Source organism: Streptomyces sp. NPDC002306 (genome assembly GCF_053593435.1).
The window spans coordinates 56,252-112,347 of the sequence record NZ_JBSFCK010000001.1; the positions used below are offsets into that span (position 1 = coordinate 56,252).

51 protein-coding genes (2 of these 51 running past the window's edge) are annotated in these 56,096 nt (G+C 72.7%); 29 read left to right on the top strand and 22 right to left on the bottom strand.

Annotated features, from left to right (window positions below):
* On the top strand, positions 1–389 hold the 3' portion of the coding sequence (locus tag ACWCQK_RS00260) for a GNAT family N-acetyltransferase (protein ID WP_451150182.1). Its footprint begins 409 nt before the window's first position; 389 of the gene's 798 nt are visible here — the last part of the coding sequence; its start codon lies beyond the left edge, outside the window; its stop codon occupies positions 387–389.
* Positions 390–502: 113 nt separating this feature from the next.
* A complete protein-coding gene (locus ACWCQK_RS00265; RefSeq protein WP_451150184.1) occupies positions 503–2,137 on the top strand; it encodes a protein kinase domain-containing protein in 1,635 nt (544 codons plus the stop codon).
* A 78-nt stretch (positions 2,138–2,215) separates the two neighbouring features.
* On the opposite strand, the gene ACWCQK_RS00270 is transcribed toward ACWCQK_RS00265, so the two are convergent.
* Positions 2,216–3,148 (bottom strand): pirin family protein, encoded by a 933-nt coding sequence (locus ACWCQK_RS00270; protein WP_451150186.1) that lies wholly within the window; start codon positions 3,146–3,148, stop codon positions 2,216–2,218.
* Positions 3,149–3,275: 127 nt separating this feature from the next.
* Here ACWCQK_RS00270 and ACWCQK_RS00275 point away from each other — a divergent pair, with 127 nt between their 5' ends.
* A complete protein-coding gene (locus ACWCQK_RS00275; protein ID WP_451150188.1) occupies positions 3,276–3,758 on the top strand; it encodes a carboxymuconolactone decarboxylase family protein in 483 nt (160 codons plus the stop codon).
* A gap of 273 nt (positions 3,759–4,031) precedes the next feature.
* Positions 4,032–6,125: a SpoIIE family protein phosphatase gene (locus tag ACWCQK_RS00280; protein ID WP_451150190.1), complete on the top strand. Its 2,094-nt coding sequence runs from the start codon at positions 4,032–4,034 to the stop codon at positions 6,123–6,125.
* A 141-nt stretch (positions 6,126–6,266) separates the two neighbouring features.
* On the opposite strand, the gene ACWCQK_RS00285 is transcribed toward ACWCQK_RS00280, so the two are convergent.
* The 3 genes from ACWCQK_RS00285 to ACWCQK_RS00295 all read right to left on the bottom strand — a co-directional run bounded on the left by ACWCQK_RS00285 (position 6,267) and on the right by ACWCQK_RS00295 (position 11,018).
* Positions 6,267–8,234, bottom strand: coding sequence for an N-acetylmuramoyl-L-alanine amidase (locus ACWCQK_RS00285; RefSeq protein WP_451151738.1), 1,968 nt, complete (start codon positions 8,232–8,234; stop codon positions 6,267–6,269).
* A 174-nt stretch (positions 8,235–8,408) separates the two neighbouring features.
* Positions 8,409–9,956: a M1 family metallopeptidase gene (locus ACWCQK_RS00290; RefSeq protein WP_451150192.1), complete on the bottom strand. Its 1,548-nt coding sequence runs from the start codon at positions 9,954–9,956 to the stop codon at positions 8,409–8,411.
* Positions 9,957–10,052: 96 nt separating this feature from the next.
* The gene (locus tag ACWCQK_RS00295) at positions 10,053–11,018 is read right to left on the bottom strand and encodes a pirin family protein (protein WP_451150194.1); all 966 of its coding nucleotides are present in this window, start codon (positions 11,016–11,018) and stop codon (positions 10,053–10,055) included.
* Between the two features lie 157 nt (positions 11,019–11,175).
* On the opposite strand from ACWCQK_RS00295, the gene ACWCQK_RS00300 reads away from it, so the two are divergent.
* The 4 genes from ACWCQK_RS00300 to ACWCQK_RS00315 all read left to right on the top strand — a co-directional run bounded on the left by ACWCQK_RS00300 (position 11,176) and on the right by ACWCQK_RS00315 (position 15,240).
* Positions 11,176–11,796 (top strand): TetR/AcrR family transcriptional regulator, encoded by a 621-nt coding sequence (locus tag ACWCQK_RS00300; RefSeq protein ID WP_451150196.1) that lies wholly within the window; start codon positions 11,176–11,178, stop codon positions 11,794–11,796.
* Between the two features lie 580 nt (positions 11,797–12,376).
* Positions 12,377–12,529, top strand: coding sequence for a hypothetical protein (locus ACWCQK_RS00305; RefSeq protein ID WP_451150202.1), 153 nt, complete (start codon positions 12,377–12,379; stop codon positions 12,527–12,529).
* A 215-nt stretch (positions 12,530–12,744) separates the two neighbouring features.
* Positions 12,745–14,817, top strand: a complete 2,073-nt coding sequence (locus ACWCQK_RS00310; RefSeq protein ID WP_451150204.1) for an MMPL family transporter — start codon at positions 12,745–12,747, stop codon at positions 14,815–14,817.
* A 75-nt stretch (positions 14,818–14,892) separates the two neighbouring features.
* Positions 14,893–15,240 (top strand): tetratricopeptide repeat protein, encoded by a 348-nt coding sequence (locus tag ACWCQK_RS00315; RefSeq protein ID WP_451150206.1) that lies wholly within the window; start codon positions 14,893–14,895, stop codon positions 15,238–15,240.
* Positions 15,241–15,346: 106 nt separating this feature from the next.
* On the opposite strand, the gene ACWCQK_RS00320 is transcribed toward ACWCQK_RS00315, so the two are convergent.
* Positions 15,347–16,759, bottom strand: a complete 1,413-nt coding sequence (locus ACWCQK_RS00320) for a PepSY-associated TM helix domain-containing protein (protein WP_451150208.1) — start codon at positions 16,757–16,759, stop codon at positions 15,347–15,349.
* A 157-nt stretch (positions 16,760–16,916) separates the two neighbouring features.
* Here ACWCQK_RS00320 and ACWCQK_RS00325 point away from each other — a divergent pair, with 157 nt between their 5' ends.
* A complete protein-coding gene (locus ACWCQK_RS00325; protein WP_451150210.1) occupies positions 16,917–17,564 on the top strand; it encodes a peptide deformylase in 648 nt (215 codons plus the stop codon).
* Between the two features lie 105 nt (positions 17,565–17,669).
* Here ACWCQK_RS00325 and ACWCQK_RS00330 read toward each other — a convergent pair whose 3' ends face one another.
* Positions 17,670–19,100: a dihydrolipoyl dehydrogenase family protein gene (locus ACWCQK_RS00330; protein ID WP_451150212.1), complete on the bottom strand. Its 1,431-nt coding sequence runs from the start codon at positions 19,098–19,100 to the stop codon at positions 17,670–17,672.
* A gap of 131 nt (positions 19,101–19,231) precedes the next feature.
* Here ACWCQK_RS00330 and trxA point away from each other — a divergent pair, with 131 nt between their 5' ends.
* Positions 19,232–19,618, top strand: a complete 387-nt coding sequence (gene trxA / locus ACWCQK_RS00335; protein ID WP_451150214.1) for a thioredoxin — start codon at positions 19,232–19,234, stop codon at positions 19,616–19,618.
* A gap of 84 nt (positions 19,619–19,702) precedes the next feature.
* Here the strand turns inward: trxA and ACWCQK_RS00340 are convergent, their stop codons facing one another.
* Positions 19,703–21,139 carry an aldehyde dehydrogenase family protein gene (locus ACWCQK_RS00340; RefSeq protein WP_451150216.1) on the bottom strand — a complete coding sequence of 479 codons (1,437 nt, stop codon included), beginning with the start codon at positions 21,137–21,139 and terminating at the stop codon, positions 19,703–19,705.
* Positions 21,140–21,643: 504 nt separating this feature from the next.
* Here ACWCQK_RS00340 and ACWCQK_RS00345 point away from each other — a divergent pair.
* Positions 21,644–22,276 (top strand): hypothetical protein, encoded by a 633-nt coding sequence (locus ACWCQK_RS00345; protein WP_451150218.1) that lies wholly within the window; start codon positions 21,644–21,646, stop codon positions 22,274–22,276.
* Between the two features lie 50 nt (positions 22,277–22,326).
* On the opposite strand, the gene ACWCQK_RS00350 is transcribed toward ACWCQK_RS00345, so the two are convergent.
* Positions 22,327–23,373 (bottom strand): LacI family DNA-binding transcriptional regulator, encoded by a 1,047-nt coding sequence (locus ACWCQK_RS00350; protein WP_451151740.1) that lies wholly within the window; start codon positions 23,371–23,373, stop codon positions 22,327–22,329.
* Positions 23,374–23,508: 135 nt separating this feature from the next.
* Here ACWCQK_RS00350 and ACWCQK_RS00355 point away from each other — a divergent pair, with 135 nt between their 5' ends.
* Together ACWCQK_RS00355 and ACWCQK_RS00360 are read left to right on the top strand one after the other, a co-directional pair.
* Positions 23,509–24,201, top strand: coding sequence for a TetR/AcrR family transcriptional regulator (locus ACWCQK_RS00355; protein WP_451150220.1), 693 nt, complete (start codon positions 23,509–23,511; stop codon positions 24,199–24,201).
* Between the two features lie 16 nt (positions 24,202–24,217).
* Positions 24,218–25,354 carry an FAD-dependent oxidoreductase gene (locus ACWCQK_RS00360; protein WP_451150222.1) on the top strand — a complete coding sequence of 379 codons (1,137 nt, stop codon included), beginning with the start codon at positions 24,218–24,220 and terminating at the stop codon, positions 25,352–25,354.
* A 7-nt stretch (positions 25,355–25,361) separates the two neighbouring features.
* Here the strand turns inward: ACWCQK_RS00360 and ACWCQK_RS00365 are convergent, their stop codons facing one another.
* Positions 25,362–26,042 (bottom strand): TetR/AcrR family transcriptional regulator, encoded by a 681-nt coding sequence (locus ACWCQK_RS00365; RefSeq protein WP_451150224.1) that lies wholly within the window; start codon positions 26,040–26,042, stop codon positions 25,362–25,364.
* Between the two features lie 110 nt (positions 26,043–26,152).
* Here ACWCQK_RS00365 and ACWCQK_RS00370 point away from each other — a divergent pair, with 110 nt between their 5' ends.
* Entirely contained in the window at positions 26,153–26,716 is a 564-nt protein-coding gene (locus ACWCQK_RS00370; RefSeq protein WP_451150226.1) for an NAD(P)H-dependent oxidoreductase, read from the top strand.
* 56 nt (positions 26,717–26,772) lie between these two features.
* Here ACWCQK_RS00370 and ACWCQK_RS00375 read toward each other — a convergent pair whose 3' ends face one another.
* On the bottom strand, positions 26,773–27,654 hold the full coding sequence (locus tag ACWCQK_RS00375) for an LLM class F420-dependent oxidoreductase (RefSeq protein ID WP_451150228.1): 882 nt from the start codon (positions 27,652–27,654) through the stop codon (positions 26,773–26,775).
* 350 nt (positions 27,655–28,004) lie between these two features.
* Between ACWCQK_RS00375 and ACWCQK_RS00380 the strand changes: the two genes are divergently transcribed.
* Positions 28,005–29,015, top strand: coding sequence for an FkbM family methyltransferase (locus ACWCQK_RS00380; RefSeq protein WP_451150230.1), 1,011 nt, complete (start codon positions 28,005–28,007; stop codon positions 29,013–29,015).
* A 57-nt stretch (positions 29,016–29,072) separates the two neighbouring features.
* On the opposite strand, the gene ACWCQK_RS00385 is transcribed toward ACWCQK_RS00380, so the two are convergent.
* Both ACWCQK_RS00385 and ACWCQK_RS00390 read right to left on the bottom strand, forming a co-directional pair.
* Positions 29,073–29,654, bottom strand: coding sequence for a PadR family transcriptional regulator (locus ACWCQK_RS00385; protein WP_451150232.1), 582 nt, complete (start codon positions 29,652–29,654; stop codon positions 29,073–29,075).
* A gap of 128 nt (positions 29,655–29,782) precedes the next feature.
* Positions 29,783–30,436 carry an FMN-dependent NADH-azoreductase gene (locus ACWCQK_RS00390; RefSeq protein WP_451150234.1) on the bottom strand — a complete coding sequence of 218 codons (654 nt, stop codon included), beginning with the start codon at positions 30,434–30,436 and terminating at the stop codon, positions 29,783–29,785.
* A gap of 127 nt (positions 30,437–30,563) precedes the next feature.
* Between ACWCQK_RS00390 and ACWCQK_RS00395 the strand changes: the two genes are divergently transcribed.
* From ACWCQK_RS00395 to ACWCQK_RS00415, 5 genes are all read left to right on the top strand, one after another.
* The gene (locus tag ACWCQK_RS00395) at positions 30,564–30,944 is read left to right on the top strand and encodes a winged helix-turn-helix transcriptional regulator (protein WP_451150236.1); all 381 of its coding nucleotides are present in this window, start codon (positions 30,564–30,566) and stop codon (positions 30,942–30,944) included.
* 390 nt (positions 30,945–31,334) lie between these two features.
* The gene (locus ACWCQK_RS00400) at positions 31,335–32,756 is read left to right on the top strand and encodes an amidase (protein ID WP_451150238.1); all 1,422 of its coding nucleotides are present in this window, start codon (positions 31,335–31,337) and stop codon (positions 32,754–32,756) included.
* Between the two features lie 26 nt (positions 32,757–32,782).
* Complete coding sequence (locus tag ACWCQK_RS00405; protein WP_451150240.1) at positions 32,783–33,001, top strand: hypothetical protein; 219 nt, start codon at positions 32,783–32,785, stop codon at positions 32,999–33,001.
* Positions 33,002–33,134: 133 nt separating this feature from the next.
* Positions 33,135–34,616: an SPFH domain-containing protein gene (locus ACWCQK_RS00410; RefSeq protein WP_451150242.1), complete on the top strand. Its 1,482-nt coding sequence runs from the start codon at positions 33,135–33,137 to the stop codon at positions 34,614–34,616.
* 57 nt (positions 34,617–34,673) lie between these two features.
* On the top strand, positions 34,674–35,120 hold the full coding sequence (locus ACWCQK_RS00415) for a type II toxin-antitoxin system PemK/MazF family toxin (protein ID WP_451150244.1): 447 nt from the start codon (positions 34,674–34,676) through the stop codon (positions 35,118–35,120).
* Positions 35,121–35,207: 87 nt separating this feature from the next.
* Here ACWCQK_RS00415 and ACWCQK_RS00420 read toward each other — a convergent pair whose 3' ends face one another.
* A complete protein-coding gene (locus ACWCQK_RS00420; protein ID WP_451150246.1) occupies positions 35,208–36,035 on the bottom strand; it encodes a TIGR02452 family protein in 828 nt (275 codons plus the stop codon).
* Between the two features lie 277 nt (positions 36,036–36,312).
* Here ACWCQK_RS00420 and egtA point away from each other — a divergent pair, with 277 nt between their 5' ends.
* The 5 genes from egtA (at position 36,313) to ACWCQK_RS00445 (ending at position 41,064) form a co-directional block, all read left to right on the top strand.
* Positions 36,313–37,632: an ergothioneine biosynthesis glutamate--cysteine ligase EgtA gene (gene egtA / locus ACWCQK_RS00425; RefSeq protein WP_451150248.1), complete on the top strand. Its 1,320-nt coding sequence runs from the start codon at positions 36,313–36,315 to the stop codon at positions 37,630–37,632.
* A complete protein-coding gene (gene egtB / locus ACWCQK_RS00430; RefSeq protein WP_451150250.1) occupies positions 37,629–38,945 on the top strand; it encodes an ergothioneine biosynthesis protein EgtB in 1,317 nt (438 codons plus the stop codon). The genes egtA and egtB overlap by 4 nt, the downstream gene beginning before the upstream one ends.
* A complete protein-coding gene (gene egtC, locus ACWCQK_RS00435; protein WP_451150252.1) occupies positions 38,945–39,736 on the top strand; it encodes an ergothioneine biosynthesis protein EgtC in 792 nt (263 codons plus the stop codon). Before egtB ends, egtC begins: the two co-directional genes overlap by 1 nt.
* Positions 39,733–40,695 (top strand): L-histidine N(alpha)-methyltransferase, encoded by a 963-nt coding sequence (gene egtD / locus ACWCQK_RS00440; protein WP_451150255.1) that lies wholly within the window; start codon positions 39,733–39,735, stop codon positions 40,693–40,695. The genes egtC and egtD overlap by 4 nt, the downstream gene beginning before the upstream one ends.
* Before the next feature lie 153 nt (positions 40,696–40,848).
* The gene (locus ACWCQK_RS00445) at positions 40,849–41,064 is read left to right on the top strand and encodes a dodecin (protein ID WP_385774235.1); all 216 of its coding nucleotides are present in this window, start codon (positions 40,849–40,851) and stop codon (positions 41,062–41,064) included.
* An 8-nt stretch (positions 41,065–41,072) separates the two neighbouring features.
* Here ACWCQK_RS00445 and ACWCQK_RS00450 read toward each other — a convergent pair whose 3' ends face one another.
* Positions 41,073–41,564, bottom strand: coding sequence for a phosphatase domain-containing protein (locus ACWCQK_RS00450; protein WP_451150258.1), 492 nt, complete (start codon positions 41,562–41,564; stop codon positions 41,073–41,075).
* A gap of 59 nt (positions 41,565–41,623) precedes the next feature.
* On the opposite strand from ACWCQK_RS00450, the gene ACWCQK_RS00455 reads away from it, so the two are divergent.
* The gene (locus ACWCQK_RS00455; protein ID WP_451150260.1) at positions 41,624–42,055 is read left to right on the top strand and encodes a (2Fe-2S) ferredoxin domain-containing protein; all 432 of its coding nucleotides are present in this window, start codon (positions 41,624–41,626) and stop codon (positions 42,053–42,055) included.
* A 44-nt stretch (positions 42,056–42,099) separates the two neighbouring features.
* Positions 42,100–43,116, top strand: coding sequence for an LLM class flavin-dependent oxidoreductase (locus ACWCQK_RS00460; protein ID WP_451150262.1), 1,017 nt, complete (start codon positions 42,100–42,102; stop codon positions 43,114–43,116).
* Positions 43,117–43,152: 36 nt separating this feature from the next.
* Here the strand turns inward: ACWCQK_RS00460 and ACWCQK_RS00465 are convergent, their stop codons facing one another.
* Positions 43,153–45,627 carry an ATP-dependent Clp protease ATP-binding subunit gene (locus ACWCQK_RS00465; RefSeq protein ID WP_451150264.1) on the bottom strand — a complete coding sequence of 825 codons (2,475 nt, stop codon included), beginning with the start codon at positions 45,625–45,627 and terminating at the stop codon, positions 43,153–43,155.
* A 204-nt stretch (positions 45,628–45,831) separates the two neighbouring features.
* Here ACWCQK_RS00465 and ACWCQK_RS00470 point away from each other — a divergent pair, with 204 nt between their 5' ends.
* Positions 45,832–48,171 (top strand): ATP-binding cassette domain-containing protein, encoded by a 2,340-nt coding sequence (locus ACWCQK_RS00470; RefSeq protein WP_451150266.1) that lies wholly within the window; start codon positions 45,832–45,834, stop codon positions 48,169–48,171.
* A gap of 19 nt (positions 48,172–48,190) precedes the next feature.
* Here ACWCQK_RS00470 and ACWCQK_RS00475 read toward each other — a convergent pair whose 3' ends face one another.
* From ACWCQK_RS00475 to ACWCQK_RS00495, 5 genes are all read right to left on the bottom strand, one after another.
* The gene (locus ACWCQK_RS00475; RefSeq protein WP_451150268.1) at positions 48,191–48,985 is read right to left on the bottom strand and encodes a lysophospholipid acyltransferase family protein; all 795 of its coding nucleotides are present in this window, start codon (positions 48,983–48,985) and stop codon (positions 48,191–48,193) included.
* A complete protein-coding gene (locus ACWCQK_RS00480) occupies positions 48,985–49,752 on the bottom strand; it encodes a GNAT family N-acetyltransferase (RefSeq protein WP_451151742.1) in 768 nt (255 codons plus the stop codon). Before ACWCQK_RS00480 ends, ACWCQK_RS00475 begins: the two co-directional genes overlap by 1 nt.
* A 674-nt stretch (positions 49,753–50,426) precedes the next feature.
* Positions 50,427–51,176 carry a succinate dehydrogenase/fumarate reductase iron-sulfur subunit gene (locus tag ACWCQK_RS00485; protein WP_451150270.1) on the bottom strand — a complete coding sequence of 250 codons (750 nt, stop codon included), beginning with the start codon at positions 51,174–51,176 and terminating at the stop codon, positions 50,427–50,429.
* Entirely contained in the window at positions 51,173–53,131 is a 1,959-nt protein-coding gene (locus ACWCQK_RS00490) for a fumarate reductase/succinate dehydrogenase flavoprotein subunit (RefSeq protein ID WP_451150272.1), read from the bottom strand. Before ACWCQK_RS00490 ends, ACWCQK_RS00485 begins: the two co-directional genes overlap by 4 nt.
* 3 nt (positions 53,132–53,134) lie before the next feature.
* Positions 53,135–53,806 carry a succinate dehydrogenase gene (locus ACWCQK_RS00495; protein WP_451151744.1) on the bottom strand — a complete coding sequence of 224 codons (672 nt, stop codon included), beginning with the start codon at positions 53,804–53,806 and terminating at the stop codon, positions 53,135–53,137.
* A 132-nt stretch (positions 53,807–53,938) separates the two neighbouring features.
* Here ACWCQK_RS00495 and ACWCQK_RS00500 point away from each other — a divergent pair, with 132 nt between their 5' ends.
* Entirely contained in the window at positions 53,939–54,823 is an 885-nt protein-coding gene (locus ACWCQK_RS00500; RefSeq protein WP_451150274.1) for a LysR family transcriptional regulator, read from the top strand.
* Positions 54,824–54,909: 86 nt separating this feature from the next.
* Here the strand turns inward: ACWCQK_RS00500 and ACWCQK_RS00505 are convergent, their stop codons facing one another.
* Positions 54,910–55,296 (bottom strand): nuclear transport factor 2 family protein, encoded by a 387-nt coding sequence (locus tag ACWCQK_RS00505; protein WP_451150276.1) that lies wholly within the window; start codon positions 55,294–55,296, stop codon positions 54,910–54,912.
* A 51-nt stretch (positions 55,297–55,347) separates the two neighbouring features.
* Positions 55,348–56,096, bottom strand: partial view of a putative bifunctional diguanylate cyclase/phosphodiesterase gene (locus ACWCQK_RS00510; RefSeq protein ID WP_451150278.1) — the final stretch only. 1,387 nt of this gene lie beyond the right edge of the window; only the last 749 of its 2,136 coding nucleotides appear in the window; its start codon lies off the right edge, out of view — the gene reads right to left on this strand; its stop codon occupies positions 55,348–55,350.

Genomic DNA, 56,096 nt, shown 5'->3' on the forward strand with positions numbered 1-56,096 from the left:
ACGCTCGCCTCATGGAAGAGGGATTCGGTACGCCGTCCGGACTGTTCGAGGCTTTCTCGAATCCCGCCCTCGGTGAGTCGGAGGGATTCCTCTTCTACGCGGCGGAGGTGGAGGGAGTACCGGTGGGGACCGGGATGGCGGCGGTCTCCGACGATTTGTTGGGTCTCTTCAACATTTCCGTACTGCCGCGGTATCGACGACGTGGCCACGGCAGTGCCATCACTTCCGCAATCGTTCGCGCGGGTCACGAGGCCGGAGCCACCACCGCCTATCTCTACTCGAGCGCGATGGGCGAGTCCGTGTACGCCTCGGCGGGCTTCCGCACCGAAGAAGTACTGACCGCCTTCACCGCTCCGCCGGCTTCCTCCGGCAGCCCGCTGCCTCGGTGACGTTGAGGCTGTGCCACCGCAACGGCGTGACCCAGCGATGACACAGGGCCTCGCACGTCCCTGATGTCCCGCGAGCAACACCCCCTCGACGAACGACCAAGGAGCGGAGCGCGATGTCCGACCACGGACGCCTGGTGGCCGGGAGATACCGGCTCGTCGAACGGATAGGCCGCGGCGGTATGGGCACCGTGTGGCGGGCCGAGGACGAGCTGCTTCAGCGTCCCGTGGCCGTGAAGAAGCTGCACACACAAGTCCATCTGCATGACGACGAGTTGGCGACACTGTTCGAACGCACCCGGAGAGAGGCCCGGAGCGCCGCGCGGATCAGCCATCCCAATGTCGTGGTGGTCCACGATGTCGTCGACGACGAGGGACTGCCGACCATCGTCATGGAGTACGTGCCCTCCACCACTCTGGGTGACCTGCTGAGGGAGCACGGCCCCCTGTCGCCCGGGGAGGGTGCCAGGATTGGTCGCGGGATGATCGCCGCACTGCGCGCCGCGCATACCGCGGGCGTGGTGCACCGGGACGTCAAGCCCGCCAACGTCCTGCTGTCCGAGACCGGCCGCGTCGTGCTGACGGACTTCGGGATCGCGCAGTCCTCGGGAACCTCGACCCTGACCCGTACGGGCGAGCTGATCGGATCGATGGACTTCCTCGCTCCCGAGCGGCTGACCGGAGGAGCGCCCGGACCCGAGGCCGACCTGTGGGCGCTCGGGGCCACCCTCTTCCAGGCGGTGGAAGGCCGCTCCCCGTTCCGCCGCGGCACTCCGTTCGAGACGGCGTACGCCATCGCCGCCGGGGAGGTCCCCTCGGCGGCCAACGCCGGCCCTCTGGCACCGGTCATCGCCGGACTGCTGGTCCGAGAGCCGGCACTGCGTCTGTCCGCGGCGGAGGCCGAGCGGCTGCTCCGCGCCCCGGCCGCCGAAACCACGACCAGCACCACCAGGACCACAGCCACAGCCACGACCAGCACCACCAAGACCACAGCCACAGCCACAGCCACAGCCACGAGCCGAACGCACGAGGACCGCAGAACGCGGCCTGCCGGGACGACTCCGATCGGCGAGCCCCGGACGACCCGTCCCCCGGACACCGCGGTCCCGCTACGCCCTGCCCGTCCGCGCGGGGTTCCGCTGTGGGTCGCCGTCCCGGTCCTGGTAGGCGCCCTCGTGGCAGCGGGCGTCTATGCGGCGCCGCACTTCAGCGCGCCCTCTCCCGGGTTGACGACGGATGCGCCGCCCGTCCTGGCCGCCTCCAGCCCCGCCGCGGCACGGACACCCTCGTACAGCCCGTCGCCCGTCCCCGACGGCTACCACCTCGTCGAGGAGCCGGACCTGGGCTTCGCCATCCCCGTGCCGGACGGCTGGAAACGCCAGGTGAGTGAGGACGGCAAGCAGTTCGTCCACGTCGACCCGACGGGCCTCGTGAGTCTGCGCGTCAGTTCGCTCGACTTCGCGGGCCCCAGCCCCCTGCGGCACTTCGCGGACGTAGAGGAGCAGACGAGGCGGAACGTGGACGGCTACGAGCGGCTGCGGATGCAGAGCACACGGTGGCGCAGCCTGCCCGCCGCCGTCTGGGAGTTCACGTTCCAGGGCAGGGCGCGCCCCTTCCGCGCGATCGACCTCGGCTTCGGTCGGCCCGGAGGGCAGGAGTTCGCGATCTACCTCTCCGCTCCGTCCGACAGGTGGGTCTCCTGCCGGCCGATATTCGACACCGCGGTGGCGGGACTCCGCCTCACGACCTGAAAGTGATGAGGCCCAGGGACGATGCTGTCGCGATCGCCACAGGGGTGCGCGTGCGGGGCCATCAGGTGAGCCCGCGGGTCAACGCGCTCGCGGCCGCGGCCTGAGCGGCACCGACGGCAGCTCCGGCGCGGGCAGCGGCGACCCGTCGTAGCCCGGCACGTCACCGAAGCGGGGGCCGCCGAGTTCCTTCATCCAGTCCTCCCGGGCGCGGACGATGTCCTCGTGGCTGCGGCCGATGAAGTTCCACCACATGACGATCTCCTCCTCGAACGGGGTCCCGCCGAGCAGGATCGTCCGGGCCGTCAGTTCCGACTCGTTGACGAGCGTCAGCGTGTCGGCGCCGGTGGGCACATAGCCCAGCTCGGCGGCGTTCAGCGAGGTGTCGGCCACCCGGACCCGTCCCTGGTCGACGAGGACGCCGTGCTCGAAGCCGGGGTCCACGGCGAGGGTGAGCGTGGCGCGGGGCGCGAGGGTGATCTCGGCGCCGAGCAGGGGGGTGAAGGTCCGCACCGGTGAGCTGGTTCCGGCGAGGGTGCCCAGGAAGACCCGGATCTCCGCTCCGTCGGTCCGTACCGGCTCGGGCACGTGGTGCTGGAAGTCCCGCTCGGCGTCACGGTGCTCCCCGGGCAGTGCCACCCAGAGCTGGACGCCGTGCAGGACGGTGGTCCGCGCGGTGGAGACCTCGGAGTGGCTGATGCCGTGTCCGCCGGTCATGAGGTTCAGCTCGCCCGGCCGTACGTAGGCGTGGTTGCCGATGCTGTCACGGTGCTCGATCTCGCCGCTGAACAGCCAGCTCACCGTCTGCAGTCCGGTGTGCGGATGCGGGGCGACCTCCATGCCGCCGCTACGGGCGACGTCGTCGGGGCCGTAGTGGTCGGCGAAGCACCAGGCTCCGATGAGGGACCGGGCGCGCTGCGGCAGCGTGCGGCGCACGGTCATCGCCCGCGGGCCGCCCAGCGGCACGTCACGCGGAGTGAATACGTCGACGGGTCCTGCTGCGGAGTTGCTCATCGGGCCACCTCATTCAGCTCTGGTAGTTTTACATTCAACCATTACCTACCTGATCATAGGACGATTGGCCGCAGCGCGTACGCGACGGAGCGAAGCAAGCCGGAGACGGCTTCTGGAGGAGTGCAGGTTGAGCAGCCCCACGCCGGAGTCCGCGACCCAGCGGATCTTCATCGACAAGCAGAGTCCCCAGGCCTACCAATCGCTGCTGCAGACATCGGACGCGGTCCGCGCGGTCGCCGCCGACGCCGGCCTCGACCGCACCCTGGTGGAGCTGATCAACCTCCGGGTGTCACAGCTCAACGGGTGCGCCTACTGCCTCGACGTGCACACCAGGGGTGCCCTGCGCGCGGGCGAGACGACGCGCCGGCTGGGAGTGCTGGCGGCCTGGCGGGAGACCGAGCTGTTCACGCCCGAGGAGCGGGCCGCCCTCGCGCTGGCCGAGTCGACGACCTACCCGGCGGACGCCGCCGCGCAGGAATCCGCGTGGTCCGCCGCCCGGGACGCGCTCACCGACGACCAGATCTCCGCGGTGATCTGGGTGGCGATCACCATCAACGCCTTCAACCGCGTCTCGATCATGAGCAGGCACCCCGTACGGGCCGACCGGTGAGCCGGCGGCTCGGCCTGTCGGCGGCGCGCCGCCGCGGCGCCTCCGGAGCCGGCGACCACCCGGGTGACCGGCGCGGGGTCCGCGCGGTGGCGTGATCCGAGGTCACGCACAGTGACAGCGCCCCTGCGCCCCCTGCGCCCTCCCTCCTGCTCCCAGCCCTCTGCCCCTCACTCGCCCTGCTCCCAGACCTCCGCCCCTCCCCCACATGCGCCCGATCCGGCCGCCCTGCACGCTGGAGGGATGGACGGCGGTACAGAGCCGGAGGAGCGTCCCGTGGCGCGTGGCGATCGGTGCGGGCAGCTGGACGAGACGGCTGCGTCGATGCTGGAGGCCCTGTTCACGCGGTCTCCCGTCGGGCTGCATCTGCTGGACACGGACCTGCGGGTCGTCCGGGTCAACACGGCCACGCCCGCCATGCGCGACGTCTCCCTGGACGACGTGATCGGGCAACCGTTCCACACCGTGTACGGCAAGATCCTGGACGCGGACGGCGTCGAGGGGCTCATCCAGCGGGTGCTGGACACCGGGGAGCCCCTGCGGCAGCGCATCGTCCAGGTACGGCTCAAGCAGGACCCGTCTCGGCAGCGCCATTTCGAGATCACGGCGCTGCGCCTGGAGAACATGCACGGCAAGGTCCTCGGCGTGGGCGTCACCTCCGTCGACGTCACCGATCGGGAGCGGGCCCGGGGCCGCGCCCGCGTACTGGAGACCGTCCGCCGGAACGTGGGACGGACGATGGACTCGGCGGTGTCCTGCGCGGAACTGGTCCGGGTCCTGGTGCCCGAGTTCGCCGACATCGCGATCGTGGAGGTGGTCGACGCGGTGATCCGCGGCGACGAGCCGCCGCTCGCCCCGCTGCCGCCGGACACTCCCCTGCTGCGCACCGCCTTCCGCAGCATGGCGGCGCATCCTCCCGAGGCCCATCCGGTGGGTGACGTCCACCGGCTGCCCGGACCGACGCCCTTCACACAGGCCATGGCGGATCTGTGTCCCCGGGTGGTGACCCTGAGCCAGGACGCCCCCTGGCTGGCCATCGACCCGCCGCGGGCCGCGGCCATCCGTACCTCGGACTCCCACACGCTGCTCGCGGTTCCGCTGACCCTGCGGGACACGGTCCTGGGCCTCGTCAGCCTCTACCGCACCGGGCGGTCGCCGGCCTTCGACGAGGGCGACCGGCAGCTCGCGGTCGAACTGGCCGCCCACATGGCCCTGTCCATCGACAACGCGCGCCGCTTCACCCGGGAACACAGCGTGGCCGCGACCGTCCAGCGTCAGCTGCTGCCCCGGAGCCCGGAGACCCACACCTCCCTGGAGACCGCCTATCTGTGCGTCACGGGTGCCGACCCCGGCGCCTGGTACGACACCATCGCGCTGTCCAGCGCCCGCACCGCCCTCGTGGTCGGCAACGTGTCCGGGCAGGGGCTCAACGCGGCGGCCACCATGGGCCAGCTGCGCACGGTCGTGCGGTCCCTGTCCACGTTCGACCTGGCCCCCGACGAACTCCTGGCCCGGCTGCACGACACGGCCGCCCATCTGGCGGCGGAGCGGGCGGGCCTGCCCCTGGGCGAGCCCCTGCGCCGCGAGGCGCTCACCGCCGACTGCGTGTACGCCGTCCACGACCCCTTGACCGGTCGCTGCACGATGGCGGCAGCCGGCCGGCTGTCCCCCGTGCTCGTCCGGCCCGACGGCACCGTCACCGCCCTGGACACCCCCTCGGGCCCCTGTCTCGGCTCCGAGGAGGACACGCCGTTCGCCGCCGGGCAGTTCGCGGTGCCGGACGGCAGCGTCCTGGTCTTCGCCAGCGATCCACTGCTGACCTCCTACCTCGCGGAGTCGTCCCGGCAGCTGCGGGCCCTGCCGGACTACGCGGGCCGGCCCTTGCAGGATCTGTGCGACGACATCGTCTACGCCCTCCCGCCCGGGCTGGGGGCGGGCGACGCGGCGGTGATCGTCGCGCGGGTGCGGTCCTTCCCGACCGACCGGATCGCCGTCCTGCGGCTCGAGGCGGAACCGACCGCGGTGGCGCTCGCCCGGCACTGGACACGCGCGCAGCTCGACAAGTGGGGGATGGAGCAGGAGACGGGATTCAACACCGAACTCATCGTCAGCGAGCTGGTCACCAACGCCATCCGCTACGGCAGCCCGCCGTTGGAGGTCCGTCTCGTCAACGACCGTACGCTGACGTGCGAGGTGCGTGACTCCGGCGCGTCCGCGCCCCATCTGCGCCACGCCCGCACGGCCGACGAGGGCGGACGGGGGCTGTTCATCGCCGCGCAACTGGCCCAGACCTGGGGCACCCGCTACACCCCCGGGGGCAAGACGATCTGGACCGAGCAGGCGTTTCCCCGGCGTACGGGCGCCGGCTGACGGACGTCCGCGCCGCGCTCCCGGGGGCGGGGCGGGGCCGGCCCGGGGGCCGGCGGCGGGTCGTCTTCGCGGTCCTCGACCTCGCTGCCGGCCGTCCCGTGGTCCCGTCCGCCGGCCCTCACCCCGCGAGGGCCGCCGTCCTCACTGCCCGGGTACGGGGTCCGCCTGTCCGGGCGGGCCCGCCGCGGCCGGCGCGTCCACCACGTCCACGTCACTCGCCCGGACATAGGCGAGCCGGTGGCCGAACTGGATCTCGAAGTACTCCTCGTGGCCCTTCACCACCGGGTTCGGAGACTCGACGAAGTACGACCGGTCCACGTAGGAGCCGTCGAGGCGGGACTGGGTCACGTACCGCTGGCCCGCCTGGAGCTCGTACGGCAGGGGCGACTCGTCCGGCTCCTCCATCCCCTCGGGGTAGGCGTCCTCCTCCGGGAGGGCCCGCCCGTACACCGGGATCTCGCTCAGGCCCTCTCTCGGCATCACCATCCGGCCGCTCGCCCCGACGGCCGTCGGGTGCTTCTTCGGGTTCTTGAACCAGGCCTTCTCGCCCTGGAACCAGATCGCCGTCCAGTCGCCGTTGCGCTCGGCGACCGCGAAGGTCTGGCCGGCGGAGACCCGCGACCCGAGGTCGTTGACGTCCTCGGTGGAGTCGTCGCCCTCCGGGCGCCGGCCCGGGTCCTGGATCAGCGGGGCCTTCTCGGACGGCTCGGTGTACAGGCGGACGGCGCTGGAGCCGTGCGGCGCGCACACCACGCCGTCCTCGGCGCACCCGGTGAACCGGGGCTTGTGGGTGGCGAAGTCGGGCAGGATCGTCACCATGTCGCTCTGCGCCGGGCCGGTGGCCCGCAACGGTGCGCCGAGCAGGTCGAAGTAGTGCCGCCAGTCCCAGAAGGGGCCGGGGTCGTCGTGCATGTCGGGGATGCTGTCGGCGGTCGGGGACGGCACGTTGTCGTGACCGAAGATGTGCTGCCGGTCGAGCGGGACGCCGTACTTCTTCGCCAGGTAGCGCACCAGGCGGGCTGACGCTTGGTACATCTGTTCGGTGTACCAGGTGTTGGGCTGGGTGAGGAAACCTTCATGCTCAATGCCGATCGAACGGGCGTTCACGAACTGGCTGCCGGAGTGCCAGGCCATGTCCTTGGTCCTGATGTGCTGGGTGATGTGACCGTCCTTGGAACTGATGGAGTAGTGCCAGGAGGCCTCCGTCGGATCCTGCACGGTCGCGAACATGTTCGGCAGATATGCCTCGGTGTCGTGGATGACGATGTACTCGATCTTCTGGTCCCGGGGCCGGTCGGCCAGGTCGTGATTGCCGTACCCGGCGCCGTCGTCGAACTCGACGTACGGCGCGCTCAGCCAGGAGCAGGTCAGCTCCGGCGGGCACTCGACGTCCTTCGGGGAGCGCGGGGCCGCCGCGCGGTGCGGACGCACGCCCGGGCTGGCGGCGAGGGTGACCTTCTGCCCCGCGTCGGTGGTGCGGTGCGCGCCCGTGCGGATCACCGCGAACACGTCGTTGGCGTACGTCGCCGCCGACACCTTGTCCTCCGTGCCCGGGAACCGCGCCACCGCCTCCCACCAGTCGTCGGTGTCGTCGCTGAGGGGCTTGCCGAGCTGTCGTTGCGTCTCCGCCAGAAGAGCCGCGCCGGCCCGCACGTTGGCGGCGGCGTCCGTCCTCAGCCGCTCCTCCGAGACGCCGATCAGGCGGGCGGCCCGCCGGAGGTCCGCGGGCTGAGCGGTGCGCCCGCCGGGGACGTTCGCCTCGGGTGAGGACTGCGGTCCCGCGGCCATCGTGCCCGGCCGGACGCTGCGGGGGCGCGCCATCCCGGCGTCCACCAGGTGCATCGGCCCGTAGCCGCCGACGACGCTCGGGGCGCCGGGATGGGAGTCCCAGCGCGACTGGAGGTAGGCCACGCCCATCAGGACGTTGCGTGGCACGTGGTACTCGTCCGCCGCGTCGATGAAGACGTCCTGCAGGCGCCGGTCGGCCGCCACGCCACCCAGCGGACCGGTCAGCAGGGGCACCACGAGCGCCGCCGACGCGGTCACACAGATCAACAGACGGCGTCGCCGGACGACGCTCGGGAGACGGGGGGCGGCAGGTCTTCTCATCATTGCTCAGGACTCCAACCATGCTCGTCGCAACCAGGACAAAGGAGTTGCCCTCTACGCCACCCCTCGTACGCTTCCGTGTCCGACGTGCCACGTCGCGCCAACTGTCACCGGCGTGGACCAGCAGCCCGGCAGAGGCCACCCGGTCGGCGGCAGTACGGGCGGTGCGGCGGCTCAGTCCTGGACCGGGTCGACCGTCCAGTCGGGGTGCCCCGGCATGGGCGGGGTGGACGGCCCGTACAGCCACGGCGTCAGGAACGGGGCGAGGTCCTCACCCGCGACCGTCGAGGCGAGCGCGACGAAGTCCCGGGTGCCCGCAGCCCGGCCCTGATACTTCGTCACCCAGGCCCGCTCGATCCGGTCGAAGGCCTGCTCGCCGACCTTCTCCCGGAGGGCGTAGAGCACCAGGGCCGAGCCGTCGTACCGCATCTGACGGAAGAGGGTGGGCTCGGTGGGTTCGGCGGGCGCCCCGTCGTCGTGGCGCCACTGGTCGTGCTGCTCGTACGCGTCCCGCATCGCGTCCTCCAGGGCGACACCGCCGTGCGTGGCGGAGTAGAGCCGTTCGTAGAACCGGGCATGACCCTCACTCAGCCACAGGTCGGACCACCGTCTGATGGCGACGCTGTCACCGGTCCAGTGGTGGGCCAGCTCGTGCACGAGGTTGCGCTCGGCACCGACCCGGTCGCCGAGCAGGTCGGCCCGCGGTACGACCGACAGCGACTGCGACTCCAGCGCCACCGGCAGGTCGGTGTCCCCGACCAGCACGCCGTAGCGGCGGAAGGGGTAGGGGCCCAGGCGCTGTTCCAGCCAGGCCAGGTGCCCGGGGGTGAGCGAGCGGTACTCCTCGGTGTCGGCGACCAGGCCGTCCGGGACCACGTCGCGGACGGGCAGCCCGCGCGGGCCGGTGCTGTCGACGAAGGCGAACTTCCCGATCGCCAGCTGGATCAGCTGGGCCGCGACCGGCTGCTCGGAGTCGTACGTCCACCGGACCCGGCCGTCGGGCCGGCTCACGCGCTCGACGAGCCGGCCGTTGGCCACCGCGCTCAGGCCCGGTGGGGTGGTGACGCGGAAGGTGACCGGCGCCCGCAGGCTCGGGTGGTCGTTCGCCGGGAAGACCATCTTGGCGCCGTCGGGCTGTGCGTAGAGCACGGTGCCGTCGGGCGTGGGCACCCAGCCGTACTCCGCGATCGCGTCGTCGCGCCGGCGTCGCTGGGTGGGATCGGCGGTGTAGGCGACCCGCACGGTGAAGGCGCGGCCTTGCGGGATCGGCTTCGCGGGGGTGACGACGAGTTCGTCGCCGTCGCGTGCGAAGGCCGCCGGCGCGCCGTCGACGGTGACCGTGTGCAGGGTGTTGCCCGCGAAGTCGAGGTCGAAGCGGGACAGGGCCTGGGTGGCGGTGGCGTCGACGGTGGCCTCGGCCGCGAAGGGGGTCCGCGGTGCCCGCCAGTCGAAGGCGAGCGTGTAATGGCGGACCGTGTAACCGCCGTTGCCGTCGAGCGGCATCAGCGGGTCGCCGATGCCGGCGGCGCCGGGGGACGGGATCGCCGAGGGGCCGGGCCGGCCCGCGGGACGGTGGCCGCCGTGGGGGGCACCGCCGACCAGCCCGACGAGCACGCAGGCTCCGGCGATCCCGGCGGCACCCGTGAGGGCGAGGACGCTGCGGCGGGTGACGAGACCGCGGCGGCGCCCACGGCGGCCCGGTTCTCCCGTGGTGATCTCCATGCCGGCACTATGTCAGCAAATATTTCTATAGCTACATATGTCCCGATATCGCCCTTCAGTCGCCCGCTCGCACAGACCACTCCGGAGCCGCCCGGTTCAGCGTGCCCTCCCCCGCGGCTTCAGTGGCAGCGGCGGCAGTTCGGGGGCCGGCAGCGGATCGCCCGCGTAGCCCTTCACCTCACCGAACCGGGTGCCCTCCGTCCAGTCCCGGCGAGCCCGCTCGATCTCTTCCTGGGTCCGTCCGATCCAGTTCCAGAACATGATCAGCTCCTCCTCGAACGGCTCACCGCCCAGGAGCATCAGCGCCGCGTCCGACTCGGCGCGCAGCGGCAGTTCGTGACGGCCGCAGCCGAGGTAGAGCATCGAGCCGGGCAGCAGCGGCACGCCGTCCACCCGGGCCTCGCCGGACATGGAGAGCACGGCGTACTCGAAGTCCGGCTCCAGGGGCAGGCGTACGTCCGCGCCGGCGGCGAGGGCCAGGTCGGCGCCGACGATCGGGGTGTACGTCGTCCCGGGCGAGGCCGCGCCGTCGAGGCCGCCGAGGATCAGCGTGGCTCGCAGTCCGGGCGTGGTGACGACCGGCAGTTCGGCGTGGTGTTCGAAGTGCGGGTCGGTGTGCCGGTCGCTGTCGGGCAGGGCCACCCACAGCTGCGCCCCGTGCAGGAAGCGGGCATGCGACCTGGGGCTCTCCTCGGAGTGGCTGATGGCCCGTCCGGAGGTCATCAGACCCAGCTCGCGGGGCCGGATCGTCTGGAGGCTGCCGGTGGAGTCGCGGTGCAGCACCTCGCCCTCGTGCAGCCAGCTCACCGTCTGAAGTCCCATGTGCGGGTGCGGAGGCACCTGCATGCCGGGCTCGTCGGCGATGTCGTCGGGGCCGTAGTGATCCACGAAGCACCAGGCGCCCACCATGCGCCGGCCCAGGTTGGGCAGCAGGCGGCGGACCTCGGTGGACTCGCCGAGCCTGACCCGACGGGGGCTCAGGAGCTCGCGTACCGGCTCCGCCACGACGAACCCACGGCCCCCGCAGACGGCGGGAACCGGCGCGCGATCAAGATTGCTCATGCCGCCCAACCTAGCCCCGCCGGGCCCGCTCCGTCAGTCCGTCGTCCGCGCTTCGGCCCCGGCCTAGTCTGTGTCGTCCGGGCACCGGACCGCCGCCCGCAGGAAAGTGGCAGCTATGACAATTGACAGAACCAGCGGGAAAAGTGAGGGTGTCGGCATGGCGACGAGAACCCCGGGCCCCGGGCTGCGGGAGCGCAAGAAGGACGAGACCCGCCGCAACCTGCGCGAGGCCGCGAGCCGCCTGTTCCGCGACCACGGCTTCGCGCAGACGACGGTCGCCGACATCGCGGCCGGGGCGAACGTCTCCGAGCGGACCTTCTTCCGCTACTTCGACAGCAAGGAAGCCCTGCTTCTGCCGGACGGTGTCGAGCTCTACGCCAGGATCGAGACCGCCTTCCTCGCCCGGCCGGAGAGCGACAGCGCGCTCCAGGCGGCCTGCGGCGCGCTGAGCGACGTGGCCGCCTACTTCGCCGGCAGCAGCCTGACCGCGCTGGGGCATCCGATCGACGAGGTGCGCGAGCACGCGCGGGCAGCCCTGGCCCATCAGTTCGCCGAGTTCGAGGAGCGGCTCACCGAACTCGTCGCCCAGCGCCTGCCCGCGCACACGCCGGACGCCGACCTGCGGGCGGCCGTCATCGCCAACTCCGCCCTGTCCGCGGCACGGGCGGTCCTGCGCACCCTGCGCGGCCGACGCCAGGCCGGCGTTCCGGTGGAACCCGAGCGCCTGCTGCCCGAAGCCTTCGCCATCCTGTCCTCGATCGGAGCCACCACACCGTGAAGAACCCCCGTCGCGTCATCCTCATCGCCGGCGTCGCCGTCACCGTCGCCGCGGCGGCCGGGGCGACCGATCTCGTCGTGGAACACAAGGTGAAACGGCGCGTCGCCGAGACCGCCGCCTGCCGCCTCGACGCCAAGGGCGTCTCCGTGGATCTCGACGACACCCTCGCCGGCCTCAGGACCCTGACCGGCAGGGTGGGCACCGTCCACGTCAGCGCCGAGGGCGTGCGGCGCCAGGGGACCGAGCTGAGCGTCGACGCGTCCCTGCACGACGTGTCCACGGACGGCGGGTCGTCGGGCGGCACCGCGACGGCCACCGTCCCCTACGCCGGACTCGGCAAGAGCCTCCCGGACGAGGGCGGCACCTTCGAACCCGGCACCGACGGCACCCATCTCACCCTCACCGGCACCGCGGGCACCACGGGGATACCCGTCACCGTGGTGACGGACCTCTCCACCACCTCGCACACCCTCACCTCACGCCCGCGAGCGTCAACGTCTTCGGCCGCGACCTGTCCGTCCAGGCGCTGTCCGCGCTGCCCGGCGGCGCCGGACTCGCCGACCGGCTCAAGCCGCGCACCGTGGACATCGGCTCGCTGCCCGCCGGCACCGTGCTCACCGGCGCCCACGCGGGGGACGGGGGGCTCGCCCTGGAGTTCCGGCTGTCGCCCGACACCGGCAAGACCGCCGCCAAGGGGTCGGACGCCTGCGCCCCCGGGGGACGTAAGGCCTGAGCGGTCCAAAAACTGTCACCCATGCCAATTGACACCCCTGCCAGTTCTACGGTTGTGTCAGGCCTGCCACTTCAGCGGTGGCGGCCCTGTCACGTCCTCCTGGAGGCCCGGTGTCCTCTCCTCCTTCTTCTCCTCCTTCTCTCTCTTCTTCCCTGACCCCGCGCCGGTCCGCGCCGCACCGCGTCGGCGCCTTCTGCGCCCGGCACCCGCTGTGGGTGATCGCCGCCTGGCTCCTGGTGCTCGCCGCCGCGCTCCTGGGCCGGCAGACGGTCGGAGCGACGTACAGCGACGAGGTGAACCTGCCCGGCAGCCGGACCCAGGCCGGCGCCGACCTGCTGGAGGCGTCCGACCCGGCACTCGCCGACCCGAGCGGGAAGGTCGTCTTCCATACCGCTTCCGGCAGGCTGTCCGCGGGCCCGGACGGGCTCGACGCCTCGCTGGAGCGGCTGCGGGACCTGCCGCACGTCACGGGCGTCTCGGCCCCGGTGACCAGCGCGGACGGCGCCACCGCCTACACGACGGTCTCCTTCGACCAGGACCTGAAGTCGCTCGGCCACGCGTACACCGACCGGCTCGACCAGGCGACGGCACCCGCCCGGGCCGCGGGTGTCGGCGTCGGCTACGGCGGCGACCTGGACACCGTCGCGCGCGCCCCCGCCGACGACCTCGCCGCCGAGCTCACCGGCCTCGGCGCCGCACTGCTCGTCCTGCTGCTCGCGTTCGGCAGCGTCGCCGCCGCCGTCATGCCGCTGGTGACCGCGATCATCGGCGTCGGCGTCGGACTGGGCGTCGTCGGCATCGTCGCCGGCGTCCTCACCTTCGCCACGTCGGCGCCCACGCTGGCCACGATGCTCGGGCTCGGCGTGGGCATCGACTACGCCCTGTTCCTGATCACCCGGTTCCGCCAGGACCTGATCGACGGGTACGACACCGGGACGGCCGTCGGCCGCACCACCGCGGGCAGCGGCAAGGCCGTCCTGGTCGCGGCCCTGACCGTGTCGGTGGCCCTGCTCAGCCTGTACGCCTGCGGCCTGAGCATGATCGGCCGGCTGGGGCTCGCCGCCACCCTGGCCGTCCTGGTCACGGCCCTCGCGGCGCTCACCCTGGTACCCGCCGCCATGGGGCTGGTGGGGCGCCGGGTCGACCGGCTGCGCCTGCGCCGCCCGGTCGCCGAGACCGCGGGAGTGCACGACGGCTGGCACCGCTACGCGGGCCTGGTCGCCCGCCGCCCCGGGACGTTCCTCACCGCCGGGCTCGCCGTCGTCGGACTCTGCACGATCCCGCTGTTCTCCATGCGCCTGGGACACATCGACGCCGGCGCCGACCCGGCCGGCAGCACCACCCGCACCGCCTACGACTGGATCGCCGAGGCCGACGGACCCGGTTACGGCCCGGGAGCCGACGGCCCCTTCACGGTGGTGGTCGACCTCGGGCACGCTAGCGAACCCGCCGGCCTGATAGTCGAGACGCTGGCCGACGGCCTGGCGAAGACCCACGGCGTCGCCCGCGTCACCCCGCCGCACCCCACCGAGGACGGCAGGCTCCTCGTCGCCACGCTCACCCCGGCCACCGGGCCCCAGTCCGCGCGGACCGGCACCCTGTTCGACACCCTGACCGACCGCACGCTGCCCGAGACGCTGGAGGGCACCGGCGCGACGGCCTACCTGACCGGCAGCACCGCCGGCCGGTTCGAGTTCCGCGACACCGTCACCGAGCGCCTGCCCCTGATCATCGGCATCGTCCTGGTCTGCGCGTTCCTGCTGCTGACGGTGACCTTCCGCAGTCTGGTGATCCCGCTCAAGGCGGTCGTCCTCAACCTCCTGACCACCGGCGCCTCGTACGGCGTCCTCGTCGCGGTCTTCCAGTGGGGCTGGGGCGCCGGCCTGCTCGGCCTGAGCGGACCCGTGCCGATCGAGTCCTACGTGCCCATGATGATGTTCGCCATCGTCTTCGGCCTGTCCATGGACTACGAGATCTTCCTGCTCTCCCGGATCGCCGAGGAGTGGCACGCCACGCACGACAACAGGCGGTCCGTCGGCGCGGGCCTGTCCGTGACCGGACGGGTGATCAGCTGCGCCGCCATGATCATGACGGTCGTGTTCCTGTCCTTCACCGGGTCCGCGGCCGTCGTGGTGAAGATGCTGGCCCTGGGTCTCGCCGTCAGCGTCGTCCTCGACGCCACCGTCGTCCGTCTCGTGCTGGTGCCGTCCCTGATGTTCCTGCTGGGGCGCGGCAACTGGTGGCTCCCCGGGTGGCTGGACCGACGGCTGCCGCACCTCGACGTCTGACCCCGTGGAGCCCCGCCCCAGGTAGTGGAATATTGAACTACCCTGCTCCGTTGTCGCCCCCGAAGGAGGTCACGAGTGGACACGACGTACTACGACCACGGAACGACGGCGGAGCGCTGGGAGCGAGCCGGGATGTTCTTCGACGCCAAGGAATACGCCGCCGCCGCGCGCGTGCTGGGCGGGCTGGTCGAGGAGGTGCCGGAGCAGACCGCGCCGCGGCTGCTGCTGGCCCGCGCCTACTTCCACTCGGCCCAACTGCGCCGCGCGGAGACGGAGTTGCGCGTCATCGTGGAGCGCGACCCGGTCGAGCACTACGCCCGCCTCATGCTGGGCCGCACCCTGGAGCGCCAGGGCCGCCACGAGGAGGCCGCCTCGCACCTGCGGATCGCCTCGGCGCTCGCGGGCGACTTCGAACAGGTCTGAGAACGGACCTGACACAGCTCCTGGTCCCGCACGCCGCGACAACGGCGTCGCCCCGTGCGGGATCAGGAAACACCTGCCTCGACGACCCGCCCTCGGCCGCCTCACCTCACTCGGCCGGTGCCCCGCTCGCGGGGGTCCGCCGCGCCCGCCGGTGCGCGATCTCACCGGCGACCACGTCGGCGGCGACGAAACAGGCCAGCGGGATGCCGAGCAGCGGCACGAAGTAGCCGAGGACGGCGACCACGGCCAGCGCCGGGACCAGGACGTACGGCGGCACCTGCTGCCAGGCGCCGCGCGGCACGGGCCGGCCGAAGGCAGAGCCTCGGCCGCGCTGCCACCACATGCGGTAACCCCACACGATCAGCAGGACCAGCGACAGCGCGAGCAGCATCAGCGCGATCTGGTTGGCCAGTCCGAACAGACTGCCGGAGTGCAGGTCGATGCCCCAGCGGGTCAGTTTGGCGAGCACCGGATAGTCCGCGAACCGCAGGACGTCCGTGACCTCGCCGGTGGCCGGGTCGACCGCGGCCGTGTCCTGCTGCGTGGGCCAGCCCCGCTGTATCTGCTTGACCACGTACGCGGAGGAGGCGTCCGCGGGCGGGACGATCTCCACCGGGCCGTCCAGCCCTTCGGCGCGCGCGGCGGCGAGGACCCGGTCGAGGCCGACGCCGTGCCCGGCGTCCCCGCCGGAGGCGGCGGCCGTGTCGTGCCCGGCGTGCTCGCCGCCGACCGCCGCGGACACCGACGGAGTGGAGTGGCCGAGCGCGGTGCGCAGTTCGTCGATGTTGGCGCCCGCGTACGTCGACCAGGTCAGGCCGGTCGCCGAGAGGAACACGAACCCGGCCGCGGCCCACACACCGACGCTGCCGTGCAGGCTCAGCGTGCGGCGCCTGCCGCTGGTGCCGCGCACCTTGCGCAGGGCGCGACGGCGCGAGAACCACAGCACCACGCCGCCGAGCGCGACGACCCACAGCCAGCTCGCGGCGAGTTCGCTGTAGAGGCGGCCGCTCTCGCCGAGGTGCAGGTTGCGGTGGAGTTCGCTGATCCAGGTACGCAGCGGCAACGCGCCGGACGAGCCGTACTGTTCGAGGGCGCCGCGCACCTTGCCTGTGTACGGGTCGACGAACACCGCGTAGGAGTGGCTCGCGTCGACGCCCTCGACGCCGGACAGCAGCACGCGGGTGGTCGCGTCCGGCTCCGGGGAGGGCCGTACAGCGGTGACGGTGCCCTCGGGGTGGGCCTTGCGGGCGGCGGCCACCTGCTCGGACACCGGCAGCTCGGTGTCACCCACGGGCACGGTCAACTCGTGGGCGTAGAGGAGCCTCTCGGCCTGGTAGGAGCCCGCGTACAGCAGGCCGGTGACCGCGGCGACGAGCAGGAAGGGCGCGACCAGCACGCCCGCGTAGAAGTGCAGACGCAGGATCAGCGGGCGCAGGGGGGCGGCCCAGCCGCGCGGGGACGACGCGGCCGCGGCGGGTTGGGGGACCTCGTCCGTGGTGGTCGAGGGAGCGATGGTCATCGGCGGCTTCTCCGGCGGTCGGGGACGTGGGCTGCCATGACGGTGATCGTGGCGGTCCAGTAGTCGGAGCGGAGCACGGCCGAGTTCCCGGCGAATCGAGTGGTGTGCGTCACACAGGGATGCCGGGGGGCGCGGAGCGCCGTGGCATGCTGGCGCGATGGCATCTCCGAGCGCTCGCACCCCCCTTGTCGAACTGGTCGAGGAACTCCTCGTCACCGACGGCCCGTTGCCCATCGTCGCGGCCGGCGACCCGGTGCTGCGGCGCGGCACCGAGCGGTACGACGGCGACCTGGACCCCGCGCTGCTGGCCCGTTTCGTCGAGGCGCTGCGCGTCACCATGCGCGCGGCGCCGGGGGTCGGTCTCGCGGCACCACAGGTGGGCGTGCCGCTGCGGATCGCGGTCATCGAGGATCCGGCGCCGGTGCCCGACGAGGTGCGGCTGGCCCGGGGCCGGGTGCCGCAGCCGTTCCGGGTGCTGGTCAATCCGTCGTACGAGCCGGTCGGCACCTCCCGCGCCGCGTTCTTCGAGGGCTGCCTGAGCGTGTCCGGGTGGCAGGCGGTGGTGGCCCGGCCGACCGCGGTGCGGCTGACCGGCGAGGACGAGCACGGCCGGGCGCTGGACGAGGTGTTCACCGGCTGGCCCGCCCGGATCGTGCAGCACGAGACCGACCACCTGGACGGCATGCTCTACCTCGACCGGGCGGAGCCGCGTTCGCTGTCCTCGAACCAGGCGATGCTGGAGCGCTGGGCGGCGGCGACGCCCGAGGAGGCCGCGAAGGCGCTGGGGTTCGAGCTGCCGGGCTGACGGGACCCCGCGGGCGCCCGGCGGGACGCCGCCGCGGGCGTCCACCCGTGGCCGACGCCCGCGAGACCTCCGCCCCACGCCCTCTCGGTCCCCGGCCGGTCCCGGTCAGCCCCGGTAGGCCTCCAGCAGCCGCAGCCACACCTCGCTGATCGTCGGATACGACGGGACCGCGTGCCAGAGCCTGCCGATCGGCACCTCCGCGGCGACGGCGACGGTCGCCGAGTGGGTCAGCTCGCCGACGCCGGGGCCGGCGAAGGTGACACCGAGGAGGACCTCGCGGTCGAGGTCGACGACCATGCGGGCGCGCCCGTGGTAGCCGTCGCCGTAGAGCCCGGCACCGGCCACCGAGGACATCTCCACGTCGACGGCGCGCACCCGGTGGCCGGCCTGTTCGGCCTCCGCGAGCGACAGGCCGACCGCCCCCACCTCCGGGTCGGTGAAGACGACCTGGGGAACGGCGCCGTGGTCGGCCGTCGCGGAGTGGGCGCCCCAGGGGTCCGTCTCCAGGACGGGCACCCCGGCCGCGCGGGCGGCGATCGCGGCGCCCGCGATCCGGGCCTGGTACTTCCCCTGGTGGGTGAGCAGGGCGCGGTGGTTGACGTCGCCGACCGCGTACAGCCACTCGCTGCCGGACACCCGCAGGCTGTCGTCGACCGGGAGCCAGGAGCCGGGCTCCAGGCCGATGGTGTCGAGGCCGATGTCGTCGGTGTGCGGGACACGGCCGGTGGCGAACAGGATCTCGTCGGCCTCGATACGGTCCCCGGTGCCGGTGACCACCACGACGGTGCCGTTCTCCCGGGTCACCGACTCCACGGACGTGCCGGTACGGACGTCGACGCCCGCCTCGGCGAGTCCCTCTGCGACCAGTTCGCCGGCGAACGGCTCCATACGGGGCAGCAGGCCCTTGCCGCGGACGAGGACGGTGACCTGCGAGCCGAGGGCCCGCCAGGCGGTGGCCATCTCGGTGGCGACCACACCGCCGCCCACCACCACGAGCCGGCCGGGCACCGCCTGCGCGCTGGTGGCCTCCCGGCTGGTCCAGGGCCGTACGTCGGCGAGGTCCGGCAACGGGGGCAACTGGGCGCGGGTGCCGGTGCACACGGCGACGGCGTGCCGGGCGGTGAGGACGTGCCGCTCGCCGTCGGGGCCGGTCACCGTCACCGTGCGGGGTCCCGCGAGGCGTCCGTGACCGCGGTGGAGGACGGCGCCGATACCGTCCAGCCACGCCACCTGGCCGTCGTCCTTCCAGTGCGAGGTGTAGTAGTCGCGGTGGGCGAGGACCGCGGCCGCGTCGAGGGGGCCCTGCACCGTCTGGCGCAGGCCCGGCACACGGCGGGCGTCGGCGCGGGCGATGACCGGGCGCAGCAGGGCCTTGCTGGGCATGCAGGCCCAGTAGGAACATTCGCCGCCGACCAGTTCGCTCTCCACGACCGCGGTGGACAGGCCGGCCGCGCGGGTGCGGTCGGCGACGTTCTCCCCCACGGGCCCGGCCCCGAGCACCACGACGTCGTACGCGATGGATTCCGTTTCCGTCATGGGCCCAGTCTGCTGGGTGGTGTGCCCGGTGGCCACACGGGTACGTGCGCCGCGTACCCGGTGGAATACCTCCCCGTCCAGCAGTGTTGTGCGGACGGTTTCGCCCCCACACCAGAGAGAGGGATGCACGCATGAGCAGCACCGTGGAGCTGACCAAGGAGAACTTCGACCAGACGGTGACGGAGAACGAGTTCGTCCTCATCGACTTCTGGGCTGCCTGGTGCGGGCCGTGCCGTCAGTTCGCACCCGTCTACGAGAAGGCCGCCGAGGAGAACCCGGACCTGGTCTTCGGCAAGATCGACACCGAGGCCCAGCCGGAGCTGGCCGCGGCCTTCGGCATCCAGTCCATCCCGACGCTGATGATCGTCCGCGACCAGGTGGCCGTGTTCGCCCAGCCCGGGGCGCTGCCCGCGCCCGCTCTCACGGACGTCATCGGCCAGGCCCGGAAGCTGGACATGGACGAGGTCCGCAAGAGCATCGCCGAGCAGCAGGAGCAGGCGCAGGCTCAGGGCGAGTAGGGGCGAGCGGCTCCCGGCGGAGATCCCGGGCTGAGCCCTCGGAACCGTGAGGGACCAGCCCCTGGAACCGGGAGGGACCAGTTCCTAGAAGGGGTAGGGGGCCACGTCCGGGCGCACCGTCGTCCAGCGCACGTCGGTGAAGGCCTCCAGGTTGGCCTCGCCGCCGAAGCGGGCGCCGGTGCCGGACGCGGCGACGCCCCCGAAGGGTGCCACGGCCTCGTCGTTCACGGTCTGGTCGTTGATGTGGACGATGCCGGTCGGGATCCGCTCGGCGAGGTCCAGGCCGCGGGCGGCGTTCCGGGTGACGATGCCCAGGGAGAGGCCGTAGGGGCTGTCGGCGGCGAGCGTCGCGGCTTCGCCCAGGGTGGCGAAGGGGCGTACGGGCGCGACCGGGCCGAAGACCTCCTCCGCGTAGGCGGGGGTCCGGTCGCCGACGTCCGCGAGGACGGTCGGCCGGTAGAACAGTTCCTCGTGGGTGCCGCCCGCTGCGAGCCTGGCGCCCTGGGCCGTGCTCGCCTCGACCAGGGCGTGCACCTTGGCGAGCTGGGTGGCGTCGATCAGCGGGCCGAGATGGACCTGTGCGCGGTGCGGGTCGCCGACCGCCAGGGCGTCGGCCTTGGCGGCGAGCCGCTCGACGTACTCCGAATACAGGGACCGGTGCACCAGGTGGCGGCCGGTCGTCATGCAGATCTGGCCCTGGTGGAAGAACGAGCCCCAGGCGGCCGTGGAGATCACCGCGTCGAGGTCGGCGTCCTCCAGCACGATCAGGGCGGAGTTGCCGCCCAGCTCCAGATGCGCCCGCTTCAGGTGCCGTCCGGCCGCCTCCCCGACGGCGCGCCCCGCAGCGGTGGAGCCGGTGAAGGACAGTACGGGCACCTGCGGATCGGCCACCAGTGCCTGACCGGCCTCGGGCCCGCCGGGCACGACGTGCAGCAGCCCGTCGGGCAGGCCCGCCGCCGCGAAGACCGCGGCCAGGGCGAGGCCGCCGCAGACCGCCGTGCGGGGGTCGGGCTTCAGTACGACGGCGTTGCCGAGGGCGAGGGCCGGGGCGACCGAGCGGATGGACAGGATCAGCGGGGCGTTGAACGGGGCGATCACGCCGACCACACCGACCGGGACGCGCCGGGTGTACGACAGCCTGGGCGCCTCGCTGGGAAGCACCTGTCCGGCCGGGCGGGAGGCCAGTGCGGCGGCCTCGTAGCACTCCTGGGCCGCGACGTGCAGTTCGAAGTCGGCCTTGCCGGGGACGGACCCCGCCTCACGGACGATCCACTCGCGCAGTTCGTCGGCGTGCTCCGCGAACAGGTCGCCGGCCCTGCGCAGCACCCCGGCTCGGACGAAGTGCGGCAGGCGCGCCCACTCCGCCTGAGCGTCGTGGGCGTCGGCCGCGGCCGTACGGACGTCCTCGGCTCCGGCCAGGATGACCGTGCCCAGGGTGTCGCCGGTGGCGGGCTCGGTGACGGCGTACTCCGGCCCCGTCAGTGTCCGGGACTGCCAGGTCTTGGGGTCGAGCAACGGCATGGCGGCTCTCCGTTCGTGACCGGCGGGACTCGGGGCGGGAGTCCCGTGTGGTGCGCGGCCGGTTCGCCGGCCGCGTGACGGGACACGATGTTCCGGCGCAGCCGCGCGAGCCGCATCCGGTGGTCGAACGCATCCCGATCTGGTTGAGCGTGCAACATCCTAGTCACGTCCTTCGAAAAGAAGACGGCCCGCGACATACGGACTTCGAAGCCGTGCGCCCGGAAGATCCCGCATGCCCCGAGGAGCACCGGAGACAGATTTCGAGCGCGCGGAAATCCAACCGGGGGCACCGGTTGGCCGCGGAGGATGATCGGATAACGTCCCGCCGTCAGTGAACGTCGGGGAGGGGTGCTTGTCGTGATGGCGGGTCGACGAAGAATGGTGGCCGCAGGCTTGGCCTTGGCGGTCGGCGGCGGGCTCGCGTCCGGGTGCGGGCCTGCGGCCGGCGCGGGCGCGGGCGCGGCGAGACCCGGAAAAGCGTCGTCCGGTTCCAGCCCCGCATCGGTGCGCGACGGGCTGACCGGGATGCTGTCCTTCCATTACGTGGGTGCCTCCGATACGGACGACACCATCAATCAGACGCTGCAGATCCACAACGCCGTGCACCGCTCGGCGACCGCCGAGCTGTCCCTCAAGGCGCTGGACAAGAGCGGCCGTGTCCTGCCCGGTGTCACGGTGAGCACGGTGTACGGGGGCGACCGCGGCAACCTGGTCCTGCCGTACGGATACACCTACGACATCCTGCGGTTCTCCGGTCCGGGCAGGCGGGACGTGGCCGATGTCCGCGTGAGCGTGCGGGACGCGGCCTTCGCGCGCGTCCGCGCCGGGACGCACGAGGTGTCGACCCAGGCACTCGACAGCCGCGGACGCGAGATCACCAGGTTCGAGCGCTTCACGGCCGTCCGGCTCACCAACTCGGACGACTTTCCCGTCGCCGTACGGCTCGCCTACATCCTCTGGGACCAGCCCCCCAAGGGCGCGACGCAGCAAGCCGTGGAGATCACCCCGGTCGGCGGCCTGACGCAGGTGCCGGCCCACGGCACGGCAGTCGTACAGGTGACCGGGAAGGCCGCCGCCGCGGTGGCGCGCAACTCCTACGGCCCGGCGGTGAGCATCAAAGCCTACGACTCGCAGTAGGCCTCGGCGGGACACCTGGGCCTACGCCGCCGCCCGCGCGGCACGCCCCCTCAGCTGGAGTCGCGGTGCACCACCGAGGCCCCCAGGACCCGGTGTGTCTCGGGCTCGGCGCCGGGGTCGCGGACCGCGCGGTCGACCAGTTCGGCGAGGTCGCGGCCGGACGGCAGGTCGATGTGGACCGTGCTCAGCCGGGGCCGCAGCAGCCGGCCGAGCATGAGGTCGTCGGCACCGATGACGGCCGTCTCGTCGGGGATCCGGACGCCCTCGTCCTGGAGGGCGCGCATCAGCAGCATCGCGTACTCGTCGTTGTACGTGAACACGGCGTCGAGGCCGAGTCCCCGCCAGCGGGCGGCGAGCCGGGCGGCGGACTCCTCCTCGTAGTCGAGGGGCAGTTCGACGACCGTCGCGTCGGTGCCGGCCAGCGCGTCGCGCACCCCGGCGAGGCGGGGCCGGGAGAAGCCCTCCAGGCCGGGTTCGGCGGGGACGACGACGCCCACGCGGCGTCGGCCTCGGGCGTACAGGTGGGCGCCGGCGGCGCGGCCGACGCCCTCGTGGTCCATGAGCAGGGCGTGCGCGCCCTCGACGGACTCGGGGCCGAGGGTGACCACCGCGCGGGCGCCGGAGCGCTTGAGCACGGCCACACCCCGCGGGCCGAGACCGGCACCGGGGACGAGGACGGCGACCGGACGGAGTTCGGCCCAGGCGCGGGCGGCGTCGTCGCCGTGCACGCCGACGGCGCCGTACTGCACGACCGTGTAGTCGAAGCGGCCGAGCGCCCACTGGAGTTCGTTGAGGAACTGGCTGTAGAGCGGACCGGCCTGGACCGCCGGGGCGGGCATGAGCACCATGCGGCTGTGCCCGGCGCGCAGACTGCGGGCCGCCGCGTGCGGGACGTAGCCCAGTTCCTTCGCGGCCTGGTGGACGCGGCGGCGGGTGGGTTCGCTGATCCGTACCGCGGTGGCGTTGTTGAGGACGTAGGAGACGGTCGCGCGCGAGACGCCGGCCGCTCGGGCCACGTCGGCGCTCGTCGGGACGGCGCGCGACGCGGGCGACGCGGGCGGGGGCGATTTCGGTATCTCCACCATGACGTACCGCATCCTGGCAGAAGCCCGGACGGGGATCCCGGGCGGGGGAAGGCCGTTGACGACGCAACCAACGGCGGCGGCACGGGATGTGACGAACATGTTCGTCACGAACTTGTTCTGAACGAACATGTTCGCTAACTTGACGGCATGACAGACCGCCCCGACACCCCCCGCAGCCGTCGCGAACGCCCGGCGAAGCCCGCCCTCACCCGGGAGGGCATCGTGGCGGCGGCCGTCGCGGTGCTGCGCGCCGAAGGCCTGCCCAAGGTCACCATGCGGCGCCTGGCCCAGGAGCTCGACACGGGTCCGGCCTCGCTCTACGTGTACGTCCGCAACACCGCCGAACTGCACGCGGCGGTCCTGGACGAACTGCTCGGCACGGTCGGGCCGGCCCCGGCGGAGGGGTCCTGGCGGGAGCGGCTGGAGCGGGTGCTCACCGCGTACACCGTGATGCTCTTCGAGCACCCGAGCCTGGCCCGCTCGGCACTCACCGCCCGCCCGAACGGCCCGCACTACCTGAATCTGATCGAGACGCTGCTGGCCCTGCTCGACGAGGGCGGCGTACCGCCCGCGCAGGCCGCCTGGGGCGTCGATCTGCTCCTCCAGCACGCCACCGCGACCGCCGCCGAGCACACCGCGGCCGCGGAGCCGGACGGCGCCCGGACCGCCCAGGACGACTGGGACGCCCTGACCCGCACCCTGCGCGACACGACCGCGCGGACCCACCCGCACATCACCGGCCTGGCCGACCGGCTGCTGTCGGGCGCGCCCGGGACCCGTCTGTCCTGGGCGTTCCAGGCACTGATCAGCGGCATCGAGCGGACCGTCGTACCCGAATAAGCCCCAGGAGGCCCGCATGACCAGCACCCACCACCCCATCGCCGTCGTCGGCGCCGGCCTCGGCGGACTCGCCCTCGCCCGTGTCCTGCACGTGCACGGCGTCCAGGCCGCCGTCTTCGACCTGGACCCCTCCCCCGCCGCCCGCACCCAGGGCGGCATGCTCGACATCCACGAGGACTCCGGCCAGTGGGCCCTGCGCGCGGCCGGACTCCACGAGGAGTTCCGCGCCCGGGTGCTGCCCGGCGGCGAGGCGCTGCGGATCCTCGACAAGGACGCCGTGGCGCACCGCGAGGAGACCGACGACGGCACCGGCGGACGGCCCGAGATCGACCGCGGCGACCTGCGGGACCTGCTGCTCGGCTCACTGCCCGCGGGCACGGTCCGCTGGAACGCGAAGGTCACCGGCGCGCGGCCGCTGGGCGGCGGCCGGCACGAGGTGACCCTCGCGGACGGCACCTCCTTCACCACGGACCTGCTGGTCGGCGCCGACGGTGCCTGGTCGCGGATCCGGCCGCTGCTGTCCGACGCCGTGCCCGCCTACACCGGGGTCTCGTTCGTCGAGGCGGACCTGTTCGAGGCCGGTGAACGGCACCCGGCCGGCGCGCGCGTCGTCGGCGGGGGCATGCTCTTCGCGCTCGGCGCGGGCCGGGGCCTGCTCGGGCACCGCGAGCGGGACGGCGGCCTGCGTGTGTACGCGGCGGTGGAAGCCGGCGAGGACTGGCTCGACGGCATCGACTTCACGGACCCGGAGGCCGCCAAGGCGACGGTCCTCACCCACTTCGCGGACTGGGCCGAGAGCCTGCGGTCCCTGATCGCCGACGCGGACGGCGCGCTGGTGCCCCGGCGCATCCACGCGCTGCCGGTCGGCCATCGCTGGGCGCGCGTCCCGGGCGTCACCCTGCTCGGCGACGCGGCGCACCTGATGTCGCCGTTCGCGGGCGAGGGCGCCAACCTCGCACTGCTCGACGGCGCCGAACTGGGCCTGGCGCTGGCCGCGCACCCCGGGGACGCCGAGGCCGCGCTGGCCGCCTACGAGGAGAAGCTGTTCCCGCGCGGCGAGGCCGCGGCGGCCGAGTCCGCGCACAACGGCGCGCTGCTGTTCCGCGAGGACGCGCCGCGAGGACTGCTGGAGCAGTTCGCCGCCCACGGCTGAGACCGGCTCAGCGGGGCGGCTCGGTACAGGTGACGCGGGCGACCAGGTCCGTCCAGCCCGCCTCGAGACGGTCCAGGGGCATGCCGCACTGCTTGGTCAGATGGTGGATCAGCACCGGGTTGAGCTGCGCCATCAGCGTGTGGGCCAGCAAGTCGCAGTCCGCGTCCGCGACGGCCAGCCGCAGCAGCAGGACGACATGGGCGTGCTGCACCTGGCGGGCCGGCACGGCGTAGCGGCGCTCCGGGGTCGACTCGGCCGCCAGTTGCAGATCGAGTTCGTCCACGAAGCGGCGCAGCAGCGCCCAGCCGAACGCCCGCAGTCGCTCCACCGGCGGCGCTCCGGGCCCCAGCGGCGGAGGGCCGCCGAGGAACGCGGCCTGGAACTTCCGCTCGGAGTGGTCGAGCAGCGCCGTGAGCAGACCGGTGCGGTCGCCGAAGCGGCGGAAGACCGTCCCCTTGCCCACGGAGGCCTCCGCGGCCACCGCCTCCATCGTGACGCCCGCGGCGCCGTGCTCAGCGATCAGGCGGGCGGCGGCGTCCAGCAGACGGGCCCGGTTGCGTGCGGCGTCGGCGCGCAGGCACGGCTCGTCCTCCGTGGCGCCCAGCTGCAACAACTCGGGCTCTTCGACCGGCCGTTCCGGCATCGGGAAGGACGGCAGCGCTGTGGACATGAACACAGCGTAAAGCATGCGGATGAAACTGGACCGTGGTCCGGTTACAGTGATACAGATTTAAACGGACCCCGGTCCGCATGTGTCAGCAATGTTTCAGCGTTTTCAGCATCTTGGGAGCCCCCACCATGTCCGTTCGTATCCTCGCGCTCGTCGGCAGCCTTCGCGCCGGTTCGCACAACCGTCAGCTCGCCGAGGCGGCCGTCAAGCTCGCCCCCGAGGGCGCCGAGATCGAGCTGTTCGAGGGCCTGGCCGACATCCCCTTCTACAACGAGGACATCGACGTGGAGGGCGACGTCCCGGCCGCCGCCGCCAAGCTGCGCGCCGCCGCCGGAACCTCCGACGCCTTCCTGCTCTTCTCGCCCGAGTACAACGGCACCATCCCGGCCGTCCTGAAGAACGCCATCGACTGGCTGTCCCGTCCGTACGGCGCCGGCGCCCTCACGGGCAAGCCGGTCGCCGTGGTCGGCACCGCCTACGGCCAGTTCGGCGGCGTGTGGGCGCAGGACGAGGCCCGCAAGGCCGTCGGCATCGCCGGCGGCACGGTGCTCGAGGACGTCAAGCTGTCCATCCCGGATTCCGTCGTCCGCTTCGCGGAGACCCACCCGGTCGACGACGCCGAGGTCGCCGGCCAGCTGACCGAGGTCATCACCCGACTGCACAACCACGCCGGCGACGTCGCCGCCGTCTGACGGTCGTCACCGCCCGCGAGCGGGCCGGAGCCTTCGGGCCCCGGCCCCCTCGCGGGTCAGTCGAGTCCGGCGAGGAGCGGCACGCCCGGGGCCACGAAGCGCTCGATCCAGGCGGCCGTCTCGCCCAGGCGCGGGGCGAGGATCACGGTGTCGATGCCGAGCCCGGCGTAGCCGTCGATGTCCCGCAGGAAAGTCTCGGTGTCGCCGGTGGTCGCGGGTTCGCCGGTGTACGCGATCGTCTTGCGGATCGAGTCGTAGGCGCGCCCCTCGCTCTCGCAGTGCCCGCGCAGCACGTCGAGCTTGTGCCGGATCTCCTGCGGCGAGGCGGCGATCAGGTTGCAGGCGTCCGCGTACCGCGCGACCAGCCGCAACGTCTTGCGCTCCCCTCCGCCGCCGATCATGATCTCGGGGTGCGGCGCGCTGATCGGCGCCGGTACGCACAGGGTCTCGGCGAGCTGGTAGTACTTGCCCTCGAACGGGCCGTCGTCCTGCGGGTCCCACATCCGCGAGCAGATGCGCAGCGTCTCCTCCAGCCGCTCGAATCGCTCCGCGACCGGCGGGAACGGCACGCCGAGCCCGTCGTGCTCCCGGTCGTACCAGGCCGCCCCGATGCCCAGCGTGGCCCGGCCGCCGGAGAGCACGTCCAGCGTGGTGGCGATCTTGGCGAGCAGTCCGGGATGCCGGTAGGTCACCCCGGTCACGAGCGCGCCCAGCCGCACGGTGGAGGTGTGCCCGGCGAGGTAGGCGAGTGTCGTGTAGGCCTCCAGCATCGGAGCCTCGGCACCGCCGTTGAACTCCATCTGGAAGTAGTGGTCCATGACCGACAGCCAGCTGACACCCGCCGCCTCGGCCGCGGCACCCGCCGCGGCGAGCTCGGCGCCGAGCGCGGGCGCGCCCCCGGCGTGGTCGAACCGGTTGATGTGCACACCCACACGCATGTCCGTCTCCGCTCTCCCGGATCGTGTCCGACCCTGGCGACGCTAGGTCTTCGAGCGCTCTCGAAGTCAAGGGCGACCGAGCCGGGAGCGGCAGCGGGCGGAGCGGGAACGGGCGGAGCGGCAGCGGGACGGCGGTGGGGCCGGGACGGCCCGGGCCGGGACGACGGCGGGACCCGGACGCCGGGACCTGGATCACGGTCGGACCCGGACGCCGATGACGGCCTGACCTGGACGCCGACCCGACTCGACCCGACCTGGATGACGACCGGAACGACAAGCATCGTTCACCGGGTCGTCAAATCTCGTTCATAGGGGCGACGGCCGACCGCCTCGTCTGCGAGGGTGAGGCGATGGAGACCGCTTACCGAAGACTGCTCAAGCTGATGCCCCGACTGGGCTTGCAGGTGACCGATCTCGGCCCCGGTACGGCCGTGGTCTCGCGGCGCGGCGGGCGGGTCCGGATCCCGTTGGGACCGGGTGCCGACGTGCTGGCCCGGGACAACGGCCGGTACACGGTGGCCGGGGCCGGCGAGGACACCTGGGTCGTCAGGCGCCGCGGGACCCGCGCGCAGCGGGAGGAGGCCGGCGCGCAGGCGACCACCGTCCGCCTCGGCGACAGCGGAGCGCGGCTGCTCCTCGACCCGGCGGCCGGGAGGGACGAGCGCAGGCTGCAACTCGCGGCGGCCGAGTACCTCTGCCCTCAGCACGTGGCCGCGATGCTGGAGCTCTACGGCGTGAACTGCGTGTTCGACGTCGGTGCCAACCGGGGCCAGTACGCCCGGCGGCTGCGCCGGTTCGGCTACACGGGGCGGATCGTCTCCTTCGAGCCCACGTCCGAGCACTTCGCCGTCCTGGAGAAGGCCGCCGCGGACGACCCGGACTGGTGGGTGTACCGCTGCGGCCTCGGCCGTGAGGACACCGCCGGCACCATCCACACGGGCTGGAACACGATGAACTCCCTGCTGCCGGCCAGCGAGTACGGCAAGGACCGCTATCTCCGGTTCGCCAAGAGCGACACCGAGGAGATCGAGATCCGGCGGCTGGACTCGATGATGGAGAAGGCCCTCGACGGCATCGACGAGCCCCGCCCGTTCCTGAAGATGGACACCCAGGGCTACGACCTGGAGGTGTTCGCCGGTGGCGGCGCCCGGGTCGCGGAATTCGTCGGCCTGCAGTCGGAGGTCGCCGTGCTGCGGCTGTACGAGGGCAGCCCGCCGATGACCGAGGCGATCGGCGTGTACGAGGCCGGCGGCTTCGGGATCACGGGCATGTACCCGGTGACCCGGGAGGCGCAGACCGGACGCGTGATCGAGTTCGACTGCGTGATGATGCGCGCCGACGCGGTCCCCGGAACGGACTGAGCCGCCCGCGCCACCGCGCTCTCCCCCGGCTCCGTGGCCTCGCCAGGGGCCGGGGGATCAGGCGCGCGCGGGGGCGGCGAGCGCGGCGGTGCGCCGGGCGAGCAGCCGGACGGCCAGCTCGCCCCACCGGACGTTGGCGCGTTCGAGGGCCAGGCCCGCCTGGAGGGTGAGGTAGGGGCCGATCCGCTCGGCGGTCGCGCAGTACTCGTCGTCGGTACGTCCGGCCAGCAGCCGTTCCCGGCCGCGTTCGTACCGGGCGAGCTTGGCGGCGGACCGCTCCGTGCGCCGGACGATCTCGGCGCGGACGGCCTCGATGTCGCCGAGGTCGACGCACTGCACCTTGACCAGCAGCTCGTCGCGGATGGCGAGCGGCTTCGCCGGGTCCTCGGCGAGAAAGGCGCGGACGGCGTCGAACCCCGCGTCGGTGAGCGAGAAGAGCCGCTTGTTGGGACGGCGCTCCTGCTCCACCACGCGCGCGGCGACGAGCCCCTCGCCCGCCATGCGTTCCAGTTCCCGGTAGATCTGCTGCGGGGTGGCCATCCAGAAGTTGGCGACCGAGGCCTCGAATCCCTTCGCAAGGTCGTACCCGGACGCCTCACCCTCCAGAAGCGCGGCCATCACCGCGTTACGCAGAGCCATGCGGCCCAAACTAACACCCGCCGTTCAGCGGACGGCCGGACCGATCCGGACCCGTGGGGCGGCGCGTTCGCCCCGGGCGCCCCGGCCCGGACGGTCGCCCTCGGCCGCGGGAAGGGACCGCGCGTCGGTCAGGCCGCGAGACGCTCCACGACCTCCTTGGCCTTGACGACCGCGTCCTGGTGGGCGTGCTCACGCGAGGCCTCGAACAGCGGGACGAGTTCGGCCATCGCCGGGTTGTGCGGGGCCATCGTCAGCTCGGGGACGATGAAGGCGAGGTCCAGGGCGAGGGTGTCGCGCAGGACGGCCTCCAGGTAGTTCTGCACGTATTCGAAGCCCTCGCGCGGGGTGCCGGGGGCGTAGGAGCCGCCGCGGCTGGCGACCACGGTGACCGGGGTGCCCTTGATCCTGGACTCCTCCGTCATGGCGGTGCGGCCCATCAGGATCACGTTGTCCAGCCACGCCTTGAGGGTCGACGGGATCGTGAAGTTGTACATCGGGGCGCCGATGACGACCGCGTCCGCCCGCTCAAGCTCCTCCACCAGCCGCACCCGCGCGGCGAAGGCGGCGGCCTGCTCGGGCGTGTGCGTGGCGGGGTCGGCGAAGCCGGCGGTGTGGGCGTCCGCGGTCAGGTGCGGGACGGGATCCGTGGCGAGGTCGCGGTAGATCACCGTGCCCTGCGGGTGCTGCTCCTCCCATGTCTTGCGGAAGGCGTCCGTGACGGAGCGGGACGCGGACGCCCCGTGGGGGAACACGGACGAGTCGATGTGCAGCAGCGTGGCCATGGGTGTCTCCAGGAATCAGGAATACGGTGCCCGCCGGACAGGCGGGACGCGATTTCGTTCGTAGCTATAGATAACACAGGTACTTACTATTTTTCATCCCCGAATTTTCGGGCGGTATCCTGAGCGCATGGCGATCGACGGGGTCCGGAGCGAAACGGCCCACAGCCCTGCGGCGTGCTCGCAGGTGGACGGCGGCATCACGCGCGTCTTCGGCCTGCTGGGCAAGAGGTGGACGGGTCCGATCGTGGCCGTCCTGCTCGGGGGGCCGGCGTACTTCGCCGACCTGCGCCGGGCCGTGCCCGGCATCAGCGAGCGCATGCTGTCGGACCGGCTGACGGAGCTCGGCACGGCCGGACTGGTGGTGCGCGAGGTCGACGAGGGTCCCCCGCTGCGCGTCTCCTACGAGCTGACCGCGCCGGGGCGCGCGCTGGCGCCCGCCCTGGAGGAACTCCGCCAGTGGGCCGAGACGCATCTGCCGGGCGTCGACGTCGAGTCCTGCGGGGAGTAGCCCGCGAACCACCCCGGCGAACAGCGCGGGCTCACGCCGGCCCGGCGAAAGGTGGGCAGCGCTGGTGCGCCGTACCCGGCCGGAGCGTCAGGCCCGGGCCGTCACCGGCACGCACGAACTGTCCTGCCGGAACAGCTCCGTCACGTTCCCCGGCTCGACCCGGAGCCGGTGGTCGTAGGGGTGCGGGCCCAGGCCTGTGCGAGCCGGAAGTCGGTGGCGTCGTCGGACCGATGGACGCCGACCGTGCCGTCGTCACGGTCGAAGGGTTGCTGCCGCCCGCCAACTCCCCGCCCCCGCGTGGGACGTTCCCTCACCGGTGCGCCAGACGTTACCGTGCGGTAGAACCCGAAGTCCCGCAGGAGTCCCGGAGCCGTCCCGGAGGAGTCCCGTATGACGCTCGACCGTTCCGCCGGCCTGGCGGAGACCGCCCGCGCGCTGGCCTGCGGGGAGGTGACGTCCCAGGCCCTCGTCGAGGACGCGCTGTCCCGGATCGAGGCCACGCAGGGCACCCTCAACGCCTTCCGGATCGTCCGGACCGAGGCCGCGCCGGCCGAGGCCGCGGCGGCGGACGAGCGGCTGGCCGCCGGAGTAAGGCTCCCGCTGCTCGGGGTGCCCGTGGCCGTCAAGGACGACATGGACGTGGCGGGCGAGCCGACCGCGTTCGGCTGTCCGGGTGAGTTCCCGCCGGTCGCGGAGGACGGCGAGGCGGTACGGCGGCTGCGCGCGGCCGGGGCCGTCATCGTCGGCAAGACCAACACCTGCGAACTCGGGCAGTGGCCCTTCACCGAGGGGCCCGCCTTCGGCGCGACCCGCAATCCGTGGAACCCGCGGCACACCCCCGGCGGATCGTCCGGCGGCTCCGCCGCCGCGGTCGCCGCCGGTCTCGTACCGGCCGCGCTCGGCTCGGACGGCGCCGGTTCGGTGCGCATCCCGGCCTCCTGGACCCATCTCGTCGGCATCAAGCCGCAGCGCGGACGCATCTCGACCTGGCCGCTCGGCGAGTCCTTCCAGGGCATCACGGTCAACGGGACCCTGGCCCGTACGGTCGCGGACGCCGCCCTGCTGCTGGACGCGGCGAGCGGCAACCACGCCCTCGACCCGCACCGGCCGCCCGCGCTCGACATCTCGGCGGCGGTGGGCCGCGACCCCGGGCGGCTGCGCATCGCGCTCTCCCTGACACCGCCGTTCACCGCGGCGCCCGCGCACCTGTACCCCGAGGTGCGCGCCCGGGTGGTCGAACTCGCCGAACGGCTCGCCGCGGCGGGGCACTCGGTCGAGGAGGCCGATCCGCCGTACGGCCGGATCGGTCTGACGTTCGTGCCGCGCGCCACGGCCGGGATCGCCGAGCGGGTGGCCACGGTGCCCTCCCCCGAACTGCTCGACCCGCGCACCCACGGCTCCGCACGGCTCGGCCGGCTGCTCGGCGGGGCGCCGCTGCGGGCCGCCCGGCGGGCCGAGGCGGTTCTGCACCGCCGGATCGGCGCGTTCTTCGACACGTACGACGTGGTCCTGGCGCCGACGACCGCCGCTCCCCCGCCCCGGATCGGTGCCATGGCCGACCTGAGCGGTCTGGCCACCGACCGCGCCATCATCGCCGCCTGCCCCTACGCCTGGCCGTGGAACGTGCTGGGCTGGCCCGGCGTCAACGTCCCCGCCGGCTTCGTCGACGAGGGCCTGCCGGTGGGGGCGCAGTTGCTCGGCCCGGCGCACAGCGAGCCGCTGCTGGTGTCGCTCGCCGCGCAGTTGGAGGCGGACCTGCGCTGGCACGAGCGGTGGCCGCGGACGGCCGCACTGGATTCCCCGGCGGCGTGAGGGCGTCGCGCCCGTACCCTGTGCCCATGGACGACGCGTCGATGGTGGGTCTGATGGGGCGGGTCAGCGGCACGGTCGGGCCCGGGCTGGTCGGCGAAGTGATCGTCCGGGTGCGCGGCGGGGCCGAACACTTCCTCGCCTACGCCGCCACCCGGACGGACCGGTTCGAGCGGGGCACGGTGGTGATGGTGGTGGAGTACCTGCCGCCGCGCACGGTCTACGTCACGGCCGCGTACGACAGTTGAGCAGGCGCCTCCGCAGGTGAGAGCCCCGTGTGTCAAGGTTGCCACAAGGATCCGTCAGCGTCTTCTCCCCGGGCTTGCGCAGGAGCACACTCCCTTCGTTCGGTGCCGAAAGGGCACCATCCAAAGGGGGCGTATGCCGATGTTCGTCGGCGTCGTAGCGGGGGTGGCGGTAGCCGCCGTCCTCGTTCTGATCGGTGTGTTCAAGATGATGTGGCGGGTCGCGGAACCCAATGAGGCACTCATCATCTCCGGGTCCACGCACAGGACCGAGGGGCTCGAGGCGGGCATGGGGTTCCGCATCGTCACGGGGCGCGGCACCCTGGTGCTGCCCGGCGTGCAGGCGGTGCGCAAGCTCTCCCTCGACCTGAACGAGACCGAGTTGCACGTGGACTGCGTGACCCACCAGGGCATTCCGCTCAAGGTGCGGGGCGTGGTCATCTTCAAGGTGGGCGACGACTTCGTGTCGATCGCCAACGCGGGGCGCCGCTTCCTCGACCAGCAGAAGCTGATGTCGGAGCGGGTGCACAACGTCTTCGCCGGTCATCTGCGGTCCATCGTGGGCGGGTTGACGGTCGAGGACATGATCCGGGACCGGGAGAAGCTCACCGGGCAGACCCGGGCCGCCTGTGGCACGGAGATGGAGAAGCTCGGGCTGATCGTCGACTCGCTCCAGATCCACGAGATCGAGGACCCGACCGGGTACATCCAGAACCTGGCGATGCCGCACGCCGCGGCCGTCCAGCGGGACGCGCGGATCGCGCAGGCGGAGGCGAACCGGCTCGCCACCGAGGCCGAGCAGCAGTCGTTCGCGCGGATGGCGGAGGCCACCCGGGACAGCGAGATCCTCCAGGCCGGTTACCAGGCCGAACGCGACCACGCGGCGGCCAAGGCCCGGCAGTCCGGTCCGCTCGCCGACGCCGCCGCCCGCCAGCAGGTCGTCGTCCAGGAGACCCGGGTCGCGGAGCTGGAGGCCAACCGCCGGGAACAGCAGCTCCAGGCGGACGTCCGCAAGCCCGCGGACGCCAAGGCCTACGAGAAGCGCACCCTGGCCGAGGCCGAGCGCGACGCGCGGATCTCGGCGGCCCAGGCCAAGGCGAAGGAGACCGAACTCGCCGCCGCCGCCGAGGCGACCCGGGTCAAGACGGCCGCGGTAGCCGAGGCCGAGGCGACCACGGCACGGGGCGCCGCGGCCGCCACGGCGACCCGGGCCACCGGTGAGGCCGAGGCCGCCTCCGCCCAGGCCAAGGGTCTGGCGGAGGCGGAGGCGACCAAGGCACGGGGTCTCGCCGAGGCGGAGGCCATCAAGGCCCGCGCCGCCGCGCTCGCCGAGAACCAGGAGGCGGTCGTCGCCCAGCAACTCGCGGAGAACTGGCCGGAGATCGTCAGGGCGGGCGCGTCCGCCTTCGGCAACGTGGACAACATGGTGCTGCTCAACGGCGCCGACGGCATGGCCGAGATGTTCGCCAAGGCGCTCACCATGGGCGGGACGGGACTGGGGCTGGCCCGCCAGCTGCTGGCGTCCATGAACCAGAACGGGCCCGGTCCGAAGGGGACTTCGCCCCTGAACGGGATCGCGAACCCGCCGGCCCAGAAGGTGCCGGTGGAGGAGGCCTGACGCCCGGGGCGTACGGCGGTCGGTCGCCGTACGCCCACGTCCCGTACGGTACGCCTCGTGACTGCGTCCACCGATGAGAACGTCCCGGGCCGTCAGGGCCCCACCGCGACCACCGAGGCCGACCCCCGCGAGGTCGGCAGAGTGCGCACCGAGTACGCGCCCGCCCACGACGGCGACCCCGATCCCGGGGAGATCGTGTGGACCTGGGTGCCCTTCGAGGAGAACGACGGCCGGGGCAAGGACCGTCCGGTGCTCGTCGTCGCCCGTGAGGCCGCCGGGACGGTGCTCGCCGTCCAGCTCTCCAGCAAGCGGCACGACGGCGACCGGGAGTGGGTGCCGATAGGCAGCGGCCCGTGGGACCGGTCGGGGCGCGACTCGTGGGTCGACGTGGACCGGGTGCTGCGGCTGCACGAGGAGGGCATGCGCCGGGAGGCGTGCGCACTGGACCGCATGCGCTTCAACCTGGTCAGGCACCGACTACAGGAACGCTACGGCTGGACCTGAGCGGCCCGGACCCACCACGGCCACCCCGGCCACCACCGAAGCCGGCGCTCCGGCGGCCTCCACTGCCCGACCGGCACCCCGTGCGCGCTACCGCTGGAACCGGTGGGTCGGGAACGCCCGGGAGAAGGCCGCGCGGGTCGTCGCGCCCGGCGTGCGGTCCAGTACGCCGAACACCACGTGCTCGAAAGCCCCGGCGAACCGCCCGCCGGGGCCCAGCAGGGCCCGGAACGCGCCCGCGACCTGCGCCGGGTCGTTACGGAACACGCCGCATCCCCAGGCGCCCAGCACGAGCCTGCGGTAGCCGTGGGCCGCGGCCGTCTCCAGGACCCGTTCGGCCCGGACGGACAAGGCGTGCGGCAGCCCGGCCGCTCGCTCCGGTGCCCCGCGCAGCACGACGCCGGCGTTCGGCGCCGCCGCGGTCAGGAAGCCGGCGGTGAAGGTCTCGTCCAGCAGCCGCCCCCGGTCGTCGCGGAAGACCGGCACGGCCGGGGAGTGGATGACCCGGTCGGTGTAGAACGGGTCGCGGTGGGCGCGATGGTGGTCGTAGAACTCACGGACCCCGAGCAGGCACGTGTACAGCGCGGAGGCGCGGCACAGCGCCTCCTCCTGGGCCTGGGCTCCGTTGAGATAGCCGCCGCCCGGATTGCGGGCCGAGGAGAAGTTCAGGACCGCGACCGGTCCGGCGAGCCGGCGGGCGGCCTCCAGGCTGCTCTCGCCGGTGACCTCGAAGAGCGTGTCCGCGGGCGGAGCCGCGGACGGCACCCGCACCGGATGCGGACCGTGCATCCGTGTGCCCTCGCGTGCGGCCTCGACGGCCGCGGCGATCGACACCTCGTGCCCGGCGGGGGCGCGATACGTCCCGGCCGCGACGATCTCCTCGGTGTCCCGGGCGATACCGCGCAGGCGCGCGCTCATGGCGCGACCCCCGTACCCGCCGCGAACGCGGCCCGCGCGATCTCCCCCTCGGACTCCCCCGTCGTGCTCATGAACGCATCGTGAGCGATGCTGGTCCTGCCGTGCAACAGAGTTTCCCGGCCCCGGGAACCTGCCGGGAGGGAAGGTCAAGTGTCCGTGAAGTAACGATGTGCACCCTTGTGCGATTCGACTCGACGGTCTTGGGTGGGACGAGCGCCGGCGCTCGTCCCGTCGACCCGGGACCGGCGGACCGGTGGAATCTCAGGAGGATCCTGACATGTCCGATGCGATATGTGGCGGTGCGGAAGGCGACTGTACGCAGTCCCGGACCACCCTCACCGAACCCGAGGTGGAGGCCCTGGTCCGGGGCATCTGCTTCAAGACCGGACCACCCCGCACCCTCGGGGTGGAAGTGGAATGGCTCGTCCACGAGCTGCGCGAACCGCAGCTCCCCGTCACACCCGAACGACTCGAAGCGGCCTACGCCGCACTGCGGACCGTGCCCCTGAGATCGCCGCTCACCACCGAGCCCGGCGGCCAGCTGGAGCTGAGTTCGCCGCCCGCCGCCTCCCTGACGGAGTGCGTGGACATCGTCTCCGCCGACCTCGACGCCGTCCGCGCGGTGCTCCGTGAGGACGGTCTCGGCCTCACGGGAGTCGGTGTCGACCCCTGGCAGACACCCAGCCGCTTCCTGCGCGAACCGCGCTACGACGCCATGGAGGCCTGCCTGGACCGCACGGGCCCGGCCGGCCGCGCCATGATGTGCACCTCGGCCTCGGTACAGGTGTGTCTGGACGCCGGGTACGAGGAGCCGGGCGTCCTCGGGCACGGCAGACGCTGGCGGCTGGCGCACACGCTGGGCCCGGTCCTGGTGGCCGCCTTCGCCAACTCCCCCATGGCCGGGGGGAAACCCACCGGCTGGCTGTCCACCCGGCAGCTGATCTGGATGGAGATCGGCGCGGGCCGCGCGGGCGGCCCCCCGCTGGACGCGGAGCCGCGCTCCGCGTGGGCCCGGCACGTCCTGGACGCGCCGGTGATGTGCGTACGCCGGGACAGCGGCCCGTGGGACGTACCCGAACGGCTGACCTTCCGGGAGTGGATCAGGTCCGGGACGCCGAGGCCGCCGACCCGCGCGGACCTCGACTACCACCTCACGACCCTGTTCCCGCCGGTCAGGCCGCGTGGCCATCTGGAGCTGCGCATGATCGACGCGCAGCCCGGCGACGACGGGTGGATCGTGCCGCTCGCCGTCACCACGGCCCTGTTCGACGATCCGGAGGCCGCCGAGATCGCCTACCGGACCGTGAAGCCGCTGGCCGAACGAGCCGTCGGCCTGCCCGCGCCGCACAACCCGCTCTGGGTCGACGCGGCCCGGCACGGGCTGGGCGACCCCGAACTGCACGAGGCCGCCGTCACGTGTTTCGCGGCCGCCCTGGAGGCCCTGCCCCGGCTCGGCGCCGGCACCCGGGTCGTCGAGGCCGTGGCCGCCTTCACGGAGCGTTATGTGAACCGGGGCCGCTGCCCCGCCGACGATCTGCTCGACCGACTGCGCGACAGGACGGACCGTCGCGCGCACGGGAAGGACATCCGCACATGACCGAGCCCGCCCTCGACGCCGAGAACCTCCGCGAGCGCGCGCTGACGTCGCTGATCACCGCCCGGGAGCGCACCACCCTGCTCACCGACTGCGTCGACGAGCCCGATCTGACCGCCCAGCACTCCCCGTTGATGTCGCCCCTGGTCTGGGACCTGGCGCACATCGGCAACCAGGAGGAGCAGTGGCTGCTGCGCACGGTCGCCGGCCGGGAGGCCATGCGGCCCGAGATCGACAACCTCTACGACGCCTTCGAGCACCCGCGCTCCGAACGGCCCACACTGCCCCTGCTGCCGCCCGCCGAAGCCCGCGCCTACGCGGCGGAGGTGCGCGGCCGGGCCCTGGACGTGCTGGAGAGCACCGCGTTCCACGGGACCCGGCTGACCGAGGCGGGCTTCGCCTTCGGGATGATCGCGCAGCACGAACAGCAGCACGACGAGACGATGCTGATCACCCATCAGCTGCGCTCCGGACCGCGGGCTCTGACCGCGCCGGACCCGCAACCCGCCCCGCTGGTCACGGGGCCCGCCGAAGTCCTCGTCCCCGGCGGCCCGTTCATGATGGGCACCTCCACCGAGCCGTGGGCGCTGGACAACGAACGCCCGGCGCACCGGCGTGAGGTGGCCGGGTTCCACATCGACACCGCCCCGGTGACGAACGCCGCGTACCTGGCGTTCATCGAGGACGGCGGCTACGACACCCGGCGCTGGTGGGCTCCGGAGGGCTGGGCGTACATCCGCGAGCACGACATCGACGCCCCGCTGTTCTGGCACAGCGACGGCAGGCAGTGGCTGCGCCGGCACTTCGGCGTCACCGAGGTGGTACCGCCCGACGAGCCGGTGCTGCACGTCAGCTGGTACGAGGCCGACGCCTACGCCCGCTGGGCCGGGCGGCGGCTGCCCACCGAGGCCGAGTGGGAGAAGGCGGCCCGCCACGACCCGGCGGGCGAGCGCTCCACCCGCTACCCGTGGGGCGACGCCGACCCCACGCCGGACCACGCCAACCTGGGCCAGCGGCATCTGCGCCCGGCCCCCGCCGGCAGCTACCCGGCGGGCGAGTCACCGCTCGGCGTACGGCAGTTGATCGGTGACGTGTGGGAGTGGACGGCCAGCGACTTCCGGCCGTACCCGGGGTTCCGGGCCTTCCCGTACAAGGAGTACTCGGAGGTGTTCTTCGGTCCCGAGCACAAGGTGCTGCGCGGCGGGTCGTTCGCCGTGGACTCGGTGGCCTGCCGGGGCACGTTCCGCAACTGGGACTACCCGATCAGGCGGCAGATCTTCTCCGGGTTCCGCACCGCCCGCTCGGAGGCCGTCTGATGTGCCGCCATGTGGCCTACCTGGGGCCGGCCGAGCCGCTCGGCCGCCTGCTGGTGGAGCCCTCGCACGGCCTGTACCGCCAGTCGTGGGCGCCCCGGCGGCAGCGCTACGGCACGGTCAACGCCGACGGATTCGGGGTGGGCTGGTACGCGGAGGGGGACCCGGTGCCGGCCCGGTACCGCCGGGCCGGGCCGATCTGGGCCGACCTGTCCTTCGCCGACCTGGCCCGGGTCGTCCGGGCCCCCGCGCTGCTCGCCGCGGTCCGGGACGCGACCCTGGCGGGCGCCGACGCGGAGGCCGCGGCGGCACCGTTCGGGACGGGTCCCTGGCTGTTCAGCCACAACGGCGCCGTGACCGGCTGGCCGCACTCGCTGGCCGCCGTCTCCCGGGGCCTGCCGCCCGAGGACCTGCTGTCCCTGGAGGCGCGCAACGACTCGGCGCTCGTCTGGGCGCTGGTCCTGCACCGGCTGCGCGCCGGTGACGAGGCGGGCCGGGCCCTGGCCGACACGGTGGTCGAGGTGGCGGCCGCGGCCCCGGGGTCCCGCCTCAACCTGCTGCTGACCGACGGCGAGACCATCACCGCGACCGCCTGGGGCGACACCCTCTGGTACCTGTCGGAACCCGGCGTTCGCACCGTCGTGGCCTCCGAGCCCTACGACGACGATCCGCACTGGCTTCAGGTCCCCGACCGCACGCTGCTCGTGGCGAGCCGCACGGAGGTGCTGCTCACTCCGCTCAAGGAGCCGAGCGTCGAGGCGGCACCCGCACCCCTGAAGGAGCCCTGTTCGTGAGCCCGTTCCAGATCACCCGCACCCTCCCCGAGGACGCCACGGACGCCGCCCTGCGCGCGGACGTCCTGCTCGGCCTCACCTCCGATCCCAAGACACTGCCGCCGAAGTGGTTCTACGACGCCCGCGGCAGCGATCTGTTCGAGCAGATCACCGAGCTGGACGAGTACTACCCGACCCGCGCCGAGCGCGAGATCCTGGTCACCCGGGCCGGCGAGATCGCGGCGGCGACCGGGGCCCGCACCCTGGTCGAACTCGGTTCCGGGTCCTCCGAGAAGACCCGGTACCTGATCGACGCCCTGACGGACCTGCGCACCTACGTGCCCGTGGACGTCAGCGAGAGCGCGCTCGACCAGGCCGGCCGGGCGCTGGTCGCCGAGCGGCCGGGGCTCGACGTGCACGCGCTGATCGCCGACTTCACCGGCGCGCTGACCCTGCCGGACACGCCGGGTCCACGGCTGGTGGCCTTCCTCGGCGGCACGATCGGCAATCTGCCGCCGGCCGAGCGGGCCGGCTTCCTGGCGTCCGTACGGGCCATGCTCTCGCCCGGTGACGCCCTGCTGCTCGGCACGGACCTGGTCAAGGACGAACAGGTGCTGGTGCGGGCGTACGACGACAGCGCCGGAGTGACGGCGGAGTTCGACAAGAACGTGCTGGCCGTCGTCAACCGTGAGCTGGGCGCCGACTTCGATCTCGACGCGTTCGACCATGTGGCCCTGTGGGACGCACGGCACGAGTGGATCGAGATGCGGCTGCGCGCGCGGACCGAGCAGACCGTGAAGATTCCCGCCCTGGATCTCGCCGTCGACTTCAAGGCCGGCGAGGAGTTGCGCACGGAGGTGTCGGCGAAGTTCCGTCAGACCGGCGTCCGTACCGAACTCGCGGCCGCCGGGATGGAGTTGGCTCACTGGTGGACGGACGCGGAGGGCCGCTTCGCGCTGTCGCTGAGCACCGCGCGCTGAGCGCGGACCGCCGCCCGAGGGGATCCGCCGACGCCACTCGGCCCGGCGGATCCCCTCGGCGGCGGGCAGGTCCGACGCCTCGCGGTCCGGCGCGGCGTGGGGCACGGTGGAGTGATCCGTGACATGTCCGTCACGGCGGAGAGGAGCACCCGCATGTCGAACCACACGTACCGGGTCACGGAGATCGTCGGAACCTCGCCCGAGGGCGTCGACCAGGCCGTCCGCAACGGCATCTCCCGCGCCTCGCAGACCCTGCGCAACCTGGACTGGTTCGAGGTGACGCAGGTCCGCGGCCAGATCGACAACGGCACGATCGAACACTGGCAGGTCTGCATGAAGGTCGGCTTCCGCATCGACGAGACGGACTGAGCGCTCCGTCAGGTGCGCCCCTCCTGCTCCTGGGCGGCCCGAAGGGCCTCCGACGGGATGCTCCAGCGCGCCCGGACGACGGCGAATCCCGCACGCTCGGCGTCGTCGCACACGAGTTCGTCGTCGTCCACGAGCACGCTCACCTCCCGGGTCCGCGCGAGGCGCCGCAGGATCTCCAGCTTGGTGCGCCGGGCGGGCCTGCGGTCGTCGTTGCGCCGCATGTACACCCGCCCCTCGGGCAGCCCGTGCGCCGCGAGCCAGTCGAGCGTGTCGGGACGGCACCGCTCGGGCCGCCCGGTGAGATAGACGACCTCGCACTCCCGCGCGCTCGCCACGGCCAGCGCCACGCCCTCGGCGATCGGCGGGTCCTGCGGGGCGGCCGCGAAGAAGCCCGCCCAGTCGCGCGGACTGCGCTCCAGGAACCGCTGCCGGTGCGCGGTGGAGGCGAGGGTGTTGTCCAGGTCGAACACCGCGAGGGGTCGATTCCCACTGTCTGTCACCCCGCCACCCTAGACACCCCACGGCGGACGGCACGGGCCGGATGGACCATCCTTCTCCCATGCCTTCCGTGCCGTCCGTGGAGCCCGCCACCCGTACGTCCGTGACCGGCGCCGCCGGCCGGCGCCCCTGTGCCCTGGTCGTCTGCCGGGGCTGCTGCTGCGGCGACCCGCGCAAGCACCCCGGCACCGACCACGTCCGGCAGCTGGAGCACCTGCGCGCGGCGGCGGCCGAGCACGGCTTCCGGGTCCGTACGACCGACTGCCTCGGCCCGTGCGACCAGGCCGATGTCATCGTCGTACAGCCCTCGGCCGCGGGCCGGCTCGCGGGCGGACGGCCCACCTGGATCGGCTTCGCCATGGACGACGACTGCACGCGGGAGGTGGTGGCGTGGGCCGCGGCGGGCGGCCCCGGCCTCGCCGAACCGCCGGCCACGCTGGAGTTGCAGTTCATCCGGCCCCCGCGCGACGCCCGGGTCCGCTCGCGCCGCTGACCTCCGGCCGGGAATCCAGGGGCCCGAGCGGTGTTGAACCCGGTATGAGTTCCGTGATCGCCTCGGCCCGCTTCTCCGTCCTCGACCGCTCCCGCACCCGGGAGGGCCGGCCGGCCGCCGAGGCGCTGCGCGACACCGTACGGCTGGCGCGGGAGGTGGAGCGGCTCGGTTATCACCGGTTCTGGGTGTCGGAGCACCACGGGGTACCCGGGGTGGCCGGTTCCGCGCCGACGGTGCTGGCCGCCGCCGTCGCCGGCGCGACCCGCACGCTCCGGGTCGGCACCGGCGGGGTGATGCTGCCCAACCACCGGCCGCTGGTCGTGGCCGAGCAGTTCGGCGTGCTGGAGTCGCTCTTCCCCGGGCGGATCGACATGGGACTGGGCCGGTCGGTGGGCTTCACCGACGGGGTGCGCCGGGCACTGGGGCACGACAAGGGCGACGCCGGGGAGTTCGCGGCCCAGCTCGACGAACTGCTCGGCTGGTTTCGCGGCACTTCCCCGACGGGGGTGCACGCGCGGCCCGCGGAGGGCCTGACCGTGCCGCCGTTCGTGTTGGCCATGGGCGAGGGCGCGGACATCGCGGCCCGCGCCGGACTGCCGATGGTGATCGGCGATCTGCGCGACCGAGAGAAGATGCTGCGCGGCATCGACCACTACCGCGCCCGGTTCCGGCCCTCTCCGTGGGCCGCGGAGCCGTACGTCGTGATCTCCGGCTCGATCGCGGTCGCCGCGACCCCGGAGGCGGCCCGGCGGCTGCTGGTCCCGGAGGCCTGGTCCATGGCGTACGCGCGCACGCACGGCAGTTTCCCGCCCCTGCCCCCGGCCGAGGCCGTCGAGTCCCGCACGATGACCGCGAAGGAGCGCGGCCTCTACGAGTCCGGCCTCGCCGGGCACCTCGCCGGCGCCGAGGAGCAGGTCGCGCGGCAGCTGGAGGCGGTTCTGAAGGAGACGGACGCGCGGGAGGTGCTCGTCACCACCAGCACGTACGACCGCGAGGCCCTGTTCGACTCCTACCGGCGGCTCGCGCGCCTCGTGCGTCCGGGGGCCGCCGCCGCCGGATGACGGCGGCGGCCCCGGGCGCGGGGAGGTCCTCGCCCGTCACACCTCGGCCGGCTTGTCCGCCTTGATCACGATGGCGCCGTCCGACGCGTCCACCACCGCCCGGTCGCCCGCCTCCAGCCGGCCCGCGAGCAGCATGTCGGCGAGCCGGTCGTCCACCTCGCGCTGGATGGTGCGGCGCAGCGGACGGGCGCCGAACTCGGGCTGGTGGCCGATGTTCGCGAGCAGGTCGGCGGCCGCGTCGGTGACCTCCATGCCGACGTCCTGGGCGGTCAGCCGGCGCCGCGTGTGCTCCAGCAGCAGGTCGACGATCTCACGCAACTGGGCGCGGTCCAGGCCGCGGAAGACGATGATCTCGTCGATGCGGTTGAGGAACTCCGGCCGGAAGTGCTGGTGGAGGATCGGCATGACCGTCTCGCGCAGCTGGGTGTAGTCCTCGACCCCGGCGGCCAGGATGCGGTCGGCGCCGATGTTGGACGTCATGATGACGACCGTGTTCTTGAAGTCGACCGTGCGGCCCTGGGAGTCGGTCAGCCGTCCGTCGTCGAGGAGTTGCAGCAGGGTGTTGAAGACGTCGGGGTGCGCCTTCTCCACCTCGTCGAGCAGGAGCACCGCGTACGGCTGGCGGCGGACCGCCTCGGTGAGCTGACCGGCCTCCTCGTGGCCGACGTATCCGGGCGGGGCGCCGACCAGACGGGAGACGGTGTGCCGCTCCTGGAACTCGCTCATGTCCAGGCGGATCATGCGGTTCTCGTCGCCGAAGAGGGCGGCGGCGAGGGCGCGGGCCAGTTCGGTCTTGCCGACGCCGGTGGGGCCGAGGAAGAGGAAGCTGCCGACGGGGCGGTTCGGGTCGCTCATGCCGGCCCGGGCACGTCGCACGGCCCGGGCGACGGCCGTGATGGCCTCGTCCTGGCCGACGACCCGCTCGTGGAGGTGCTCCTCCAGCTTCATCAGCCGTTCGCGCTCCTCCTCGGTGAGCTGCGCGACGGGGATGCCGGTGGTGCGGGAGACGACCTCGGCGATGTCGTCGGCGGTGACCTTGGGTGTCTGCTCCTCCGCCCGGCCCACCTCGGCGAGCCGTCCCTCCGCCTCCTTGATCCGGTCGCGCAGCTCCTTGGCCCGCTCGTACTCCTCGTCGGCGACGGCCTGGTCCTTCTCCCGGTTCAGGGCGGCGACGGTGTCCTCGATCTCGCGGGTGTCGGCGAGCGGGGTCTTGGCACGCAGCCGTACCCGGGCGGCGGCCTGGTCCATCAGGTCGATCGCCTTGTCGGGCAGGAAGCGCGAGGTGATGTAGCGGTCGGACAGCTCGGCCGCGGCGACGACCGCCTCGTCGGTGATCCGGACCTGGTGGTGGGCCTCGTAGCGGTCGCGCAGGCCGCGCAGGATCTCGATGGTGTCGTCGACGGACGGCTCGCCCACCAGGATCGGGGCGAAGCGCCGCTCCAGAGCGGCGTCCTTCTCGATGTGCTTGCGGTACTCGTCGACGGTGGTGGCGCCGATCAGGTGCAGCTCACCGCGGGCCAGGGCGGGCTTGAGCATGTTGCCCGCGTCCAGGGCGCCCTCGCCGCCGCCGCCCGCGCCGACGACCGTGTGCATCTCGTCGAGGAACAGGACGAGCCCGTCGGAGTGCTCGCTGACCTCGTCGAGCAGCTTCTTCAGCCGCTCCTCGAACTCGCCGCGGTACTTGGTGCCGGCGACCATGCCGGCCAGGTCGAGCGAGACGAGCCGCTTGCCGGCGAGGGTCTTCGGCACGTCGTCGGCCACGATGCGCTGGGCGATGCCCTCGACGATGGCGGTCTTGCCGACGCCGGGGTCGCCGATGAGGACGGGGTTGTTCTTGCTGCGCCGGGAGAGGACCTCGATGGTCTGTTCGACCTCGTCATCGCGTCCGATCACCGGGTCGAGCCGCCCGGCCCTGGCGTCCTCGGTGAGGTCACGGCCGTACTCGTCGATGGTCGGCGTGCTGCTGGGCCCCTTGGCGCGCTCGCCCACGCTCTCGGTCGGCAGCTTCGTGGGCTCCCAGCCGCTCTCGGCGAGCGCCCGGCCGGCCGTCGACTCGGGATTGGCGGCGAGGGCGCGCAGCAGGTGTTCGGGGCCGATGTAGGAGGAGTCCTCGGCGCGGGAGATCTGGTAGGCGTCCAGCAGCGCCCGCTTGGCCGCCGGGGTGAGGGTGGACGGCGCGCTCTTCTCGCCGGCGGTCCTGCCGCTGACGAGCCGCTCCCTGATCCGGTCGGGGTCCGCGCCCGCCTCCGCGATCAGCCGCCGGGTCGAGTCGTGCGTGGTGGTCGCCGCCAGCAGGTGGCGCGCGTCGAGTTCCTCGCCGCCCTCCTCGGCGGCGAGGTCGCGGGCCTCGGCGACCAGCTCACGAGCCCGCTCCGAGAGCAGACTGCCGATGTCGATGGACTGCACCCGCCGGGAGGGCGTGGCCTGTCCCGAACCGCCGAAGAACCGGGACATCAGCTCGTCGAATTCCTCGAAGGGGCTGCGTCCGAAACCGAAACCGGGAGTACTCATCCGCACGGACCTTCCATTGCGCCGACAACAGGGCATCCGAGGGTTCCAAACTGGCACAAGCCGGGCACCCGCGCATCCGCGCCCGTCAGCGGGAATCTCCGGCCGCGCCCGCATAGAATCGCGGGGTTTGTCCCACCGCGGCCGACGGGGTCGAACAGCGCTCCCCGAGCGACAGCGGTCGACGATCCGTTACGGAGCCCCCTCATGCACAGCCCACACGACCCGTACGTCCGGGTCCGCGGCGCCCGTGAGCACAACCTCAGGGGCGTGGACGTCGACATCCCGAGGGACGTCGTGGCCGTGTTCACCGGGGTGTCCGGCTCCGGGAAGTCGTCACTGGCCTTCGGAACGATCTACGCCGAGGCCCAGCGCCGCTACTTCGAGTCGGTCGCGCCGTACGCGCGCAGGCTGATCCACCAGGTGGGGGTTCCGAAGGTCGCGGAGATCACCGGCCTGCCGCCCGCGATCTCCCTGGAACAGCGCCGCTCCGCGCCCACCTCTCGTTCCTCCGTCGGCACGGTCACCAACCTGTCCAACTCGCTGCGGATGCTGTTCTCCCGGGCCGGAACCTATCCGCCGGGCGCGGAACACCTCGACTCCGACGCCTTCTCCCCCAACACGGCCGTCGGCGCCTGCCCGCGGTGCCACGGTCTCGGCCTGGTCCACGATGCGACCGAGGAGTCACTGGTCCCCGACCCGTCGCTGTCCGTCCGTGAGGGCGCGATCGCCGCCTGGCCGGGCGCCTGGCAGGGCAAGAACCTGCGCGACATCCTCGACACGCTCGGATACGACGTCGACCGGCCGTGGCGCGAGCTGCCCGCCGAGCAGCGGCGGTGGATCCTGTTCACCGACGAGCAGCCGGTGGTGACTGTCCACCCGGTCCGGGACGCCGACCGTATCCAACGCCCCTACCAGGGGACGTACATGAGCGCCCGGCGCTATGTGCTGAAGACGTTCTCCGACTCCCGCAGCGCGACGCTGCGGGCGAAGGCGGAGCGCTTCCTGACCAGCGCGCCCTGCCCGGCGTGCGGCGGCAGCCGGCTGCGCCCGGAGGCGCTGGCGGTGACGTTCGCGGGCCGCACGATCGCCGAGCTGGCCGCGCTGCCGCTGGCGGAGCTGGCCGGAACGCTCGACGGCACCTCCGCGGCCGCCCGGGTGCTGACCGAGGACCTCACGTCCCGTATCGCACCGGTCCTCGAACTCGGCCTCGGCTATCTCAGCCTGGACCGCCCCACCCCGACCCTCTCGGCCGGTGAACTGCAACGGCTGCGGCTCGCCACCCAGTTGCGCTCGGGCCTCTTCGGCGTGGTCTACGTCCTCGACGAGCCGTCCGCCGGTCTGCACCCCGCGGACACGGAAGCGCTGCTCAGCGTGCTCCAGCGTCTCAAAGAGGCCGGGAACTCGGTGTTCGTGGTGGAACACCACCTGGACGTGATGCGCGCCGCCGACTGGCTGGTGGACGTCGGCCCACGGGCCGGCGAGCACGGCGGGCGGGTGCTGCACAGTGGTCCGGTGGCTGAGCTGGCCGGCGTCGGCGAGTCGGCGACGGCGCGCTTCCTCTTCGGCCGCTCCCCCGCCCCCGAACGTGAAGTCCGCGTCCCGCACGGCTGGTTGACGGTGGGGCCGGTGAACCGGCACAACCTGCGCGGGGTGACGGCCGAGTTCCCGCTCGGCGTGTTCACGGCCGTCACCGGGGTGTCCGGCTCCGGCAAGTCCACCCTCATCGGTGAGCTCACCGGCGAACTGCCGGGCGTGGGCCGCCTGGTCGCGGTCGACCAGAAGCCGATCGGCCGCACCCCGCGGTCCAACCTCGCCACCTACACCGGCCTGTTCGACGTCGTCCGCAAGGAGTTCGCCGCGACCGACCTGGCCCGCGAACGCGGTCACGGCGTCGGCCGGTTCTCCTTCAACGTGCCGGGCGGCCGCTGCGAGACCTGCCAGGGCGAAGGGTTCGTCGGCGTGGAGCTGCTGTTCCTGCCGAGCACCTACGCGCCCTGCCCGGACTGCGGCGGGGCGCGCTACAACCCCGGGACGCTCGAAGTGACGTACCGGGGACGGAACATCGCGCAGGTGCTGGACCTCACCGTGGAGGCGGCGGCGGACTTCTTCGCGGACACCCCGTCCATCGCCCGCAGCCTGCGCACCCTGCTGGACGTGGGCCTCGGCTATCTGCGGCTCGGCCAGCCCGCGACGGAGCTCTCCGGTGGCGAGGCCCAGCGCGTCAAGCTGGCGAGCGAACTCCAGCGCGCCCGCCGCGGCCACACCCTCTACCTCCTGGACGAGCCGACGACCGGTCTGCACCCGGCCGACGTCGAGGTGCTGACGCGTCAGCTGCACGGACTGGTGGACGCCGGGAACACGGTCGTCGTGGTCGAGCACGACATGTCCGTCGTCGCGGGCGCGGACCGGGTGATCGACCTGGGGCCGGGCGGCGGCGACGCGGGCGGCCGGATCGTGGCGTCGGGCACGCCACGGGAGGTGGCGCGGGCGGAGGGCAGCGCGACGGCGCCCTATCTGGCGCGGGAGTGGTCCGGCCGCGCCTGATCCCTCCGCCCCTCGCGGGTCAGGGGTGGGCGGCGGACCGCAGGCCCAGACTGTGCTGCGCCGCACGGGCCAGGGCCCGCCGGTCGCCGGCTGCGTCGCCGCGCAGGACGGGGCGGGCCTCCACCTCGGCGACCAGCCCGCGTGCCGACACCACGCGCCACACGGAGGCGAGCAGCGAGTCGTCGCCGACGAACGCGGGAGCCGTGCTGTCCGCTCCGCCGGCGAGCCGGTAGCGGATGCGTACCGGCTGGACGGCCGCCCCCGCGTCGAGCGCGGCCTGGAAGGCGGCCCGGCGGAAGTCGCCCTGGGCGCGGCCGCACCAGGTACTGCCCTCGGGGAAGACCGCGACGGCCCTGCCCGCCCGCAGCAGGTCCGCCATCCGCCCGACGGTGTCGGGGAGGGCGCGCAGCCGGTCGCGGTCGATGAACAGGACCCCGGCGGAGGCGGCCAGCGGGCCCGCCACCGGCCACCGCCGGATCTCGGCCTTGGCCAGCATCCGCGCCGGTCGCACGGCGGCGAGCAGCGGGATGTCGAGCCAGGAGATGTGGTTGGCGACAAGGAGCAGGCCACCGGCGGGCGCCGGGCTGCCGGCGACCTGGATCCGGACGCCCGCGGCCCGGACGATCACCCGGGCCCACCGACGTACCAGTTCCGCGGGGATCCACCGGCCGAACGGCACCAGGACGATGCCGGCGAGGAGCAGCACGACCATCGCCGTCAGCCGCAGCGCGGCCCGCGGGACGGTGATGGCGGACCCCGCCGGCTCCACGCACGCCCCGGGGGTGCAGGGCGCGCTGGGCAGCCAGACGCTCATCAGGCCGGGACGAGCGAGAGGAAGTGCCGCAGATAGCGCTGGTTGACCCGGCGCATCGACAGCAGCACGTACAGGTCGGCGACGCCGAAGTCGGGGTCGTGGGCGGGCTCGCCGCACACCCAGGCACCCAGGCGGAGGTAGCCGCGCAGCAGGGCGGGCAGCTCGGTGCGCGGGGGCAGCGTCAGGTCCGTCCGCGGGGTCCAGGGCACGAGCGGGCGCACCCGGAACTCCTCGGGCGCCAGGTACTTCTCGTGCACCCGGTCCCAGGTCGCCGCCGCGGTGAGGCCGCCGTCGGCCAGCGGGATGGAGCAGCAGCCGGCCAGCCACTCGTGCCCGCGGTCCACCATGTAGCGGGCGATGCCGGCCCAGATGAGGCCGATGACCGCACCGTCACGGTGGTCGGGGTGCACGCAGGAGCGGCCGACCTCGACCAGGCCGGGGCGGATCGCGTCCAGCGGGGAGAGGTCGAACTCGCCCTCGGAGTACAGGCGTCCGGCGACCGCGGCCCGCTCGGGCGGGAGCAGTCGGTAGGTGCCGACCACTTCCCCGGTGGCCTTGTCGCGTATGAGAAGGTGATCGCAGTAGGCGTCGAAGGCGTCCACGTCGAGACCCGGTTCGGGGCCGTCGAGACGGGCGCCCAGCTCCCCGGCGAACACCAGGTGCCGCAGGCGCTGCGCGGCCCTGACGTCGTCCTGGTCGCGAGCGAGCGAGACCAGATAGCCGGATCCTCCGGCCGGGGCGGCCAGTGCGGGGGGCGAGGCGGGCATGGCGGTCATGACGGTCTCCTGTGCCGAGCGGAAGCATGGGATAAGAGGCGTGAGGAAATCTGCACCTCACTTCTTCCGCCCCCGGCTGGCCTCGACGTGTCCTGTGCGGGGCCCGTGGATGTGCGGCTGCTGAATGCCGGGTTCGGCCACCGTCCGGCACGCGCTGAACACACCGGCGCGCACAGGGCCTTGGCATCGGACATTCCATACCTGGCGTCACATAACGGTCGCCATCGAGGCTGGTAAGCGCGTCACGACGGTCCGCCGATGCTTGGCGGGGCCGGGAACGAGCACCACTCCCGGCCCCGCCCGTCCGCACCTGGCCGGCGAACGTCTCCTGCCCCCACCCACTGCTTTCCGGCCACTTCACGGCACCACGCCCCCGACCGGCCGCCACCAGGGGGCACCGCGCGAGCGCCCCCCAAGGGGCGCGAGGAACTGCGCGGGCAACCACCCCCAACGGGACACCAGGCACTCCCCGAGCAACCACCCCTCAAAGGGGCGCGAGGAACTGCGCGAGCAACCACCCCCAACGGGACACCGGACACTCCCCGAGCAGCCACCCCTCAAAGGGGCGCGGGGAACTGCGCGAGCAACCCCCCACGACCCGCGGACTCCACACCCGCCCGCGCCCCCCCACACCGCCGAACCGCCCAGCGCCCAGCGCCCTGCGCTCAGCGCTTGGCGATCTTCCGGGTCGCGCGCAGCCACTCCTTGTTCATGCCGGTGATGGACATCAGCGGGATGCCCTTGGGGCAGGCGGTGGCGCACTCTCCGGTGAGGGTGCAGCCGCCGAAGCCCTCCTCGTCCATCTGGGCCACCATGTCGAGGACGCGGGTCTCGCGCTCGGGCGCGCCCTGCGGCAGCACGTTGAGGTGGTTGACCTTGGCGGACGTGAACAGCATCGCCGCACCGTTGGGGCAGGCCGCCACACAGGCGCCGCAGCCGATGCACTCGGCGTGCTCGAAGGCGAAGTCGGCGTCCGGCTTCGGTACGGGCGTGGCGTGGGCCTCGGGCGCGGCGCCGGTCGGGGCGGTGACGTAGCCGCCGGCCTGGATGATCCGGTCGAGGGCCGAGCGGTCCACGACCAGGTCCTTGACGACCGGGAAGGCCGAGGCCCGCCAGGGCTCGACGTCGATGGTGTCGCCGTCGTCGAAGGACCTCATGTGCAGTTGGCAGGTGGTGGTGCGCTCGGGGCCGTGCGCGTCGCCGTTGATCACCAGGCTGCACGCGCCGCAGATGCCCTCGCGGCAGTCGTGGTCGAAGGCGACGGGATCCTCACCCTTGAGGATGAGCTCCTCGTTGAGCGTGTCGAGCATCTCCAGGAAGGACATGTCGGAGGAGATCCCGTCCACCTCGTAGGTGGACATGGCGCCTTCGGCGTCGGCGTTCGGCTGCCGCCAGACGCGCAGGGTGAGCTTCATGCGTAGCTCCGCTGGGTGGGGTGGACGTACTCGAAGACCAGGTCTTCCTTGTGGAGGGTCGGGGCCTGCCCCGTTCCCGTGAACTCCCAGGCGGCCGCGTAGGCGAACTCCTCGTCCCTGCGGGCCGCCTCACCGTCGGGGGTCTGGGACTCCTCGCGGAAGTGGCCGCCGCAGGACTCGGCGCGGTGCAGCGCGTCGAGACACATGAGTTCGGCGAGCTCCAGGTAGTCGACGACGCGGTTGGCCTTCTCCAGCGACTGGTTGAACTCCTCGCCGGTGCCGGGGACCTTGATGCGCCGCCAGAACTCCTCGCGGATCTGCGGGATGCGTTCAAGGGCCTTGCGCAGCCCGGTGTCCGTGCGGGCCATGCCGCAGAACTCCCACATGAGTTCGCCGACTTCACGGTGGAAGGAGTCGGGGGTGCGGTCGCCGTCGACGGACAGGAGCAGGTTCAGCCGGTCCTGGGTCTCGGCCAGCACCTCCTGGACGACGGGGTGTTCGTCGGTCACCGCCTGGTCGGTGGCCAGGCGCGGGTTGCGGGCGAGGTAGTCGTTGATGGTGGCGGGCAGGACGAAGTAGCCGTCGGCCAGGCCCTGCATCAGCGCGGACGCGCCGAGCCGGTTGGCGCCGTGGTCGGAGAAGTTGGCCTCGCCGATCGCGAACAGCCCGGGAACGGTGGTCTGGAGGTCGTAGTCGACCCACAGTCCGCCCATCGTGTAGTGCACGGCCGGGTAGATCCGCATCGGAACCTCGTACGGGTTCTCGGCGGTGATCCGCTCGTACATGTCGAAGAGGTTGCCGTACTGCTCCTCGACCTTCTTGCGGCCCATCCGCCGGATGGCGTCGGCGAAGTCGAGGTAGACGCCCTGCCCGCCGGGGCCCACGCCCCTGCCCTCGTCGCAGACGTTCTTCGCGGCCCGGGAGGCGATGTCGCGCGGGACCAGGTTGCCGAAGGAGGGGTAGATGCGCTCCAGGTAGTAGTCGCGCTCGTCCTCGGGGATCTTGTTCGGCGGCCGGTCGTCGCCCTTGGCCTTCGGCACCCAGATCCGGCCGTCGTTGCGCAGCGACTCGCTCATCAGCGTCAGCTTGGACTGGTGGTCGCCGGTGCGCGGGATGCAGGTGGGGTGGATCTGGGTGAAGCAGGGGTTGGCGAAGTGCGCGCCGCGCCGGTGCGCCCGCCAGACCGCGGTCGCGTTGGAGTTCATCGCGTTGGTCGACAGGTAGAAGACGTTGCCGTAGCCGCCGGAGGCGAGGACGACGGCGTCCGCGAAGTAGGTGTCGATCCGGCCGGTGACGAGGTCGCGGGCCACGATGCCGCGGGCCCGCCCGTCGACGACGATCAGATCGAGCATCTCGGTGCGCGCATGCAGCTCCACGTTCCCGGCCGCGATCTGCCGGGACAGCGCCTGGTACGCGCCGAGCAGGAGCTGCTGGCCCGTCTGGCCGCGGGCGTAGAACGTACGGGACACCTGGACGCCGCCGAAGGAGCGGGTGTCGAGGAGGCCGCCGTACTCGCGCGCGAAGGGCACGCCCTGCGCCACGCACTGGTCGATGATCTCGACCGAGATCTGGGCGAGGCGGTGGACGTTGGACTCGCGGGCCCGGAAGTCGCCGCCCTTGACGGTGTCGTAGAACAGCCGGTGGATCGAGTCGCCGTCGTTGCGGTAGTTCTTCGCCGCGTTGATACCGCCCTGGGCCGCGATGGAGTGGGCCCGGCGCGGGGAGTCCTGGTAGCAGAACTGGACCACGTGGTAGCCCTGTTCGGCCAGGGTGGCGCCGGCGGAGCCGCCGGCCAGGCCGGTGCCCACGACGATGACCGTGTGCTTGCGGCGGTTGGCCGGGTTGACCAGCTTCGCCTCGAAGCGCCGCTTGTCCCAGCGCTCCGCGACGGGCCCGGACGGGGCCTTGTCGTCGACGAGCGGCTCGCCCGTCGGATAGTCCACATAGGTGCTCATGTGTCAGCTCACCACTCCGGTCATGACGCCCACCGGTACGGCGATGAAGCCGGCCGTGAGCAGCAGTGCGAGAACGTCGGCGACGGTCTTCAGGGCGCGGTCGCGGGTGCGGCTGCCGACGCCGAGGGTCTGGGCGGCGCTCCAGAAGCCGTGCCGGATGTGCAGGCCCAGCGCGAGCATCGCGACGATGTAGATGACGTTGCCGTACCAGGTGGAGAAGGTGTCCACGATGTTCTGGTACGGGTGTCCCTCCTGGAAGCCGCCCGTGTGCACGGTGCCGGTGGTCAGGTCCAGCAGGTGCCAGACGATGAACAGGCCGAGGATGATCCCGCCCCAGCGCATCGTGCGGGTCGCGTAGCTCGCCCGCGGCTTGGCGTGCACGTACTTGGTGGGCCGTGCCTTGATGTCACGGCGGCTGAGCTGGTAGGCGGAGACGGCGTGCGCGACCACGGCGACGACGAGGACGACGCGGATGAGCCACAGCGTCCACTCGTAGTGCATGAAGGGCTCGCCGACGGTGCGCAGCCAGTGGGCGTAGTGGTTGAACTCGCCCGCCCCGAAGTAGATCTTCAGATTGCCGATCATGTGGGCGACCAGGTACAGCAGCATGGTCAGGCCGCTGACGGCCATCACCGTCTTCTTGCCGACGGAGGAGTCCCACACGGTGCGTGCCAAGGACGGCCGTCGGTCCGTCCGCGTTGCCAGAGCCATGGAACAAGACGCTAGAGCCGGGCAGCCCGATCGGTCCAAGACATGGTCCAGCTTGATTCAATAGGACATCTCTATCGACGGGGTTATTCTCGGAGTATGCAGTTCCAGCAGCTCCAGTACTTCGTGGCGGTCGCCGAGACCCGGCACTTCACCCGGGCCGCGGAGACGGTCCATGTGGCGCAGCCGTCGCTGTCGCAGCAGATCAGGGCACTGGAGCGGGAGCTCGGGGCGGACCTGTTCCTGCGCGCCCGGGGCAACATCACGCTCACCGACGCGGGCGAGGCGCTGCTGCCGCTGGCCCGGCGCATCCTGGCCGACGCGGACACCGCGCGGCACGAGGTGGGGGAACTGGTGCAGCTGCGCACCGGCCGGGTGCGGCTGGGCGCGACCCCGAGCCTGTGCACCGGTCTGCTGCCGGACGTGCTGCGCGCCTTCCACGACCGCTACCCCGGCATCCGGCTGCTCATCGAGGAGGGCGGCTCGCACGACCTGGTACGGGAGCTGGCCCGCGGCGCCCTCGACCTGGCCCTGGTGGTCCTGCCGCTGCCCACCCCGTCCCCCGCGCTGACCACGGTGGAGCTGCTGCGCGAGGACCTCGTGGTGGTGTCGTCGGCGGAGGCACCCCGGCCCGGCGGCGGGCGGCGGACGGTGCGCGTCGCCGACCTGGAGGGCGAGCGGCTGGTGATGTTCCGGCACGGCTACGACCTCAGGGAGCTGACCGTGGCCGCGTGCCGCGCGGAGGGGTTCGAGCCGGTCTTCGCGGTGGAGGGCGGCGAGATGGACGCGGTGCTGGGGTTCGTCCGGGCGGGGCTGGGCGTCGCCGTCGTCCCGCGCATGGTGGCGGCCCGCTCAGGGCTCGGGCTGCGGGTCACCCCGCTGGCCCGCCCCGGCCTGGACCGGAGGATCGCCCTGGCCCACCGCAGCGACGTGGCACCACCGCGGGCGGCCCGCGAGCTGCAACGAATGCTGCTGGAACGCTGAGCCGGAGCGACACGCCCACGCTGCCGCACCGCACTCGCAGGCCGGCCACCCATCAGCCGCGTGAACAACGCTCCAGGCCGATACACCTAGTCGGTTCCCGGTGGCACCGGTGTGCCCTGGTGGTAGTACATGCGCCGGCCCGTCTCCTCGTCGCGCCTGCGCCACAGGGAGCTGCGGCGGGCCCGGTGGCCGTCGAGGACGGTCTCGTACGTGAGGTGCACCAGGCCGGGGGCCAGCAGCACGCCCCTGAACGCCGACGGCTCGTAGCGCGGGCCGTCCGCCGAGCCGCCCGGCTGGGCGGGCAGCCCGGTGACGGTCTCCTCGTACGTGTACTGCCGGCCGGAGGCGCCGACCTCGACGAACTCGGGGTCGAGCAGGCGCAGCGCCTCGTCGCGGGAGGACCGGACCGCGGGGTCCAGCAGCCGCAGTTCGGCCTCGATCGCCTCGTTGACATCGTCTGTCTCATGAGCCACAGACGTATCGTCGCGCGCCGCCCCGGTCCCCCCGCGACCGGGTCACGGCCGTCAGCCCGTCGCGTCCACCAGCGCCAGGTCGTGCAGCCGCTCGGGCGGGCCCGGGCGGGCGTAGTACCAGCCCTGGGCCGTGTCGCAGCCCAGTATCCGCAGCTGCTCGGCCTGCGCGCCGGTCTCGACGCCCTCGACGGTCACCGCGAGGTCCAGGCTGTGGGCGAGCGTCACGATCCCCTCGACGATCTTGAGGTCGACGGGGTCCGCGGGGAACTGCTGCATGCTCTGGGTGAAGGACCGGTCCAGCTTGAGGATGCTCACCGGCAGCCGGCGCAGGTTGGCGAGGTTGGAGTAGCCGGTGCCGAAGTCGTCCAGGGCGATGTCGACGCCCATCTCGGCCAGTCGGCGCAGCGGCTTGAGCAGGTCGTCGTCGGCGCCGATCAGCGCCGACTCCGTCACCTCCAGGCAGAGCGCGTCCGGGGCGACCCCGGTGCGCTCCAGGATCTCCACGGTGTCCTGCACCAGGCCGGGGTGGGTGAGCTGGCAGGGCGAGAGGTTGACGTTGATGCGCAACGGGCCGGTGTCGGCCAGGCGTTCGCGCCACTCACGGGCCTGACGGACCGACTGTTCCAGGACCCAGCGGCCCAACGGGACGATGAGGCCGGTGTGTTCGGCGAGCGGGATGAACCGGTCCGGGCCGAGGACGCCGTGCTGCGGGTGCAGCCAGCGCACCAGGGCCTCCGCGCCGTGCACGCTCCCGTCACCGAGGTGGACCAGCGGCTGGTACTCGATGAAGAACTCGCCCC

Bases quoted from the DNA above. Each gene is read 5' to 3' on its own strand.
- ACWCQK_RS00265 (WP_451150184.1), top strand. From the start codon at position 503: ATGTCCGACCACGGACGCCTGGTGGCCGGGAGATACCGGCTCGTCGAA.
- ACWCQK_RS00270 (WP_451150186.1), bottom strand. From the start codon at position 3,148: ATGAGCAACTCCGCAGCAGGACCCGTCGACGTATTCACTCCGCGTGAC.
- ACWCQK_RS00285 (WP_451151738.1), bottom strand. From the start codon at position 8,234: ATGAGAAGACCTGCCGCCCCCCGTCTCCCGAGCGTCGTCCGGCGACGC.
- ACWCQK_RS00290 (WP_451150192.1), bottom strand. From the start codon at position 9,956: ATGGAGATCACCACGGGAGAACCGGGCCGCCGTGGGCGCCGCCGCGGT.
- ACWCQK_RS00295 (WP_451150194.1), bottom strand. From the start codon at position 11,018: ATGAGCAATCTTGATCGCGCGCCGGTTCCCGCCGTCTGCGGGGGCCGT.
- ACWCQK_RS00300 (WP_451150196.1), top strand. From the start codon at position 11,176: ATGGCGACGAGAACCCCGGGCCCCGGGCTGCGGGAGCGCAAGAAGGAC.
- ACWCQK_RS00320 (WP_451150208.1), bottom strand. From the start codon at position 16,759: ATGACCATCGCTCCCTCGACCACCACGGACGAGGTCCCCCAACCCGCC.
- ACWCQK_RS00325 (WP_451150210.1), top strand. From the start codon at position 16,917: ATGGCATCTCCGAGCGCTCGCACCCCCCTTGTCGAACTGGTCGAGGAA.
- ACWCQK_RS00330 (WP_451150212.1), bottom strand. From the start codon at position 19,100: ATGACGGAAACGGAATCCATCGCGTACGACGTCGTGGTGCTCGGGGCC.
- trxA (WP_451150214.1), top strand. From the start codon at position 19,232: ATGAGCAGCACCGTGGAGCTGACCAAGGAGAACTTCGACCAGACGGTG.
- ACWCQK_RS00340 (WP_451150216.1), bottom strand. From the start codon at position 21,139: ATGCCGTTGCTCGACCCCAAGACCTGGCAGTCCCGGACACTGACGGGG.
- ACWCQK_RS00350 (WP_451151740.1), bottom strand. From the start codon at position 23,373: ATGCGGTACGTCATGGTGGAGATACCGAAATCGCCCCCGCCCGCGTCG.
- ACWCQK_RS00355 (WP_451150220.1), top strand. From the start codon at position 23,509: ATGACAGACCGCCCCGACACCCCCCGCAGCCGTCGCGAACGCCCGGCG.
- ACWCQK_RS00360 (WP_451150222.1), top strand. From the start codon at position 24,218: ATGACCAGCACCCACCACCCCATCGCCGTCGTCGGCGCCGGCCTCGGC.
- ACWCQK_RS00365 (WP_451150224.1), bottom strand. From the start codon at position 26,042: ATGCTTTACGCTGTGTTCATGTCCACAGCGCTGCCGTCCTTCCCGATG.
- ACWCQK_RS00370 (WP_451150226.1), top strand. From the start codon at position 26,153: ATGTCCGTTCGTATCCTCGCGCTCGTCGGCAGCCTTCGCGCCGGTTCG.
- ACWCQK_RS00375 (WP_451150228.1), bottom strand. From the start codon at position 27,654: ATGCGTGTGGGTGTGCACATCAACCGGTTCGACCACGCCGGGGGCGCG.
- ACWCQK_RS00380 (WP_451150230.1), top strand. From the start codon at position 28,005: ATGGAGACCGCTTACCGAAGACTGCTCAAGCTGATGCCCCGACTGGGC.
- ACWCQK_RS00385 (WP_451150232.1), bottom strand. From the start codon at position 29,654: ATGGCTCTGCGTAACGCGGTGATGGCCGCGCTTCTGGAGGGTGAGGCG.
- ACWCQK_RS00390 (WP_451150234.1), bottom strand. From the start codon at position 30,436: ATGGCCACGCTGCTGCACATCGACTCGTCCGTGTTCCCCCACGGGGCG.
- ACWCQK_RS00395 (WP_451150236.1), top strand. From the start codon at position 30,564: ATGGCGATCGACGGGGTCCGGAGCGAAACGGCCCACAGCCCTGCGGCG.
- ACWCQK_RS00400 (WP_451150238.1), top strand. From the start codon at position 31,335: ATGACGCTCGACCGTTCCGCCGGCCTGGCGGAGACCGCCCGCGCGCTG.
- ACWCQK_RS00405 (WP_451150240.1), top strand. From the start codon at position 32,783: ATGGACGACGCGTCGATGGTGGGTCTGATGGGGCGGGTCAGCGGCACG.
- ACWCQK_RS00410 (WP_451150242.1), top strand. From the start codon at position 33,135: ATGCCGATGTTCGTCGGCGTCGTAGCGGGGGTGGCGGTAGCCGCCGTC.
- ACWCQK_RS00420 (WP_451150246.1), bottom strand. From the start codon at position 36,035: ATGAGCGCGCGCCTGCGCGGTATCGCCCGGGACACCGAGGAGATCGTC.
- egtA (WP_451150248.1), top strand. From the start codon at position 36,313: ATGTCCGATGCGATATGTGGCGGTGCGGAAGGCGACTGTACGCAGTCC.
- egtB (WP_451150250.1), top strand. From the start codon at position 37,629: ATGACCGAGCCCGCCCTCGACGCCGAGAACCTCCGCGAGCGCGCGCTG.
- egtC (WP_451150252.1), top strand. From the start codon at position 38,945: ATGTGCCGCCATGTGGCCTACCTGGGGCCGGCCGAGCCGCTCGGCCGC.
- ACWCQK_RS00445 (WP_385774235.1), top strand. From the start codon at position 40,849: ATGTCGAACCACACGTACCGGGTCACGGAGATCGTCGGAACCTCGCCC.
- ACWCQK_RS00455 (WP_451150260.1), top strand. From the start codon at position 41,624: ATGCCTTCCGTGCCGTCCGTGGAGCCCGCCACCCGTACGTCCGTGACC.
- ACWCQK_RS00460 (WP_451150262.1), top strand. From the start codon at position 42,100: ATGAGTTCCGTGATCGCCTCGGCCCGCTTCTCCGTCCTCGACCGCTCC.
- ACWCQK_RS00465 (WP_451150264.1), bottom strand. From the start codon at position 45,627: ATGAGTACTCCCGGTTTCGGTTTCGGACGCAGCCCCTTCGAGGAATTC.
- ACWCQK_RS00470 (WP_451150266.1), top strand. From the start codon at position 45,832: ATGCACAGCCCACACGACCCGTACGTCCGGGTCCGCGGCGCCCGTGAG.
- ACWCQK_RS00475 (WP_451150268.1), bottom strand. From the start codon at position 48,985: ATGAGCGTCTGGCTGCCCAGCGCGCCCTGCACCCCCGGGGCGTGCGTG.
- ACWCQK_RS00480 (WP_451151742.1), bottom strand. From the start codon at position 49,752: ATGCCCGCCTCGCCCCCCGCACTGGCCGCCCCGGCCGGAGGATCCGGC.
- ACWCQK_RS00485 (WP_451150270.1), bottom strand. From the start codon at position 51,176: ATGAAGCTCACCCTGCGCGTCTGGCGGCAGCCGAACGCCGACGCCGAA.
- ACWCQK_RS00490 (WP_451150272.1), bottom strand. From the start codon at position 53,131: ATGAGCACCTATGTGGACTATCCGACGGGCGAGCCGCTCGTCGACGAC.
- ACWCQK_RS00500 (WP_451150274.1), top strand. From the start codon at position 53,939: ATGCAGTTCCAGCAGCTCCAGTACTTCGTGGCGGTCGCCGAGACCCGG.